Genomic DNA, 57,671 nt, shown 5'->3' on the forward strand with positions numbered 1-57,671 from the left:
GTTATCGCGAGCTGAATGAACGCGCGAATCGTCTGGCTCGTACCTTGCGCAGTCAAGGTGTGACAAAAGATCGGCTGGTGGGTCTGATGACCGAACGCTCGATAGACATGATCGTGGGCATGTTAGGGATTTTGAAAGCCGGAGGCGCATATGTACCTATCGATCCAACCTATCCGGAAGAGCGTATCCGCTACATGCTGGACGACTCGGGAACAGAGCTGTTGTTGACGCAAAGCCATCTGGTGGACAAGGTAGCTTTTGACGGTCACATGCTTGTGCTGAATGGGGCACAAAGTGTGTATCACGAGGATGGTTCTAACCTGGAGCCGTTGTCCGGTCCGAACGATCTAGCGTATGTGATCTATACGTCGGGTACGACGGGGCAGCCGAAGGGTGTTATGGTGGAGCATCGCAATGTCGTACGTTTGGTGAAAAATACAAACTACGCGCAGTTGGATGCTGACACGCGTATATTGCAGACAGGCGCTATTGTTTTCGACGCATCCACCTTCGAAATTTGGGGATCTGTATTAAACGGTGGACAGCTTGTGCTAGTGAGTCAGGATGTCATTTTGGATGTGCTCAAACTTAAGGATGCTGTCCACAGCTACGGCATTACCACGATGTTTTTGACCACACCGCTCTTTAACCAGCTGTCTCAACAGGATTTGACGCTGTTCGAGAGGATACGGGAGCTGCTGGTCGGTGGTGATGTAATGTCCGTACCACATATGAACCGGGTGCTGGAGGCCCATCCATCCCTGCGAATTAGTAACATCTATGGCCCGACTGAAAATACGACCTTTTCAACAGTGCATGCGATCATCGGTGTGCAATCGGAATCAGTGCCAATTGGCAGACCGATCCATAATTCGACAGCGTATGTCGTGGACCATTCGATGCGGCTTCAGCCCGTCGGGGTATGGGGTGAACTGTTGGTAGGCGGTGACGGGGTGGCACGTGGATACCGCAACCGTCCGGACCTGACGTCCGAAAAGTTCATCGACAGCCCGTTCCGCAGTGGAGAACGCTGCTATCGCACAGGCGACATGGTACGCTTGAATGCAGACGGTACGCTGGAATATAAGGGGCGGATCGACGCGCAGGTGAAAATTCGGGGCTACCGAATCGAACTGGGCGAGGTAGAAACGCAGCTGTTGAAGCTGGAGGCAGTGCAAGAAGCTGTGGTCATCGCACGAGAAGATGAGCAAGGGCAAAAGCAGCTCTGTGCTTATGTGGTCGCCAATGAGGAAGTTGTCGCAAGTGTGCTACGCAGCACTTTGAGCCAGAAGCTGCCAGGTTACATAGTCCCTTCCTATCTGGTACAGCTGGAGCAGATGCCGCTGACACCAAACGGCAAAATCGACCGCAAGGCCCTGCCAGCACCAGAAGACAGCCTGCAAACCGGAGCCGACTATGTTGCACCGCGAACGTGGGTCGAAGTGAAGCTGGCGCAAATTTGGCAGGATGTGCTAGGCCTGACGCAGGTCGGCGTAAAGGAAAACTTCTTTGAGATTGGTGGACATTCACTGCGGGCGACGACACTGGCCTCGAGGATTCACAAGGAGCTGAACAAGCCGCTTCCCCTGCGCAGTATTTTTGAAGCACCAACGATTGAGCAACTGGCCGTTGTATTGGAACAGCTGGATCAAGTAACGTATGCGTCCATTCCGGTAACGGAAGAACGTAGCTTCTATCCCCTGTCCTCGGCGCAAAAACGACTGTACGTGCTGCATCAGTTCGATCCGCAGGATGTGAACTACAACATGCCATCGGTGCTGCAAGTGAGCGGTCCGCTGGACGTGAAGCGAGTGGAACATGCATTCCGTCAACTGATCGCCCGTCATGCGTCCTTGCGCACCCGCTTTGATCTGATCGACAGTGAGCCGATGCAATGGGTTGAGGATACTGTGCCGTTCGAGGTGGAATATACGAAGGTACAAGCAGAAGGTGCGACTACGGATACAGACACGAGGGTCGGCAAGGAAGTGGATGAGCTGGTGAGTTGCTTTGTCCGTCCGTTTGATCTCAAAGCTGCGCCGCTGTTGCGGGTGGGCCTAGTAGATCTGGGCGTATCCGGAACTGAGCAGGAACCGCAGCATGTACTCATGCTCGACATGCACCACATCGTTTCGGATGGGGTGTCTATGGGGGTACTAACTAATGAATTTGTCCGCTTGTATGACGGTGAACAGCTAGCGCCATTGCGGATTCAGTACAAAGATTATGCTGTATGGCAACAAAGTGAGACCCATCAGGAATGGATGCAGCGTCAGGAAGCCTACTGGCTCGACACCTTCCGGGGGGAACTGCCTGTACTGGATCTACCGACGGACTTTGCCCGTCCGTCGATACGAAGTACGGCAGGCGATACCGTGGTGTTTGGGCTGGAACGCGAAGTGAGCGAACGCCTGAAGGAACTGGCGGCGCACACAGGCTCTACGCTGTATATGGTGCTGCTGGCGGCGTACACCGCACTCTTGCATCAATACAGCGGCCAAGAGGACATCGTTGTCGGCACGCCGATTGCCGGACGACCGCATGCCGATTTGGAGCCAATCCTCGGCATGTTCGTCGGTACGTTGGCACTGCGAAACTATCCGACAGCGGAACATACCTTCCGCAGCTACGTGGAAGAAGTGAAGGTTCAGGCTCTGCAAGCCTACGAACATCAGGACTATCCATTTGAGGAACTGGTGGAAAAGCTGAATGTGAAGCGGGATATGAGTCGCCATCCGCTGTTCGATACGATGTTTACCCTGCAAACGACCGAGGAAGGCGAACTGCAACTGGCAGATCTGAGCTTCCGTCCATACGGCTTGGAGCAAACACCGGCGAAGTTTGACTTCACGCTGGAAGCCAGAGAGGAAGAGGCAGGCATCCAGTTCGGATTGCAATATGCAACTGCGTTGTATCAACGGGAAACCGTTGAACGGATGACACGTCACTTTATTCGCTTAGCCGAAGCCGTGGCGGCAAACCCGGATGCGAAGCTGGGTGAGCTGGAACTGATTACGGCGGAAGAAACCGAACAGATTCTGAAGGTGTTCAATGATCCGAACGCGCACAGCGTGCGTGGAACACTCCAAGGTCTGTCGCTCAGCGAGCGTTTTGAAGAGCAAGCGAAAAACAGCCCTGAGCGGATAGCCGTTGTATCTGGGGACATAGGTCTAACCTACGCTGAGCTGAATGAGCAGGCGAACCGGTTGGCCCGTGTGTTACGGGCGAAAGGTGTTGAAGCAGATCAACCGGTAGGCGTACTGCTGGAACGTTCTGCGGATCTTCTGGTGGGCATTCTGGGAGTACTGAAGGCCGGAGGCGCGTATGTGCCAATGGATACGATGTATCCACAGGAACGGATCGACTACATGCTTCAAGACAGTGGGGCCAAGGTCGTGATCACCAGCAGAGTTGCCAACCTGTCACTCGAACTGCCATCGACAGTACAAGCTATCGTTCTTGACGATGAGGACGTTCAAGCTCAATGGGGAGCACAGGATGCGAGCAACCTGATCCCTGTCGCCGGCCTGCATAACCTGGCCTATATGATCTACACGTCAGGTACAACCGGTCAGCCGAAAGGGGTTATGATTGAGCAAGGCAGTGTCGGCAATCTGGTAGATGCTCTGTATGAACGAGTGTACAGTCGGTATGATCAGCCGCTTCACATCGCATGGCTGTCCGCATTTGTATTTGACGCTTCGGTGAAGCAAATCTTTGCCAGCTTGCTGCTAGGTCATACCCTGCATGTGGTGTCCCGTGACGTCAGCCTGAGCGGAGAGCATTTGATCGCCTACTACCGCATGCACCGGATTGATCTGTCGGACGGCACACCAGCGCATCTGCATATTTTGAACGAAAGCGTCAATGTGACAGAAGCGCCGGATGTGAAGCATTACCTGATCGGGGGCGAAGCCTTATCCGTGCAGCTGGTACAGGGGTTCCTGCACAAATGGTCCGGGTATCATCCGGTCATTACGAACGTGTATGGTCCGACCGAAGCGACCGTAGATACGACCGCCTATACGATTGAAGATGTAGAGTCGCTGAATGTACTGCTGGAAAAAGGGGAGCACACGGTATCCATCGGAACGCCGATAGCCAACCAGGCTGTGTACATCTTGAACACTCGACAACAGCTGGTACCGATGGGGATCGCGGGTGAACTCTATATCGGAGGGGCAGGTATCGCACGAGGATACCTCAACCTGCCGGAACTGACGGCTGAGAAGTTTGTCCCGAATCCGTTTGCTGATGCGACGGCCGCTGATCCAGCGGACAGCACTTACGCAAACCGGATGTACCGGACAGGCGACCTGGCACGGTGGCTGCCTGATGGCAGTATCGAGTATTTAGGCCGGATCGACCATCAGGTCAAAATTCGCGGGTATCGGATCGAGCTGGGCGAGGTGGAAGCACAGCTGCTGACCGTGGACGGCATTCAGAAAGCCGTAGTCACAGCATGGGAAAACGAGGACGGACACAAGGATCTGTGTGCCTATATCGTAGCTTCGGAGTCGCTGAGTCTACCGGAACTGCGGAATGCGCTACAGCCGAAGCTGCCGGATTACATGATCCCGACGTATGTGGTACAGCTGGATCGTTTCCCGCTGACGCCCAACGGGAAAATTGACCGGAAGGCATTGCCAGCACCGGAAGCACGCCTTGAAGGAGGCCTGGAGTATGTGGCACCGCGGACGCCACTGGAGGCCAAGCTAGCCCAAATCTGGCAGGATGTCTTGAAGCTGTCCAGCGTAGGAGTCACCGACTCATTCTTCGATGTGGGTGGACACTCCCTGCGGGCCACGACGCTGGTGGCCAAAATCCATCAGGAACTGGGCAGCCGAATTACACTGCGTGAGGTGTTCCAGCACTTTACGATTGAGCAGCAAGCCCAGCTGATCACCGCGCAGGGCACAGACACCTATACGGTGATCCCTACAGCTGCCAAACAGTCTTACTATCCGGTCTCCTCGGCTCAAAAACGACTGTATATTTTGAGCCATCTGGACGGTGGGGAGGTCAGCTACAATATGCCGGGTGTATTAGTCGTGGAGGGGCCGCTTCAGGCAGATCGACTGGAGGATGCGTTCCGTCAGTTAATAGCCCGCCATGAAACGCTGCGAACTTCCTTCGAAATGGTGGACGGCGAGGTTGTTCAGCGGGTTTACGATCAGGTAGCGTTTGCAGTAGAGCGCCTGCAGGCCCATGAGTCTGAAGCCGAAGCCTATATCGAGTCTTTTGTACGCAGCTTCGATCTTCAGCAGGCACCTCTGCTGCGTGTCCGTCTCATTCAAACCGGACCCGAACGTCATCTCCTGATGTACGACATGCACCATATTATTTCAGACGGTGTGTCGTCTAACAATATCGTGCAGGAGCTGGGACAACTGTACGAAGGGCAAGCATTGGCGCCGTTGCCCATTCAGTACAAGGACTATGCGGTGTGGCAGCAGCAGGAAATGCAGCGTGAATCATACCAACGCCGGGAACAGTTCTGGCTGGAGCATTTAGCCGGAGAGTTGCCTGTACTGGAGCTGCCGATTGCTTACCCTAGACCTGCTGTTCGCAGCTTCGAGGGAGCAATGTATGATTTTACTGTTGACTCGAATGTATCCGAGCAACTGCGCCGAATCGCGGCACAGACCGGAAGTACGCTGTACATGGTGCTACTGAGTGCCTATACCGTCCTGCTGTCCAAATACAGTGGTCAGGACGATTTGATCATTGGTACGCCGGTAGCAGGCCGCTTGTTGCCTGAACTGGAGCCACTGATCGGCATGTTCGTTAATACACTAGCCATCCGGCACCAGCCGCAGGGCAACCAAACGTTCCACAGCTACCTGCTGGAAGCCCGAGAACGTACGCTGCAAGCCTTCGAGCATCAGGATTATCCGCTTGAAGAACTGGTGGAAAAGCTGGATGTAGCGCGGGATGCAAGCCGTAATCCGTTGTTTGACACTGTGTTTGTACTGGAAAATACAGAGTCACAGGAAGCGCAACTTGAAACGCTGTTCTTTAGTCCTTATGTTAAGGAACACAGGACCTCCAAATTCGATTTGACCTTGTCCATGAGTGATGAAGACGGGCAGATCAAGGGTTCCTTTGAATATTGTACGAAGCTGTTTGGCGCAGATGCTATTGAACGATTAACCGGAGATTTGATAGCGATCCTGTCCCAGGTTGGAGCTAATCCAGATTTGCTATTAAGCGAAATTCAGGTGAACTCGGACGAGCAGCCGGAAGGCTTCTCGCCGGATTCCATCGACTTTATTTTCTAAATCAGTTTTCATTTTTTTAAAAGAAATGATTTCAGTTTGCAGGCAAGGGTAGCGGCTCAAACCGACGACCCTGGCCTGCAAAATATTTTTTTCTGATATAACAACCATCCATTCTCATTTCGTTGCTCTCTCAAGTTTCGAAACATGCTCAGTCTGCTTTTCACCATTTGAAAAAAAGGCCAATTCCAGCACTCATTCGGTCAACGGTTCATCTGGACTATGGCCTCACGAAGCATGTAAAGCCTCATTAAAATATCGGGCTATCCAATCCCTTCGGCATTGGTGGCCACAATCGGTCATCGTTATTAAGCGTTATGAGCCATAAATGAATATAAATGATTAAACCTCAGGGACCTTATCCATCTAGAAGGAGCCCTGAGGTTTTTTGTCATTGAGCATGAAGGCCTTGCCTGTAGCAATACGAAGCGGTCTCAAAATCTTTTTGGTGATAATAAGCTTCAGCTATAAGGATATACAATCCACTCAATTTTTTATGAGCTTGCTTTTGTTGATATATGGTGCGAGCTAAAAAGAAGTGATCCAGAGCTTGTGCTCCAGCTTGCCAATCCGAAAATTGGTTATCTCACTGGACAAACCATTGTCATGGATGGCGAACGCTATATGCAATAATCATATTCGTTTATGCCTGACAAACAGCTATAAGTTAGACGATAACCAGGTTGAAGAGACAATGCTTCTGGATCTTCCTCATCGGAACGATACCGATGGTAGTTATCTTGCCTTAATCAAGGTTGTAAATCGGCGCTGTCCAACAGAGGAGAGCGCCCGATTTTAGAAATAACCTAACTCAACTTTCGGTGGACCAAGCCTAGATTGTGATGTATTTAGCGGGTGGATTTTGCTCAATAACCCTAACAGACAGTCTGCCCTTAATTTGCTCGCCTACAATCAAACTCAATCCACTCAGGGCAAATATTATACTTAAACGGTTACGGAAAAACGTCAGTATTTCACAAAGCAAATCGGTAGGTTACATCCCTTTTGGTGTGCTCTTTTAAATTAGAATGATATTGTTATATTTGATAGAGTATGGTATGATCATTCCAAATAAATCCATTATTATGAATGGAATTACATATTAGTGCTTAATATTTTATATTCTATACTTTATTCAATTAATACTGAAGTTCACAGCATAAGGACAGAGATAAGTAAGTATTGACTTCTCTTGTAGAGCGTTTCCAAACAATAATTTGTAAGCGGTTTCAGATTATTTCTATCCCTTACCACTCTTTACGTCAGTTCTCCTTGCGGGTAAAGGTCTGAGCATATTCTTAAGTTTGATAAATTTACGGATAGCTCAGCTTTAGACCATATAAAAAACGGAGGTTATGTTATGATTAGAAAATGTCTAGTTTTATTTCTTTCCTTCGCTTTATTGCTCAGCGTCTTTCCCATGCTAAATGTAGATGCTGCCAATCGACCACTGGCAAAGCTACCTGGAAATTCCAATCCTCTAATGGATCATAAATTGGGAGCTGATCCCTATTCATTGGTGTATGATGGAAGAGTGTATATTTACATGTCAAGTGATACGTACGTGTATAACAAGGATGGATCGATTAAAGAGAACGACTTCAGTGCGCTGGATCGTATCCAGGTCATATCCTCTACAGACATGGTGAACTGGACGGATCACGGAACGATACCAGTCGCAGGTGCCAACAACAAAAACAGTGGAAGAGGCATTGCCAAATGGGCCTCTAACTCTTGGGCTCCAGCAGTTGCGCATAAAAAAATAAATGGCAGAGACAAGTTCTTTTTATATTTTGCCAATGGGGGAGCAGGTATTGGTGTCCTAACAGCAGACACGCCTATCGGACCTTGGACAGATCCCCTTGGCAAAGCGCTTGTGACACATAGTACACCTGGGATGGCTGGCGTGACTTGGCTTTTTGACCCGGCTGTACTGGTAGATGATGATGGCACGGGATACCTGTATAGCGGTGGCGGAATTCCTAATGAGTCGGATCCGGCTTCCATTGCAAATCCTAAAACCGCCAGAGTCATAAAATTAGGCGCAGATATGACCAGCGTTATTGGAAGCGCCACCACTATAGACGCTCCTTACCTGTTTGAAGATTCCGGTATTCATAAATACAACGGCAAATACTACTATTCGTACTGTATCAACTTTGCCGGAACACACCCTCAACAGTACCCTGCAGGTGAAATCGGTTATATGGTTAGCGACAACCCGATGGGTCCCTTCACTTATAAAGGTCATTTCCTAAAAAATCCGTATACGTTCTTCGGCGTTGGAGGCAACAACCACCATGCTGTATTTAATTTTAAGAATGAATGGTATGTCGTATACCATGCCCAAACGGTCAGCAAGGCTCAAATTGGAGCTGGAAAAGGCTATCGCTCTCCGCATATTAATAAGCTGGTGCACAAGGAGGACGGAAGCATCTCTGAGGTGCAAGGGAATATGACAGGAATCGCTCAGCTATCCAATATGAACCCATATACCAGAGTTGAAGCGGAGACCATTGCCTGGCAAGCAGGCGTTACGACCGAACCCACACAAGCCAGTGGCGGCCCGATTAGCAATCTGAATGTGACCAACATCCATAATGGAGACTGGATCGCTGTCGGGAAGGCTGATTTTGGCTCTGCCGGAGCGAAGACATTCAAAGCTAATGTGGCCACTAATGTCGGTGGCAACATTGAAGTACGGCTTGACAGTGAAACAGGCCCTCTAGTCGGCTCCTTGAAAGTACCTTCAACTGGAGGTATGCAGACCTGGAGAGAAGTAGAGACCACGATCAATAATGCAACGGGGGTTCACAACATCTATCTGGTGTTTACTGGGTCAGGCAGCGGCAATCTGTTGAATTTGGATGCCTGGCAGTTCACTCCCAACACGGGAGGGAATACGATAACCAAGGTTGAAGCCGAGAATATGAAGATTGGCGGCACTTATGCAGGCAAGATCAGTGCACCGTTCGACGGGGTCGCTTTGTATGCCAATGCTGACTATGTATCATATTCACAGTATTTTGCCAACTCTACGCATAATATCTCAGTGCGGGGGGCTTCAAGCAATGCTGGTACGGCCAAGGTGGACTTGGTTATTGGCGGAGTAACTGTAGGTTCCTTCAATTTCACGGGCAAAACGCCGACTGTTCAAACCTTGTCCAATATTACTCACGCTACTGGAGATCAGGAGATCAAACTCGCCTTGACGAGTGATGACGGCACTTGGGATGCCTACGTGGATTTTATTGAATTTTCATTATGATCGCTCATATAAACAGTAGTTGTTTTGGAGCTTTTGCAAAATCGAGGGACCCGCCCTGTTATTCCAAGAGAACGCTATTAGCGGGTAAATGTCCAGGCAAGCTCTATTATTTGGTTTTCGGCAGATCATACTACGTTTGCTGGAAACCACGTTCCACAACTTTCATTCATATTTGAAATTGTCCATGGAGGTGTATTATGAAGAAGAAGTCTTGGTTTACGCTGATGATCACAGGTGTGATTTCTCTGTTTTTTTCGGTAAGCGCATTTGCGGGGAATGTGTTCTGGGAACCATTAAGTTATTTTAATTCAAGTACTTGGCAAAAGGCAGATGGGTATTCCAATGGGCAAATGTTCAATTGTACTTGGCGTGCAAACAATGTTAACTTTACGAATGATGGAAAGCTCAAGCTGAGTTTAACGAGTCCTGCGAACAACAAATTTGATTGTGGGGAGTACCGATCAACGAACAATTACGGATATGGCCTGTACGAGGTCAGCATGAAGCCTGCTAAAAACACGGGAATTGTCTCATCCTTTTTCACGTATACAGGACCTTCTCATGGCACGCAATGGGATGAAATAGATATCGAATTTTTAGGAAAGGACACGACAAAAGTACAGTTTAACTATTATACCAATGGAGTCGGTGGGCACGAAAAGATTATCAATCTTGGCTTTGATGCTTCAACGAGCTTCCATACCTATGCTTTCGATTGGCAGCCAGGGTATATTAAATGGTACGTTGACGGTGTTCTGAAACATACAGCAACCACGAATATTCCGAGTACGCCAGGCAAAATTATGATGAATTTATGGAATGGCACCGGAGTGGATAGCTGGTTAGGTTCATATAACGGAGCAAATCCGCTATACGCTGAATATGACTGGGTAAAATATACGAGCAATTAGTATGATTACAGCAGAAGAGGCAGCCCTTTAGGGCTGCTTTTGCTTGTCCAGGGAGATATAGGTGAATAGACCCGCTAGGGGTTTTTTAGTTAGCATAATGATGTTATGAAAAACTTCAAAAACAGAGCGATAGCGTATTAAACGCCCTTGGAACAGGTGCCAAACTGAATATCGACAATCGATGGCATCTGGCGTTGCTATCGTACCATCGTCACCAGGTTCCGAGCGGACCAAACTTCCCAGTTTAACATGACTATTAGCCGTCTGTCCTTGTAAGTGAGCCCTGTTGAAAAAGACACTGCATTAAATACTTGACTCTCCCCATTAGGGGAGACATTAAACTCAATTTGTAAGTTAATTGATTAAAAGGAGGAAGTCAAAATGAACTTAGATATTAGAGACATTAGAAAAGAGGATATAGAACCTATTAAATCGATTATTGCAGATACCTGGAACGCAAAGGATTTTATCGAGGATGACGGCGTAATAAATGCAGCAGTTACAATGATGTTCATAAGTCCAATATTAAATAAAAGTACTTTTGGAAGAGTAGCTACATTAGATGGAGAAGTCATTGGTGTAATTTTTGGTTCAAGAGTTGGTGAAATAACATCTTATAGATTGTTACAAGAAGATTATACAAGTGAATTGCTACAACTCTTAAATCTAAATGCCATCGAACGAAAAGTATTTGTTGAACTCACCTCTATGACTAATGAGGCATACAGCAAGTTAATTAGAGGAAAAGAAGATGAGTTTCAGGGGTGCTTAGAATTCTTTGCTGTTTCTGAAGAAGCTAGAGGAAAAAAGGTAGGGAAACAATTATTTAATGAGCTCATCTCTTACTTAAAAAATACAAAAACAAATAAAATTTATGTGTATACAGATACAATGAGTAACTATGGATTCTATGATCATAATGGATTTGTCCGTCTTGATGAAGAAGTAACTGTATTTAATCTACCTAACGGCAAACTCGAAAATACAAATTTTATTTATGAATACAAGCTATAAGCTAAAAGTCAGCCCACCTTATTTATAGGGTGGGCTTTAGACTAATTTGAAATTGAGAGAAATGATTATATTGATTAAAAACATCTGTCACTAGATAAAACATATAAACCTTATTACACGTCAAACTGTTTTTCTCCAAATATTCTTTTACTAATTGAAATGTTTCAATTTCAGTATCTCCTGTGCAATTAATAGTTAAATATTCTCCTTTTGATAATTTAGATACATTAAAGGTATCTTTAAGCAATCTATAATCATCTGATGTTATTAGACGAAATACATCACTGATTTTCCAATTATCATGGTGACATGAATAAATTAATCCATACTGAAACGTTTGGACTGCCAATTCGCCTAATTTTTCATCTAACTTATCGAATGACTTAATCTCATTAAGTTCTCCATCTTGAGTAGGTAAACTTAAAAAGTATCTGTCTTTAAATGTTTGAATATTAAATTCATTGTTCATAAGTTCATCTTCAGATGAATGGATAGCTGTCTTTAATATTTCTAATTGTTTATTAAGTTGCTCTAATTTCTTTATTTCTTTATGAATTTCTTCATTTTTCTGTTCCAAGTAAAATTTAAGGTAATTAGTATCGGCTTTAGCAAATAAAGCTTTAATTTCTTTAACACTTACATTACTTTGCTTACAAATTTTTATAATATCCAAATAGATGAATTGATTAATTGTATAATAGCGATAACCGTTTTCGGGATTAGTGTATGCAGGTATTAACAAACCAATATTATGATAATAACGTAAAGCTTTTATCGTAACATTTTTTAATCTAGAAACTTCCCCAATTGAAAAATACCTTTTATTATCCATAAATTCCTCCAATAAGTCTTATGTATGAAAGTCGTTCTCCTGATACATCAATTCCTATCTTCCTAATAAATCACAAGTTGTGTTCTTATTCAACGGGTCAAAATAGTTAAAACAGCAGCAAACCTCATTCCAGCGACATCGTCCGCAAACCGACCAACCTACGCAAGCCCCCGATGGCAAAAGGGAACGCCCAAGCATAGAGAACGAATAGCACACAATAAATCGCATTTAAGGGATTTGAATTTGCGTTTTATCCAAAAGCTATGTATAGAATATTAAGATATTGTATACTGTTCAGACTATACTTCCTTGCAACATGTAATGGGAAAGAGGGGGGCATTTATGTATAGAGTGGCTATTTGCGATGATGAGTACAAGCAAAGAGAGCTTGTTAAAAATATGCTGATCGCTTTATCAATCAAAACAAATATAGAATTTAAAGTTGAATTATTCGACTCAGGAGAACAACTAGTATCTCATTATCAAAACCATGAGGCTCCATTCCATATCTTAATATTGGATGTTGAAATGAATGGCATGAACGGAATTCAAACCGCCCGAAAAATAAGGAGTTTAAATCACCTAGATGAACAGATTGTTTTTTTAACGAGCTACCCTGAATATATGGTGGAAAGTTTTGACGTAGTTACATTTCAATATTTAATAAAACCGATTGCTCCCTATATCTTTGAGGAAAAAATAATAAAGCTGTGTCAATATTTTCAAGCTCTCGATAAAAAATTCGTTATCATCAAGTCAGCTTATGAGGAAGTGCTTTTAAAATATGATGATATCATTAGTATTGAAGTGGCCAAAAGCTTGACCATAAAAAACAAGCTGCATTTTGTAACCTCTACACAAACCTATGATAGCAAAGGGATTCTTTCTGATTATGCATCAGCATTAAAGGAACATAATTTTTTGCAAATTCATCGTTCGATTATTATAAATTTAATTCATGTCAAAAAATTTGCTGGCGGTGATGTTCTGATGTCAAATGATGTAAAGTTGCCTATTGGACGTTCTAAAATAAAAGAAGTTAAAGATTTGTATACCAAATTTATGATTATGAAGATGCATTAATATGATGGCATATAACTACCTGTTTCTTAACCTATGTGTCGTACTGGTGATGTGCTTTCAGGTTAATTTTTATTTCAACTCGGTTTTTGATAAGTCCAGTCGAAAGCCGAACAGAACGATGTATTTCATTATTTTCGGGTTGTTGAACTTCTTATATTTAAGTGTCTATCTGACCCCTACGTTTTCCTCTATTTTAGCGTTATTTGTCATATTTAGCTTGGCTCAGTCTTATACCGTGGAAATAAAGACAAAGATCATTTTTTCCATTCTTTATGCTGTGTTGATCACCATCGTTAATCTTTTATCCCTGTATATTTTATATGCTGTAGACTCCGTTAAGATTAGCAACTTTAGTCATTTGAGCGGACAGGATCACTTGATATTTTCTAAGGTTATGCTACTCAGCTGTATTATCATGTTTGCTGTCATTCAGATTATACGGCTATTCGCCAAACGCAGAACCTTCCCTTTGCAGCATCGTTACTATTTTTTATTTTTAATCGTTCCCATCATAAGTATATACCAGGTTAATGTTTTATCTCTTTATAGTGAAAAGAATATGTATTATTTTGGCTCTATTATTGGCTTTATTTCTTTAAATGTTTTTATTATATACATCTTCGATAATGTTATTGAAAAATTCCAGTTAATGCATGAAAATGCTCAACTACAACATCAGATGGACTACCAAGATGCTAACTACGAAAAAACGGTTCACAGCTTCAAAAATATAAAAAGAATCATTCATGATACACATCAACAGTTTTTGTATATTGACGAATGTATCAAGAGAAATGAATTAGCTGAGGCGAGTGAACATATTAAGATCACATTAAATAAAATCGAAGGAGCATATCAAAGGGTTAACACTGGTAATCTGGTTATAGATGCTCTTGTTACAAATAGTCTTAATATTGCTCAGGCCAATGGCATCAAGGTGGATACTCAGCTCAACTTATACTCACAGAAAGTAAATATTGAACGTTATGATTTATGTGTCGCTCTAGGGAATATGCTGGATAATGCCATAGAAGCATCTAAAAAGGTCAAGATTGCTGATGACAGGTACATTCTGATTAAAATACATTCCAATGAATCTGCGCTTTTCATTCACATTCTGAATCATGTGGAGAATGAAGTGGCTCATTTGCATAGTCAAAAATCAAACCTGGATGTTCATGGCATTGGCTTAACCAATATATCTAGAATATGTGATAAATACGGTGGGAATATGACCATTGAAACGAAAAATAAAGTATTCGATAATATGGTTTTATTACCATTTTATAAGGACATTCCTTAGACATCTTGTTGTTTAGGGATTGTTTTTTACGTTTAAGGGTGTTTTTTTATATAGAATCCTCGTTCGTTGTATGATCAGGTCAGTAATAAAGTCTGATGAAGCTATAAGAGGAGGAAATATGGAATGAAGAAAATAATAGCTGTGTTCGTTTCTGCTATGCTTTTTGTGCTGCCAATGACGAATACTTTTGCTCAAGGCACTCCTGAACCCATCAAGGAAAAGGCTCGCAGTCTGGCCTCAGAGCTGGTATCCAAATATGGTGCTAGCGGTGTGCAGTATGCCATTATGGACCATGGAAACATCGTATTATCGGATAGCGTGGGTGTAAAGAATAAAGCAACCAACGAGCCGATCACCAAAGATACGATGTTTGGTATAGGCTCTACAAGCAAAATGTATGTAGCTGCTGCAACGATGATGCTGGTGGATGCCCATAAGGTAGATATTGATCAGCCGCTCACAACATACATTAAGGACTTTACAATGGCCGACGAAAGGTACAAAAAAATTACACCGCGTATGCTGTTAAATCATTCGTCAGGCCTTTACGGCGCCCACTTAAAAAATAGTATGTTATTTAATGACAATGATACAAAAAATCATGATGAGCTCTTGCTAAGGTTGCAATCAGAAACTTTAAAATCAAACCCTGGCGAATATTCCGTATATACCAATGATGGATTTCAATTGCTCGAAATATTGGTTGAGCGGGTGAGCGGTCTAAGTTACACCGATTTCCTGGCAAAGCATATAAATACCCCTTTGGGTTTGAAATCTACCAAAACACCTCTCGATCAATTTGATAGACAACAGCTGTCCAAAACTTATTTTCCTGCGATTGAGGGGGCCTTACCGGTTGAAAATGCCAATGTCATCGGGACAGGGGGCTTATACTCCACCGCGGAAGAGGTGGTTATGTTTTCAGAAGTATTAACGGGGAACAAACCCGATATTTTATCTAAGCAATCAGCCAAGTCCATGCAAAGTCATGAATATCGAAATGGAGTATGGGTACCTGAAGAGACAAACAGCTTTAATTATGGACTTGGTTGGGATGCGGTTCAGTTGGCACCGTTTAGTGATTACGGAATAACTGCGTTATCTAAGGGTGGGGATACTGTTTTGTATCACTCTACTTTGATCACCATACCAGAGCATCATATTTCTATGGCTGTGCTTTCATCTGGAGGTTCTTCCATCCTGGATAGTATTTTTGCTTCTAATGTTTTATTGGAGCTTCTAAAAGACAAGGGCATCATTAAAGGCATTCTACCAGGTAAAACCTTTGAACCTCCTGTAAAAGTGGAAATGCCATCTGATTTACTTACTTATTCTGGATTATATGGAACTGTGGGTACAACCATCAATGTAGAAATTAAAAACGGAGAGCTTGAATTACCAGCTTTTCTGGATGGAATAGTCCCGGCGCAAAAATATGTGTATACAGGCAATGGAGAATTCAAAAGCAGTGATGGCAGTGTAGCCATAGGCTTTGACAAACAAAAAAATGGGAAAACGTATATTAAGGCTAACTTCTACGTAAACTTTCCGGGATTAGGTCAAATGGTTATGGTGACTTATGAATATCAAAAGCTGGATGCCAATCCTCTAAATACTACTGTTAAAAAGGCATGGGAACATAGAAACGGGAAAAATTATTATGCCCTGGATGAAAAGATATCTTCTATTTTTTATTTGGCCCCATCATTTATAACGAAAAAAATATCCGTTGATCATGATGGATACGCAAGTGGTACTAAAATTGTGGATGAGAATAAAGCCGTTAATGCTGTTGAGATTCCTGTTATGAGTGGAAGAGATGCATTTGATTTGAATTTTACTACCAAGGATGGTTCAGAGTATTTAACCATAGATGGACAGTCCTACATCAGTGAGGATGCTATTAAACCTGTCCTGGGCGGGAAATCAGTGTACACCATACCATCGAATGGTCAAGCCACATGGTTTAAAATAGATAAAAACGTAGCCCATAAAACGATGACCGTTGATGTTCCAACAAGGGGAGGGTACGCTGTCTATGATGAAAACGGAACGGTTGTAGATTTTTCAACTGCCAGCCATAACAATTCGGTTGTGCTGCCCAAAGGTGGCTTGATCGTTTTGGGTGGCAATGCAGGGGATAGATTTAAAATCAATTTGAATTAAGCGTGTAGCCGCTCCTGAAAAATTTAGGAGCGGCTATTATGATAGGATGAGTTCTTTATTTTGGATTGTGTGTTTTTTGTCCCTTTTGCAGTAACACTTACCCCCACGAGGAAGTTACTATATTATGTGATATACTTCATTCCAGGATTTCTGAGGGGTGTTTTTTTTGTCTACTAATGTCCTGCGACAACGACTTTTACGAAATCATATGTGAGAATCTTTTCACTACGGTAAATTCACATATTAGTCTATATAAAATGAGAAAAATATCGGGGTGTATACACTTTAATAGATACATTTATCCATAACTCTCTAGATGATATTTCAACCAAGTTTATTCACCACCTCATACATACTACATAGTGTATACAATATTCTCGAGGAGAGACAGGAACATATATTATTGAAATATGATGAACAATAATGGTTAAAATGATGTCATTGCATATACAGCGCGGAATGATGAAGACATGTTTTTTCACGTTTAACAATGTTAAAATAATAGAATAATTGGAGACTTGGCATGAAGAGAAGGCAGGTTGAATCAATGAAACCAAAACTGAACGATGTTGCACAATTAGCTGGAGTTTCACCGACTACGGTTTCTCGCGTACTTAATAATCGTGGCTATATCAGTCAAGAAACGAAGGATCAAGTTCATAAAGCGATGCAGGAGCTAAATTATTTTCCTAATGATGTAGCTCGGTCATTATTTACTAAACGGACAAATCTGATTGGATTAATCATTCCAACTACGAGCAACCCATTTTTCGGAGAGCTGACTTTCCATATAGAGAATATTTGTGCGTCATTAGGCTATAAGCTGTTGCTATGTAACAGCTTAAATCAGCTGGATAAAGAAGAGTCTTATGTAGATATGCTTATGCGAAATCAAGTTGACGGTATTATCGTCGGTACACACAACCGAGGTATCGTAAATTATGAACAGAAGAATATTGCAGTTATTGCGATCGACCGTTTCCTATCCGATTCAATCCCAGTTGTAGGATCGGATAATTATATGGGTGGAAAACTGGCATCAGAGCTGCTTATTGAAAAGGGGTGCAAGCATATCTTACACATAAATGGCCCTGTTGAATTGGAAACACCAGCAAGTTTAAGAAGAAAAGCATATGAAGATGTGATGGAGCAGTATAGTCGAGAGGCAATTACCTATGAAGTACATGATCCCTTTCACCAACAGAATCACGATGAACCGATTAAACGCTTGCTCGATGAACATCCTGAAGTAGATGGATTGTTCGCGAGTAATGACATGGTGGCAGCGTCTTTTATTGCTGAAGCAAGAAGAAGAGGAAAACGGGTTCCTGAAGATATCCGCGTAGTTGGATATGACGGAACAGAAACAACCCGCAATCTTCTCCCTGAATTAACGACAATTCAGCAACCAATACAGGAGATCGCGAGATCTTCCATAGAGTTACTTATTAAAGAAATTGAAGGTGGATACAGTGATGTCCCGCGAGAAACCTATCTACCAGTGAAACTTATTAAAGCTAGTACAGCTTAATACAATTTCCATAGTTTTCAGCATTGTGATATAAGATGGAGCTATCCTTATTAGAGTAATTGAAATCAAAGAGGAGAGCTCTTTTTCTTTCGAAAATATGTCAAGCGGTTGACATATGAAAGCGGTTGACATATAATCAGTCTGTAAATACGAAAGTGCTTTCATTTACATTAAATGTTCAACTAAGAGGAGCGTTCGATATGAGAAAGTCAAAGAGCATGTACTGGAAACTAAGTGCCTATTTCTTCTTTTTCTTCTTTACTTGGTCAGCAAGTTATTCATTGTTCTCCATCTGGCTAGGGCAAGAAATCAGTCTGAATGGTGCTGAAACAGGTGTTATCTTTACTGTAAACGCTATCTTTGCGCTATGTATGCAACCGCTTTATGGCTATATATCTGATAAAATCGGATTGAAGAAGCATATTTTATTTCTCATCAGTTCTTTACTCTTATTTGTTGGTCCTTTCTATATCTTTATCTATGGGCCGTTACTTCAATACAATGTATTTCTCGGCGCCATTGTAGGTGGCTTTTACTTGGGTATTGCTTTTTTGGCAGGGATCGGAGCCATCGAATCTTATGTCGAGAAAGTCAGCCGAAAATATGACTTTGAATACGGAAAATCTCGTATGTGGGGCTCGCTAGGTTGGGCAGCAGCAACATTTTTCGCTGGTCAGCTCTTCAATATCAACCCTAACATTAACTTCTGGATTGCATCAGTATCTGCTGTCATTCTGTTTATCATTATGATGACAATTAAAGTTGAAATGACAGATTCCGAGATGGAGCGAGCAGAATCTGTTAACTTTAAGCAAATCGGCTATTTGTTTGCAAATAAGCATTTGTGGTTCTTCATTTTATATGTTCTTGGCGTTACCTGTATTTACAATGTGTATGACCAACAGTTCCCAAATTACTTTTCATCAACGTTCTCAACGGTTGCTTTAGGCAATCAAGTTTACGGTTACTTAAATTCTCTACAAGTATTCCTGGAAGCAGGCATGATGTTCTTAGCGCCTTTCATTGTCAATAAAATTGGAGCAAAAAAGGGTCTGATATTGGCAGGATTCTTGATGGCATTCCGGATCATGGGTTCAGGCTTAGTTATTGGACCTTATGGTATCTCAGCTATGAAATTGATTCACGCATTGGAACTGCCAATCATGCTGATTGCCGTATTTAAGTACTTGGCTGCTAATTTCGATACGCGTCTGTCTTCGATCTTGTATCTGGTGGGATTCCAGTTTATGAGTCAGGTAGGAGCTTCGATCTTCTCGCCAATCGCCGGTATGTCTTATGACATTAGAGGTTTTGCAAATACGTACGTGATTATGGGTGTATTCGTATTTGTCTTTACAACAATCTCAATCTTTACCTTAAAGAAAGAACCGAAAAATCTGGATCCCAAGCCTAACAAGCATATTGAAACAGCATAGGAGGAAGACAAATGAACACATATAATAACAATACAAAGCAAGCTGAGGAAGCATTGAAACAGGCAGAAGCAAAAATGAACAAGCGGTACCGGTTAGGTTATCATATTATGGCACCAGCAAACTGGATTAACGACCCCAATGGATTAATCCAATTTAAAGGTGAATATCACGCCTTCTATCAGCATCATCCTTATGATGAGAACTGGGGTCCAATGCATTGGGGTCACGTGAAGAGTAAAGACCTTGTACACTGGGAGCATTGTCCGATTGCATTAGCGCCTGGAGATGCATGTGACCTTGATGGCTGCTTCTCAGGAAGCGCAGTAGATAATAACGGCGAATTGACATTAATCTATACTGGCCATCACTATATTGATCAACCAAACAATATCTTTTTCCAAAATCAAAATGTGGCAGTAAGTACAGATGGCATTCATTTTACAAAACTAGGGCAGAATCCCGTAATCGCTGAACCTCCAACAGATAGCTCACAGCATTTCCGTGATCCGAAGGTATGGAAGCATGAGGATACATGGTACATGATCCTAGGTAACAGCACGAAAGAAGATCTGCCGCGTGTTATTCTATATACATCTCCTGATCTTAGAACTTGGACCTATCATGGTGTGCTTCTGCAGGGAGATAAGAATATGGGCTTCATGTGGGAGTGCCCTGATTTTTTTGAACTGAACGGTAAGCATATATTTATGTTCTCCCCGCAAGGTATTGATGCGCAAGGAGATAAGTACAATAATTTGTTCCAGACGGGATATTATGTTGGCGAATATAATTATGATAGTAATGAATATAAACATGGAGAGTTCATCGAGTTGGATAATGGTCATGACTTCTATGCGGTTCAAACTTTTCTAGATGATCAAGGTCGCCGCATTGCGATTGGTTGGATGGATATGTGGGAATCGGATATGCCGACGAAAGCAGACGGCTGGTCCGGAGCATTGACGATCCCACGTGTAATTACGCTGGGTGCCAATAATAAATTGCTGATGAACCCAGTAGAGGAAATGAAGTTGCTTCGTCAAAGCGAACATGTTTTGTACCAATATTGCGCTATTTCTGGCAGTTACTTGACGGAAGTTGAAGCGGATCTGCTTGAAGTGAAGGTCGTGTTCGACCTGACGAAGTCAAGTGCAGATCTGGTAGGCTTGAAGCTTCGCGGAACAGGTGAGGAGGAAACGGTTATCACTTATTCTATCCCGGGTCAGAAACTTATGCTTGATTGTTCTAAATCAGGCAAAAAGACGGATGGAGTACGTCAAACAGCCTTAAGTGCAGAGGGGCAGCTGACGTTACATGTATATCTGGATCGCTCATCCATTGAAATATTTGCTAATGAAGGGCAAGCTACGATGACAAGTCGCATTTATTCGAGTGAAAAACTGCTAGGCATAGAACTCGTAACGGAGGGCGGAGAGGCTCTAGTAAATGAGTTGACATACTGGAAATTAAAAGATATTTGGCAAGCTGAATAATTCGAAGAAAAGGTTGCTTTCTGAGTCCTTGTATTGACTTAGAAAGCAACCTTTTCTTATTGATAGTTAATCTGACTGCTATCGAAAAGAAAATTGAATACGAGCGAGTCTGGCAATTTAAACCGAGCCTGGTTTCTGCGTATCCCCAATCATGCCCTTTTGCGAAAAAGTCTGCAAGAGAACGTTTCCATTATTCGGCGTTGGATTCGCTGAAAAGACCCCCCCTGCCGGTTAAGCATTTCCCGCAACCCGTAGGAGCATCAAAGGTTAGGATACTCCAAGTTTTGTACTGCTGTCCCGAATTTCTAACTGATGAGATATGGACCAGTGGACAGCCGCCAATTCTTCTCCTCTAATAAGCTTAACGAGATTGCGGGCGGCGACCATGCCAAGTTCGGATGCTGAATATCGGACAGTTGACAATTTAGGCCGGATTATTGTAGCCATGTCAATGTCGTCAAATCCGAAGAAAGAGACCTGTTCAGGTATTTTCACCCCATTTTCGGCCAGAAAGTTCATAGCGCCTATGGCAACTCGGTCCGTTGCGCAGAACACCGCACTAGGCAGTGGGCCTGAATGATAAAGTTTTCTCATAGAGGTTATGCCATCTTCAACTGAAAAGCCGCTTTCCAACACACGTTCGGGGCGTACTGGCAAGTGAGCAGCCTTCAATGCCTGTTCATAGCCCAAAAAACGCTGATTGCTCACTGAAATATCCCCCGCTGGTCCCTGCAGCATCGCGATATCCTGATGACCCTGCTGTATAAGATAAGTTACCGCTTCAAAAGCAGCCGTTATGTTGTCAACATGCACGGAAGGAATGGTTTGGTCTCGGAAATCCCGTCCGACAAGGATGCAGGGAATTCCCGCCGCTTCAATGAGCGCGAATAGCGCATCCCGGATTCCGCTTACCGATATAATAATTCCGCTCGCCTGCATTTCACGGAACATATTGTAATAGTGTAATTCAGAGTCCGCGTCTCCCCCTGACAAGGCGATTATGACATCGAAGCCGTATAGATGCGCTACTTGATTGATGCCTTCAACCATGTCATCAAAAACGTTGTTTTTAATCGCGGGCAGAAGTACCCCAATCAAAGATGTATTATTCTTTACCAATGTCCGTGCTATGGCATTTGGACGGAATTGAGTGGCTTCAAGAACATCCAGAACTCGTTTGCGTATTTCACTGTTGACCGTCTGGCTATTATTGATCACTCTGGAAACTGTAGAAATGGAGACGTTGGCCATTCGAGCCACATCTTTTATAGTCATTTTCATTGTACACACCGACTTTCAAGCAAGTATTTATTTAGAAAATAGGTTCTCAAAGTGGATTGAATTTATTATATCAGTTTATTGAATTGTTTATTGAGTTTAACAAAGATTCTAGAGCAAAGAAAGCGCTTGACCTTGGTTTATAAGGAGAGTATAATCAACTCCGGAAAACGTTTTCTAGTATTTTTTGGACGAACATAGTTGTTTTTACCAATAATCGGCTGGATTCAGGGTATTTCAGCTTGTTTTTTTGATAATTAAGAAAACGTTTTCTTGGTAACCTTGAATTGTAGAGAATAACAAGGGAAAAGGAGCATGAGCATGAGAAGTTCAAGCGATATTGTTGTAAGGGGAAATGAGGCTTCAGTGCAAACCGGTTCAATTATTACGCTGAAAGAAAAAATTGGTTATGGATTCGGTGATTTTGCCAGCCAGTTGCTGTTTGCCGCCGCAATGACTTTTCTGTCCTACTTTTACACAGATGTAATCGGGATCAGCGCTGGGGTCATTGGCACTTTAATGCTAGTTGCACGCGTACTGGATGCGTTTATTGATGTCGCGATTGGGGCTTTGATCGATAAAACAAAGAGCAGACACGGGAAGGCACGTCCTTGGTTACTGTGGATGTCCGGGCCATTTGCATTGTCTGGAATTCTCTTGTTCACGGTTCCAAGTGGAAATATGACGATCACTATTCTATACATTTACGTTACCTATCTGCTGATGAACTTTATTTATTCCAGCATTAATGTCCCTTATGGTGTGCTTAATTCCATGATAACGCAGGATTCTTACCAGCGTTCTCTGCTTAATATTTTTCGTATGAGTCTGGCGAATATTGGTGCCTTGCTAATTAATTATTTCACCCTCCCGTTAGTGAAGTCATTCGGCGGCGGTCAAAAAGGGTGGATTTTCACCTTTATTATATTTGGCTTGCTCGGAACCTTCTTATTTCTTGTTACCTTCTTCAGTACCAAAGAAAGGGTTACTCCATCTGTTGTACAAAAGCCAATTCCGTTTGGACGCGCTTTTGGAGCGCTGATGCGTAATAAGTATTGGAAATTGATCCTTGGGTTTGCTGTGGTCTATTTTATAAATAACGCACTGGGCACAGGTATGAATATTTACTACGCACGTTATGTGTTAAAAGACGCCAATCTGATTGGAGTGCTCGGCATATCCTTACTGCTTCCTTCCCTGCTTGGTTATATGCTATTGCCCCCCATCGTCAAGCGGATCGGTAAACGAAATTCCTCCATTATCGGAAGTATCCTCCTTATTGTCGGGTCGCTTGTCATTGCCGTCAGTCCCACAAGTCTGATGGCGGTCTGTCTGGGACTCGTTATTAAAGCGCTTGGACATGCCGCTATTCTCGGAACCTTCTTTGCCATGTTGGCAGATACCATTGAGTATGGCGAATGGAAGACAGGGATGCGCACCGAAGGACTGGTGTACAGTGCGGGTAGTTTCGGCACAAAAGCGGGAGGCGGTTTGGGAGCGGCACTTATCGGTTGGGGGCTGGCATTGGGAGGATATGCTGGTGGACAAGCTACAATCAGTGCTACTGCGCTAGCGTCTATTCATTTCATGTTTATCTACGTTCCAATTATCTTGGCTCTCCTGCAAATCTTATTGCTGGTATTTTACAATCTAGATAAATTATTTCCGGGTATTGTCAAAGAGCTTGAATTCTTAAAAAACGCTGAATAGCTACTTGGTAAATAAGGTAGCCCATGAATGAACTCACCCTATTGTTGAAGTGACTAGCAGTAGGGCAGTTCAAGAGGGGCTGCTTTTTTCATTGAAGTAATGGGCAGTATTATTCAGTGGGAGACAAATTAAAATGGCTATTCCCCGATCGGGCATATAATTATTTACTAACTATAAGTTAGAATCTCTTCTAATCCATTTCATAAGGATTTTATCTTCATATAGGCAAGGTGGGCACCGTGATCCTTAGGTCTTTGAGTCAATGTCCATTCTATGCAGATTGACACGACCACACCACACAATGCGTTGTACTTTTAAGTATATGATTAATTAAGGAGATGCTTAATTGGTTGCCATACACTCAGCCTCGCAGAAACATCCTGTAAAGGCTGTCACAGGGGGCCGCTATAGTCGGGGAGGTCGCCGAGCACCTCAAGATAAGACCACCTGCGATCTCCAAACCCCTCAAAGTCTGGAGCGAGGAACGTACAGTAAAAGCTCAATGTGGGACTCTCCCCTTTGAAATATGTTGGATATATTGATGCGTCGATAGATGCAATCAAGAAGATAGAATTGTTCGATTATTGAATATTTGGATAGCGGCTAACCAATATGGAATAGACGTAACCAGTATAATTGAACGTTTTTAAAACAGACATTGCTCAATCAGGGTATTATAGTGATCGTTTTAAACATTTGATATATTTACTGGTAAGTTATCACACACTAAATAATGAGACTTTGCAGCTACATTAAGCCAGGGAAGAGTTATGTAGTGCAACTATGTGGAAGAGGATATAGTGATACACGGCGACCAAGTAAAGGAGAAGACATCAAGGTTAAAGGAACTTAATCCTTTCGGAGCAGTATATTGTAATCGATAGTTCCTTTAGGTAGAGCATAACTAAATAGGTGGGTGGGGAAACAATGAAGAAAATAATAATTTGTTCTCGATTTTAACTTTAGCTAGGGTAGGTATTGTAGGTACAGGTGCAGCTTCAGAAAATAAAACTAATGGAAATAAGATAATTTCTCAAAAATCGGGGGAAGTGCAACAGTAAGAGAAGCATTTAGTGTCCCTAAAGGCTGGGGTCATGTTAAACTTTGTATAAAGAACCATTCTGATCATCCAGTAAAGGTAAGTTTAACTCACGGCGGTTAAAACAAACTATATATTAAAGTATTAGTAATCGCTCCCCACGACATAGTGACTTGGAAATCTACTGACCAAGGTTTTAGCGACGCTTTGCGATCTGGGGACTACATACCTCAATGGAGAGGCAGCAGTGATTATAAAGTTGACGGGGAAACATGGGGAGTAGCTGGCTCAAAGTCTGAAAATGAATAGATGCTAATAAGTGCTTCTGAATCAGTGTAAACCCGGATAAAACGGGGATATGCAAAAAAACAAAACAAGGGGCGAAAAGAATTAGATCGGAATCTCCCGTGAATTTATAGAGCTCTCAGTAACAAGATTCTATACCAAGCCTGGGGACTTAATAATCAAGCGGATTAAATTAAACCGAGACAGTTACTTTAATTCTCGGATGATGTCGATAGTTCAAAACTCAAAATCTTCAAATTTATAAGTCGAGGCAACTTTGTATAACATAATAAAGGCACAAAAATGGATTTAACGATTGATATTGTTGGACAAACTTAGCAACTCGCTCAACACCATAACCCAAAATATCATGATATACGAGAACTTGGGCATCTACATTTACCCCAGCACCGATGCCAATCACCGGGATCGAAAGGACCTATATGTTCGATAACTACTGCTTTGGTATGATGAATCATATCTTCGAGTGTCACTGGGATAGTTGAATCGTAACCAAGAACCACCATTCCAAGCGAATCCCCAACCAAGATGACGTCAACACCGGCTTGTTCTGCAAGCTTTGCAGACGGATAGTCATAGTTAACATGACGATCTTTTCATTGTTTTGCTTCATTTTCATAAAATCTGTCGTTTGCTTCAAATTAACTCCTCCAAGAACGCTCCCGAGCCTTCGCTTGGGCTACGTCCATCTCGTTATATTCAATTTCCAATTAATAATTTAAGAACATACGCGAGTAGCATGTAGTTCTTTAAAAAGATCCATAAATTAATCTAAGCACTAAGAAAATACTTTATTTTTTGCTAACATCAAGAAGGCCTTTGCTTTCGAGGCTTTAAGAAAGGTTCGCGTTCTATTACCTTTTACAGAGAGACTTCAGAAAGGAAGTACCCGGACTCGTCTTTCTAACGGACATCACCTATTTACCCTATGGCAGCTCTGTCACTTGGCTTATCATGTTTCTGACCAGTTTACACTTGATTTAGCTACATGCGGGCTAGGCAATAAAAAAGTCGAAAAAAGTGCTTCAAAAATTATTGAAACGTTTCCAATTTCGTGCTATTATGATTTTCATAAGAGAGAGGGGGGGCTAAATGCCAAGTATTAAAGATGTAGCTAACCTGGCTGGCGTAGCTGTGGGAACTGTTTCCCGTGTTATTAACAACTCGGGCTCTGTAAAACCAAATACACGCCAAAAAGTGGAAAAAGCTATACAAGAATTGAATTATATCCCTAATGAAGTCGCTCGAAATTTTAAGATGAGGAAATCCAAGATGGTAGCCTTGCTGCTTCCAAGTATCTGGAATCCTTTTTTTTCTGAACTGGCTTACTACATTGAGGATGAGTTGGATCGGGAAGGCTTTAAGCTCATGCTATGTAATAGCGGTGGTAAGCCCGAAAAGGAACTGTATTATCTAGATATGCTACGGCAAAATAAAGTGGCTGGTATTATCGGCATTACTTACAATGATATTGAGAATAGCGTAAGCAATGACATTCCGATTGTAAGTATTGACAGACACTTTAGCAAAAAAATTACCTGTGTGACCTCGGATAATTATAAGGGAGGGCGTATGGCTTTAAGGGAACTTATTAAAGCGGGAGCCCAGAGACCGGCTTTTATAGGAAGTGTAACTTCCGTATTTAGTGAAACCATGAATCGAAGAAAAGGTTTCATTGATGAGGCGAAAAAATTAGGTGTCGACTATGTGATATACGAGAAACCAGACCCTATTGTGAACGACGATGCCTATTTTAGCGAATTTCTACATAAGTATCAGGATGTGGACGGCATTTTCGCTATTACCGATATGTTAGCCGCCAAATATATAGAAAGAGTAGGCAAGCAGGGTATTCGCGTTCCAGAGGATGTAAAGGTCATCGGTTACGACGGCATTCAGAATCATCCTTATTTTCATCCGATATTGTCCACAATCAGGCAGCCAGTGGAGGAAATGGCACGTATGACAATCAGACTGCTGTATCAGAAGATGGATGGTATAACTTTAGATCAGCAAGTGTATTGTCTCCCCGTTATCTTCAGGCAAGGCGAAACTACATGATCTTAATTGTAAAGATATTAGCGCATTCAGTTGGATCATAGTTTGGATCTGCAAACTCGGCATTTTTTTATAATAAATTGGAAACGTTTCATTTGGAGATCAAAGGAATAAGTCTGGATCAACAGATGCTTCGTCTTCCCGTTTTTTTAAAGTAAATTGGAAACGTTTCAAAAATGAAAATATCCGATGTCAAGAAAGGGAGTGTAATGGTGAATACAAGAATTAGCGAGTTAGATCATTCTACGATCAAGCCAAATCGCAAAATATGGAACCAGATCAAACGTGATTATGAACTGTATTTGTTTTTGCTGCCAATCATTATTATTTATCTCGTATTTAAATACTATCCGATGTATGGAATACAAATTGCATTTAAGGATTTTTCACCAAGTCGGGGAATCTGGGGAAGCGAGTGGGTAGGCTTTAAGCACTTTATTGATTTTTTCGATTCCTATAACTTCTGGACGATCATGACTAATACGCTTACACTCAGTGCTCTATCGCTTGTATTTAGCTTCCCAGCTCCGATTATTATAGCGATTATGCTCAATCAGATGCTGGCCAAGAGATACAAGAAAATTGTACAGACTGTAATTTATGCACCGCACTTTATTTCTACCGTAGTGCTCGTTGGTATGCTTAATGTTTTTCTGTCTCCAAACAGCGGAATTGTGAATCACATCATCACTTGGTTTGGAGGGGACCCCATTATGTTTTTGGCCGACGAAGGGTGGTTCCGTCCTTTGTATATATTATCAGGGGTTTGGCAAGAGACAGGTTTTGCTACCATCATTTACCTTGCAGCTCTGGCAGGGGTCAATCCGGAATTGCATGAAGCGGCGATCATGGATGGAGCAAGCAAATGGAAGCGCGTAATGCATGTGGATATTCCAAGCATTTTGCCGACGATCGTCATCTTATTGATTCTCGCACTCGGCAACATTATGGGCATCGGTTTTGAAAAGGCTTTCCTTATGCAGAACGATTTGAATTATGCCACCTCCAATATTATTCCGACCTATGTTTATGAAATTGGGATTCAAAAAGCACAATACAGCTTTTCTACAGCAGTTGGCCTGTTTAATTCAGTTGTAAATATTATCCTGATAGTCACCGTCAACCGGATCGCAAAAAAATTGACGGAAACCAGCCTGTGGTAAGGGGGAGATCAATTTGAATCAATTATTAAAGAGAAAAAGTAAGGGAGACTTATGGTTTGACATCATCAACTACGTCATGCTGACCATAGTTATGTTGCTTGTATTATTCCCGCTGTATTTTGTATTGATTGCTTCACTCAGTGACCCCAATCTCATCTACTCAGGTGAAGTATGGTTTTTTCCAAAGGGTTTTACGCTGGATGGATACGGGCGAATATTCAGCGATTCATCTATATGGATTGGATATGCCAATTCGATCTTATATGCGAGTCTAGGAACATTAATCGGAGTTGCCGTGACCGTATGTGCAGCTTACCCGTTAGCTCGTAAAGGAATGGCAGGAAAGTCGGTGATAATGTGGTTTTTACTGATCTCCATGTTTTTTAGTGGGGGGTTGATCCCGACCTATTTGCTGATTAAAGATCTTCACATGCTGAATACGATCTGGGCACTGGTTATTCCTGGAGCAGGAGGTGTGTTCAATGTCATTATCGTAAGGACTTTTTTTCAGTCGACCATCCCTGATGAAATGTGGGAGGCCGCTTCCATTGATGGTTGTTCCAATACCAGATTTTTTTGGAGCATCGTATTACCTTTGTCTAAGTCCGTTATAGCCGTAATGGTACTGTATCATGTTGTCGGGTTCTGGAATGGTTTCTTTGACGCTTTGATTTACTTGAACGATGAAAGCAAGTATCCATTACAACTGGTCCTTCGCAACATTCTTGTCCAGAATCAGGCCAACTCGAGCATGATGATCGACGTGGAATCCTACGCAGCGAAGATGCGCGTTACAGAGCTTATCAAATATGGTGTCATCATGGTATCCAGCCTACCGTTGCTGATTTTGTATCCTTTCCTGCAAAAATACTTTGTTAAAGGCGTGATGATCGGCTCGATCAAAGGCTAACATTGTCAGGGTGCCTGAAAGGGGGAATGTGCAACAGAATACCTAAATTCAGCATTCAGACAAGTAAATAACAAGGACAAGGGAAGTTCTCAGCTTGTGGACTGACATAAGGAGGTTATGTACGATGAAATTATTCAAAAGGGCTGGAATTCTAATGCTGGCTGGAGTGTTTGCTCTTAGCGGATGTTCGGGAGGCGGTGGCGAATCAAAAAATCAGACGGTGAATCCGGATCAGGATGCGAATTTTAATAAAACCGGTCTTCCGATTGTTAAAGAAGCGGTGACATTAAAGATGGTATCCCCAAAAGCTGCTTTAGCGCCAGATTACTCAAAGATGGAAATATTTAAGCGGCTGGAAAAACAAACAAACATAAAAATTGATTGGGGAAACATTCCAGACACTGACTTTGCAGAGAAGAAAAATTTGTTGTTGGCCAGCGGAGATTTGCCAGATGCCTTTTACGGAGCCGGATTCACAGATTACGAGCTAATCAATTACGGTAAAGACGGAACCATTATTCCGCTGGAGAATTTGATTGATAAATATGCGCCTAATTTGAAAGCGCTTCTCGATCGTCGGCCTGACATTAAACTAGCCATCACAGCACCAGACGGTCACATCTATGGGCTGCCGTCGTGGGAAGAGAATAAGCTCGATACCAACCCCTTCTTTCACGTCATCAATAAAAATTGGCTCGATAAATTGGGTTTAAAAGTACCTCAAACGTTGGACGAATACACGCAGGCTTTGATTGCCTTTAAAACGAAGGATCCGAACGGCAATGGCAAGGCTGATGAAATCCCATTAAGCTTTATGCACATGCAGTGGTGTAGTGACATTGCTGGCATATTCGGAGCTTTCGGTCTTCCGGATAATTTGGAACATCGGATCGTCCGCGAAGGTAAAGTGATCTTTACCGCTTCGCAACCTCAATTTAAGGAAGCATTAAAATATATTCATGATAACTGGTATAAGCAGGGGCTGATTGACCCTGAATCGTTTACCCAGGATGCCGCTCAGTATTTAGCAAAAGGCAAAACACCAGATGAAACGCTCGGCTCCTACGTTTGGTGGGAAGTCGAAGAAGTTGTCGGACAGGAGCGTAGTAAGGATTATGCTCTGCTGCCCCCGCTTAAAGGCCCAAATGGAGATCAAATGATTGGTCGCAACAACGGCGGAGGACCGGGACGAGGTAGCTTCGTGATTACAAAGGAGAACCGTTATCCGGCAATGACGATGCGTTGGATCGATCAACAGTATGACCCTTACATGGCGGCTCAAATTCACTGGGGTCCGTTGGATGTCGTATTCAAGAAGGACGAAAAAGGAAAATTGGTGAACCTGCCGCTTCCCAAGGGAGTCTCCGCAGGTGAATTCCGTCAAAAAGTGGCTCCAGGCACAGGGAATCCGGGCGTCATTACTTTCGATGACTTCGGAAAAGTTGTTGATATGGAACCCCGAGCTCAGAAGCGTGCTGAGTATTTGGAGAAATATTACACTCCATATATGAAAAAGGAAAACTATCCGAGCATCTTCTTTGAACCGGATGAACTAGATAAAATCAATCGGATTGAGCCTGAACTTATTAAATATGTAAATACCCAAAGAGGCAAGTTCATCGTCGATGGCGAGGTAGACGAAAAGTGGGACAGCTATGTGAAGACACTCGAGAAGATGGGGCTGAACGAATTAATGGAGATCTATCAAAAAGGGCTGGACCGTTATAATGCAAATTTAATAAATAAATAATCAAACGATAGGTGGGGAGAAAACTGTGCTTGATGTAATAACCATTGGGGAAGTATTGATAGACTTTACGCCATCAGGTCGTACAGCGGGAGGCAATGGGCAGTTTGAATGCAATCCTGGAGGGGCTCCGGCTAACGTAGCAGCTGCTCTATCCCGTTTAGGAGCTAGAGCGACGTTGATTAGCAAAGTTGGGGATGATCAATTCGGTTCCTTGCTGCACGATACCTTGATGAACGGTGGCATCGACGTGTCTGCGCTTACGTTTACAGATGAAGCCAATACAACGCTGGCATTTGTTCATCTGGATGACAACGGAGACCGATCGTTCAGCTTCTACCGGAAACCAGGAGCGGATACATACTTGCGCACGCAGGATGTCCCGTTCGATAGGATTGAAAACTGCCATGCACTGCACTTTGGTTCTTTGTCGATGACCCATGAGCCGGCCCGTACGGCAACAAGAGCGGCAGTTGTGAAGGCTAAAGAGGCAGGAGTCCTGCTTTCATTCGATCCGAATATCCGGTTTGCTTTATGGGAGAGTAAAGAGGAAGCGAAACAGAATATCCTTTGGGGCATGAAGTATACCGACATCCTGAAAATATCGGAAGATGAGCTCCACTTTATAACGGGTACAACTGATGTGGAAAAAGGCTCGCTAGAGCTGCAACAGCAATTCGGCATCGCTGGGATCTTCGTAACTTTAGCGGAAAAAGGCTGCTATTTCCGATTAGCGGGTCATGACGGATATGTGCCGGGTTTTCAAGTAGAGGCCATTGATACGACAGGAGCCGGCGACGCTTTTCTGGGCTGCTTGTTATATAAGATACTGAATGCTGGTATTTCTTTGAATCAGCTGACCAAACAGCAAATCATCGGTATGCTAACTTTTGCTAATGCCGGTGGTGCATTAGTAACCACACGGAAAGGGGCTCTTCAATCTATGCCGACGACAGATGAAATTACCCAGATAATCGAGACAAATAAACAGCACGATGATGATAGATTTAGGCCGGGTTTTCATTTTTCACCTCACTCCCACTGGTTGAATGATCCCAACGGATTAGTCTATTACGAAGGAGTCTATCATCTGTTTTATCAACACCATCCTTATAGTAACCAATGGGGACCAATGCATTGGGGTCATGCTGTAAGCCAAGACCTGGTTCATTGGGAGCATATGCCTATCGCTCTGTTCCCGGATGAGCACGGCGCTATTTTCTCCGGTTGCTGTGTGGTTGACTGGAATAATAGCAGCGGACTGTTCGATGGTTCCCATGGATTGATCGCACTCTTCACTCATGCAGACAGCTGTCCGGAGACCGGACAACCTCGCCAGCGGCAAAGCCTAGCTTACAGCAGCGATAAAGGCCGAACTTGGCACAAATATGAGGGGAACCCAATACTCGACGAGCATGATCTGGTCGACTTCCGGGACCCCAAGGTGTTCTGGCATTCGCCAAGTGAATGCTGGATTATGGCTCTTGTCGCTGGAGACCACGTTCGGTTTTATCGTTCCGACAATTTACGTGAATGGTCGTTGTCAGGCGAATTCGGAAAGAGTGAAGGCTCGCATGACGGAGTTTGGGAATGCCCTGATCTCTTTGAATTATCGGTTGATGACAGCGGACATTCCAAATGGGTACTTATCATAAGCATCGGAGATAATCCCAACTGTCCGGAAGGCTCACGCACGCAATACTTTATCGGAGAGTTCGACGGAAATACGTTCATCAATGACCATCCGGCCGATCATATCCTGTGGCTGGATTTTGGCCGGGACAATTATGCGGGGGTCACCTGGTCGGATATAGCTGAGCAGGATGGACGGCGTGTGATCATCGGATGGATGAGCAACTGGAAATATGCTAACCAAACGCCTACCGGGGCCTGGAGAGGCACAATGACTCTGCCTCGCGTCTTGTCATTGACCAGCCGAGACGAGGGCGTAGTTCTGACCCAAATGCCTGTTCGGGAAATAGAGCAGCTGCGGAAAGGAACGCTCTGCTGGAATGAGGTTAAGGTTAAGCCAGCGGTGCCGTTTACGCAAAAAATGAATGATGTTCTGCTTGAAATTGAAGCGGATATCGACATTCGTTCCAGGGACGAGGTTCATATTAAAATGAAGTCCTCTGGGCAAAGTGAGACTATTATCGGATATGACCCTGTGCGCCAATGGCTATTCATCGATCGTTCGAAATCGGGCCTGACTGATTTCCACCCATCGTTTGCGTGCAAGCACGGTGCTAGAATGGTTTCGGAGAATGGGAAGATCAAACTGCATATTTGGCTGGATCGCAACGCGGTTGAAGTGTACGCGAATGAGGGCTTGGTTGCACTGACGGATCAAATATTCCCTGATGCTCCGATGGATCGAATTGAGATAAGTGCGAAATCAGGGGAAGTTATGGTGAACTCGTTTTATATGCATGCTCTTAACTCCATTCATATTCCCAATGGTCCAACGGAGCAAACACAAGGAGGGTTGAAGTATGAGCCATGCAACCGATAATCGGGGATTGATCATGTATTGGGCCTTCAATGAAGGAACCGGTACAAGAGCTCTGGAGAGCGTATCCCAAGTCCAGGATAAAATCCAGTACGTATTTAACCAAGCGGAGTTTACTAAACCTTGCCCTCCACGGTGGAGACAGGGGGTAATTGGAAATGGGCTTCTGTTCGATGGTTATTCGACTTACATTGCGCATTCGTTCGATGAGGGAAATCAAAACACCGAGCCAGAGTATCGATCAGCGTTAAGCATAGGAGTATGGGTAGCCCCACGCTCCTATGAATGGGGGGATGATGGCAAATTGTCCGCCATCGCGAACCGCTACAACCTGGATCGCAAGCAGGGTTATCTGCTCGGCATGTTCCGTCACGGTTCCTGGTCCTTCCAAGTCGGGCTGGAAGGAGGGGACTGGAAGGAACTTTGGTCGCCAGACGGCCATGAACTGCCGAAGAATGAATGGTCATACGTGAATGCTGTGTTCGATGGGAACCAAGGGGAAATCAAGCTGTATTTGAACGGCAGTGAAATCGCATCAGCTGCCGTGCCTCGTGGTTCCCGCCTAGCTGAGGCGGCGGACACGGATCTTCTGATTGGCAAGAATAACCATAGCAGCCTGCTGGCGGAAGTGTTCAGCCTGCACATGTTTAGCGGTATCATTGATGAACTCAAGATTTATAATCGGGCGCTGAGCGCGGAAGAAGTGGCCGCTTCTTATCGTTATGTGCTGGATACCTTTCATGAAGGTATCCAGCCGCAATTAAACTATGACGAGATCAAGCTAGACCGAACGCCACTGCTACTTGATCGGCACAGACCGCAATATCATGTTAGCCCGCCGGCCCATTGGATGAACGAACCCCATGCACCGATTTATTTTGACGGGCAATATCATTTGTTCTATCAGCATAATCCGCAGGGACCGTTCTTTCATCAGATCCATTGGGGGCATTGGGTAAGTCAGGATTTGGTGCATTGGCGTGATCTACCCGTGGCCCTGGCGCCCGAAAAGGATCAGCTCGCACCGGACGGGATCTGGTCGGGAAGCGCAACTTATGATGCTGACGGACTTCCTGTCTTGTTCTTTACGGCAGGTAATGACAGCGCCTCTCCGAATCAGAGCGTAGCGCTTGCCCGAAGTACTTATACCCTTGACGGAAACCCGGATCTGGTTCAGTGGGTCAAACATCCAGAGCCGTTGATCGTGCAGAAGAAGGGAATGGGCGCATTTGGGGATTTCCGAGATCCATTCGTATGGAAGGACGATGACGGTTGGTATGCTCTGGTCGGGTCCGGAATCGAAGGAGGAGCAGCACTGGCATTTGCGTCACAGGATATGCTGAATTGGACGTATAAAGGGCCGTTTTTTAAAGCAGATATTCAGAAGTTTCCTTACCTTGGACCCATCTGGGAGCTCCCTGTGCTTCTTCCCCTTGGCAGGGACAAGCAGGGGGTGAACAAACATCTCCTGCTTGTTAGCCCTGTGGGGAAGGAAGCGGATGTCGAGGTGTTCTATTGGATCGGACAACTTGACAAGCAAAATCTTTCGTTCATCCCCGATCAAGATGAGCCTCAATTGATTGATGTCGGGGACTTCCATTTTACCGGACCGAGCGGAATGGTTGATCCGAAGACCGGCAGAAATATCGTCTTTACGATAGCCCAAGGCGACCGGACGTCCGAGATGGAATATAAGTCGGGTTGGGCTCATAACGGAGGCTTGCCGTTAAGCGTGTATTTGAGGGATGACGGGCGTCTGGGAATAGAGCCGATTCAGGAGCTTCAATCGCTGCGTGGCCCTAAGCGGCTATCGCTTCGGGACCAGTCATTGGCTGAAAGTAATGTGCAGCTTAGGAATGTTCATGGTGACATGCTTGAGATTCAATTGGAATTGGAGCCCAGCAGCGCCAAAAAATTCGGAATCAAGGTCCGTTGTACGCCGGACGGAGAGGAAGAAACTCTGCTGTATTATGATTGGAATCAAACGATGCTCTTGGTCGACCGGTCGAAAACGACGCTGCACCCGGGAGAAAAGTGCGGAGGGGTTCAAGGCGGAAAGTTGGAGCTACTTGGGGAGAATCTGAAGCTCCACATTTATTTGGACCGCTCCATGGTCGAAGCCTATGCAAACGGATTGAAAAGCCTGACAACCCGGGTATATCCGAGCCGTATGGATGCTTTGGGACTCGAGATTTGGGGAGATGGAGAACCGTTTGTTAAATCCTTGGATATATGGGATATGCAGTCCATTTGGTAAGACGGTTGTTTAGGCGCTCCTTACGAATGGGGTATGCACAAATGATCAAGAAACTTTGCATTCCTCCGTTTGGAAACGTTTCATTCATATTCTCCCTTCTTCATGACTATTCATCTTTGTACAAGGAGAGCATTTCGAAATGAGGTATCGATGTTCGCAAGTATAACAAGTTTCGAAGGAGGCTCGAGAATGAGGAAAGTCAAAAGTGGAAAATGTTGGATATCGGGAATGGTTATATGGGCTATGGTTCTCCAGCTTGTTGTTCCGGGAATCTCTGTCGCATCCGAAAATAGAACTGTTGCTGGAGAAACGCTCGTTCCTAAGAATGATGTGAAATCATCGGTTACGGATGCGATTTATCAAATCAAGAATATTCCTAAGAATGACATGGGATTGTCAGTTACGGATTCAGTCTATCAAATCCGGAATCCTGGATTTGAAACAGGAGATTTGACGGGATGGACCGTTGTCAATGGCGAGGCGTTCGGTCCGAATAGCGTAACCGACGAAACGACTTGGTGGGCGGAAAAAATATCGTATAACCAGGAAGGAGCTTATCATTTAAACGGCTGGAAGTATGACGAATCTGCGACAGGTATAATTCATTCCAGCACTTTCGAGCTGGGCGGCAGCGGCTGGATCAGCTTCAGGCTTGGCGGTGCAAAGAACCCAGACAAGGTATTTATAAATATTGTGGAAATCGATACGGGACAAGTTATTGCCCGATACGGAAATAGCGCATTCGCCGACGTTGGCTTCCCAGATCCCGCGCTGGGCATGCGGCTTGCCAATATGGTGCAATACAAGGCGGATCTTTCCACATATTTGGGCAAGAAACTGTATGTGGAGGTCGTCGATAATGCAACCTCGGATTGGGGAGTCATTTTTGCGGACGAATTCTCCATGTACCATGAGTCGGAGCCAGCTGAAGGAATTGTTGCGACGGATATCAAGCCGGATTTCAAGCGCTATGAAATCGATAATCCAAGCTTTGAAACCGGAAATCTCGATGGCTGGACTGTTGAGGGAGATGCTTTTGAAGTGACTAATGAAGCTCATGCGAGCAAAGAAGGGAACTTCTTTGCCAAATCCTCCATGCAAGGAAAGGGCTCTATCACTTCTAATACTTTTACGCTTCAGGGAACCGGAACAATTAACTTTACTATTTTGGATATCCTCAAACCAGAAAACGCCTATGTTGCACTTTACGATGCGAACAGCAACACATTGCTTATGAAAACCGGGAATGTTAGCGCGAACGAGAAAATCTCATGGAAAGTGCAAGAACACTACAATAATAAGCTCTATGTAAAGGTTGTCGATCATTCCAATGAAGCCAGCATTGCCGTTGATAGTTTCCAAGCAAGTGGTAAGGGTACTATTTTCCACTTAAACCTTGATGAAGGCGCAGGAAAGAAAGCGTTGGAGAAGGTACACAATCTTAGGCACGATGTGAACTATGTATTTAGCAACGCCAGGTATATGGCATCGAAGGATCCGAGATGGACTCCGCGTGGAATAAAAGGCGGCGCCTTATTGTTCGATGGATACTCGAATTATATTGAGGTCAATGCAAACGATACTGTGCCTGTAAGCGACGCGTTAACCATCGAAGCTTGGGTTGCACCGCGTAGCTATGAGTGGGGAGACGGAAACAAGTTGTCTGCGATCGTAAACCAATCCGATCAAGATAAAGCGGAAGGCTTTTCTCTTGGTATGTATCGGCACGGTACATGGTCGATGCAAGTAGGCATTGGCGGTCAGTGGATTCAGGTATGGGTAAAGGATCACCCGTTGGAAAAATACAAGTGGAATTATGTGGTCGCTACTTTCAGTAAAGAAGATGGAAAAATTAAATTATATCTAAACGGTGAGGAAGTGGCTTCCCAAGCAACCCCCGTCAACGTTCCGATCACACCATCTACCGAAAGCCTGGTTATCGGGAAAAATAATAAACCTGTAGAGTTAGCAGGGGTGTTCTCTTTCAATATGTTCAGCGGACTCCTAGATGAAGTGAAGCTGCATAATAAAGCCCTTACGAACCAGGAGATACTTGCTGGATATGAGAGCGTGAAGGCGCTTCATGGAGGTTCAATTCCGAAAATTCCGAATGCGGACATTGATGAGGATCCAAGTGTGTTTGACGGAGATCAGCATCGTCCCCAGTACCACGCGATGCCTCCGCAAAACTGGATGAATGAAGCACATGCACCGATTTATTATAACGGCAAATACCATTTATTTTATCAACATAACCCGCAAGGTCCATTCTGGCATCAAATCCACTGGGGGCATTGGGTGAGTGACGATATGGTGAACTGGGAAAATGTAAGACCTGCTCTTGCGCCCGAAGCGGGCACCCTAGATCCGGACGGCACGTGGTCAGGCAGTGCAGCGTATGATCGAAACGGCAATCCTGTTCTGTTCTATACCGCTGGCAACGACTCCTTGTCGCCGAACCAAAGAACAGGGTTGGCAACTCCGGCGGATTTGTCCGATCCCTATTTGGAAAAATGGGTGAAATATCCTATACCGGTAACGGAGCAGAACGGAAAAGGCATTCACAACGAGTTCCGCGATCCGTTTGTATGGTACGACAAAGAGGTGGACAAGTGGTATCAGCTAGTGACATCTGGTCTTCCAGACTTCAGCAGCGGCACAGCTTTGGTGTATGTATCCGATGATATGTACAATTGGGAATATAAGGGTCCGTTATACGTTAGTGACAGAAGCCGTTATCCGGAGTTGGGGACGGTATGGGAGCTACCAGTGTTATTGCCGTTAGGCACGGATAGTACGGGCAAGCAAAAATATATTTTCATGATTAATCCCCATGAAAAGCCGGAGCATGTTCCTCCAGCGAACGATGTGCAAAGAGATGTTGAGGTCTTTTACTGGATCGGGACCTGGGACCGGGATAACTTTAAATTTATTCCTGATCAGGAGGCACCCTCCAAAATGGATGTAGGTGACGGCTATTTAACCGCAGAGAGCGGTCTGGTCACACCCGACGGAAGAACGGTCGTATTTTCCATGGTGCAAAATGTAAGAACACCGCAAGCCGAATATCAATCCGGATGGGCTCATAATTTATCTTTGCCGGTTTCCCTAAGCCTCGATAAGCATGATAAATTGCATATCGAACCGATTAAAGAACTACAGAACCTTCGAGGGAAAAAGTGGGTTGATTTTTCGGACAAAAATTTGGAGAGTGCTAATCAATTGATTAAGAATGTCAAAGGCGACATACTAGAGATTGTGATGGAGATTGATCCGCGTGAAGCCCAGAAATTTGGTCTCAAGGTGCGACGCTCGGAAAAAGGCCAAGAAGAGACGCTCATTTACTACGACAAGAAGAACGGGACATTTAACGTGGATCGAACCAAGAGCAGCATTGATCCGGATGTGCGTGTGGACGGCATTCAAGGAGGATATGTAGATCTTAAAGGAGAGAACTTGAAACTCCATATCTTTCTCGATCGCTCGGTCATTGAAGCATTTGCAAATTACAAGAAGAAGCTGACAACTCGTGTCTATGTAGGCAGATACGACTCCCTCGGCTTACAGATCTGGGCCGATGGCGATATCAATATCAAATCCATGCAAGTATGGGATATGAATGCCTTAACGGGTAAACCGGCTGCTCCGGTCTATGTACCCGATAAGTGGGATAATTCTGTGTATAAGGATATTACAGAGCTGCCTAACCATGATTTTGCTACGGGCGACTTAACAGGGTGGATAACGGAAGGAGACGCCTTCCAGAATGTCCATGTGACCAATACCCGGTTCTTCTGGGACAACATTTACTTCAACCCGTCGCATAAAATTCCGGGCGGCTACCATTTGTGGGGCTTCAACGAGCAAGCCGGCGGCGACAGCTTAACCGGAGCGCTAAGATCTCAAAATTTCGTCCTTGGTGGGAACGGTAAGATCAACTTCCTTATCAGCGGCGGCCGGGATATAGATCGTCTGTATGTTGCGCTGGTTCGGGCGTCGGACGGCAAAGAGTTATTTAAAGAGACAGCAACCAATTATGAAGAATATCAACGCAAGATTTGGGATGCGTCAGATTATATCGGCGAGGAGCTTTATATAAAGGTGGTCGACCAATCCAAAGGCGGGTTTGGACATATCAACGTAGATGATTTTAATGTACCTGTTCAGGTAAAGAAGAAAACCAACAACTGACTCTTGTTAATACGTGAGTCCTGTAGTCACTCCAAACAAACCGAATACTCAGATAGCTTGTCATTCGAAATGGCAAAGGAAAAGGGCAGGTACTTGTAAAACGAAGCTGAATCAATTTTTATTTGGATGGGAGATTAGAGTGTAATTAATTTAATGCTCATTCGCCATAATCCCTTGGCTGAAACCATAGGATTATGGCTTGGTGAGCGCACATTAATGAAAAAATAATAAATTCTAACCTTAGTCAGAGAAAGGTTTCGTGGTATGGTTTAATATTCAGCTGAAGGGACGCCTTTTTTGCTAATCAAACGGTTTTTGGGCTCAGTGTGCAACAACTGCTCTACCTGTACATTTAATGCAATTGCTATGGCATAGAGCGTATCGATATCCAGTGTAATATCTCCGGTTTCATATTTGGAAACCTGGAATCGTTAATGCGAATGAGTAAATTTCGTAATCTCCAGCATCTGGTCGGTCATATACAATGCCGAAAATTGAGAGTTAGACTGTACCGTTCTTTCCTAAAGGCACAGACTTTGCCCAAGTATCCGATGTGGCTTTGGAGCGTTCGCTTGATTTAATCAACCATTGCCCGAAAATGTAAGGGGTGGAAAACCGCTCACGAATCTTTCACAAATCCCTTAATGGTTTTTTTTAATATCCTGCAAGTTTGCATTAGATAGAATTTCAGCATTCTCTCCGAAAAATGCGTTTCCTGCTTCGGTATCGCCATTAAGATAGTACATAAACCATGCGGTTACATATCCGTCTGCATAGTAAAGCATTTGCCCATGATCGGCATCATTTCTTCTTGCCATCACTTTTGTGACATTATTGGGGATGTCATTATAAAGTTTTTGCAGGCTTTCCAGAGGTGCAATCTGCTCATCTGTGTTGCCAGTGGAACCAAAAATCATAGTTGGTGCTTTGATGAGCGTAGGATCAGATGTCCATTGCAGAGCTTCGCTCATCACGGTCTTCGCGGAACTCAACATTACAGCAGCTTTATAGATGTCAGAATGCTTCTGATTTGTAATAGCGTTTATTACACCGATGCCGCCCTGTGAATGTCCGGTAATACCAATATGGTCGAGGTCTATCTTCTTATAAAAAACATTATCCCCACCATTGATTTTATCTTTGTATTCATTCAAAAGCTCAAGATACCGAACAGACATTTCAGCGGAAAACCCATTCCATGCATACTCTTCTTCTGTGGCAATTGTGATAAATCCCCAAGAGGCAAGATGTTTTTGCAGTGCCTGATATTTAGAGCCTGTGATCCCTGTTCCGTTGACAAATACAACAACGGGGAGCGATCTATTCATTTCGGATATATCCGCCGGAAAAAAAATCTCATATTTCTTAAATGACATCATAGCGGCACTTTCAAAATAACTTACCTCGTGCTCACCCATAGCTATATACTTTGCTTCCAACTCGCCGCCTGTTTTGACTGTTTCCGTATAATTATTCGGAACGGCAGGATTATTTGCTAAGTAAATCAACAAAGCGGCAATCAATACTGCAATGATAAAAATAATACAACCAGTAATTTTCAACATCTTTTTCATGCACGTAAATCTCCTTAACTCTCAATAAATTATAAATTTAGCGTAGGTCTTGTGGATTGTCTGCCTTGTTTCCTTGAAGTAGTATACCTGATCTGAATAAACTGAAAATAAACTGATGTAAGCATAGACCAATTACCGATTAGTTTAGTTATATATCTAAATAAAAAGCATATGTAGTTAACTTGAATAGGTAGCATAATGAAGTACGATTTCTCATTTCATATGACAAAAAGACTCAAGAAGAGATAAACACGGGCGGAAAAGCCTGCTCAGACATATGTTGAAGCCGTATAACCTGAAAGAGATATTGTCTTGTTAAGCGTAATATATGAATAGTAACCTTAAGCGTAATGAATTAGGAAATATTAAACTTCAAATTTAATTAATAAACCTGCTTTTTTGACGGTTATTCTTAAGTTTTTCGTTTTCACTTTGGATAGTAGAGAAGGTAGTTTTTAAAAATAGTACCTTCTCTAAATCTGTCACATTTTGTTGTCTCAAACAGAACAGCGGATCTAATCTGTCTTATTCACTCCCCATATATCGTTCCAGGTACTCATTCAACTTTTCTATATATTTTAAATATAGCTTATTGTCATTTTGCAGACCGTGCCCCGAATGAGGAAACTCGAAATAATCATGGGGAACATTGTTTTCTTCCAATGCGTTGATCAGATATTTTACTGTTCCGAACGGAGCGACCTTATCGTATTTTCCATAGGCAGCTAGCGTTGGTACAGAATTTTTATCAATCCACATAAACGGTGAAATATCTTTGACTGCTGTATCATAGCTTGCTTTTCCTATCATATCTGTTGTAATCGTGTTACCAGACATAACGCTGAATAAATTTGCTGCTGCCTCTGGATTCTGATCCAAACCGTAGGTAGCCCAGTCCTCTGGATAAAAGCTCGGTGGTCCTACCATCTCAAATACCATTTTTACAGGAATAGGAGAGGTGTCCGCATCACGGTAAGCATACAATAGCGCCAAAGTTCCACCTGCCGAGCCACCGGATATCGCCATTCTATCGAGATTGTAGCCTAACTTTTCCGCTTCCGCTTTTACAACTGGAATACTTTTTTTGATTTCCTGTGACATAGTATATACACTGGCTTCGGGATTATTTTCATTACGCAGCGTATAATTAATACCAGCGGCGACATAACCTTTTGAAGTAAGCCATTTCAGCATATTGGCGTCATCACTTTTGTCACCAGTTGAGAAACCTCCTGCATGGAGATATACGACAAGACCATAGCTTTTCTTTGTATTATCTGCTGGAACATAGAGATCAAATTTATTTTGCTCCTTATCGTCATAGGCGATATCTGAATATACATGCCCAACGGTGTCATTCCAATGAACCTGCATCTCTCCAGACAGTGGATTGTATGTCATTTTGATGATTGCTGAAGCCGCGAACACAAGAATAAAAACACCAACATAAATAAATCCCCACAACATTTTTTTTCTGCCTTTTCTCTCATTTTTCATAAGAAGTTACCTCCAAACAGTGTACCGCCGAGCAAAAAATTCATAAATGCCCGCACCGCAAGACGGCCCAAAAGGGCAGCTACGATGATAACTAAAATCAGAATAACCATGCGTTTTTGTGAAAGTGTCATCTCTTAATCTCCTTATCAATTTCTTCGTGATGTTACCCCTTGAGTTGTTTTATCCTAATGTTCAGACTTTTTTCCGTGCCGGAATTTGGGCCTTTTTACAACATACCGAACTATAAGCTAGGGAGCTGATATCGATTGGTCACTTAATTGGCTCAACTACAATTTTAACAAGAGTGATCAGAGGTCCTTTGTTATCATATTTTCTCCTTTATCTAGAATACATCCGTTGTATGAACTCCATAAAATAGACGTATCATTTTTTGTGTAACAAATGTATCATTGGTTAAAATCAGAATCAATGAATCGATAGAAAATGATACAGAAAGGAAAAAATGTAACGTGGAAGATAAAAGATTGAAAAACACACATGTGAAGCTTCAAATTACAAAATCACTTCTTGATTTGTTGAAAATGAAAGAACTTAAGGCGATTTCAATCAGTGATCTTACCTCAACAGCACAAGTAAGTCGCGTTTCGTTTTACAGGAATTATGATGAAAAAGAAGATGTGCTGAAAGAATATCTTTATAAATTAATAGACAGTTGGTATAAGGAATATCAAGATAGTGGTGGTACATCGGAAGATGAACTTTTGGGGAGTTTGTTTGGACACTTTAGTAAAAATAGAGATTTTTATCTGCTTCTTAGCCAAAGGAAATTGTTCTATCTGCTGAAGGAAATACTCAAAGAACTATTCGGACCAAAACCAGAATATCCAAACTTCGGTGCTTATGTAGCAGCTTATTTTTCATATGGATTGTTCGGATGGATTGAAGAATGGTTTGCTAGAGGTATGCAGGAAACTTCAGAAGAGATGACTTTACTTCTGAAAAATCGTGATTTAAATAAAAATTAATCTCCTGAGGTTGTTGGGATTTGGACATTTTCCAGAAGTGAATAATCCCATTTTCTCAATTTAGATGCTGAGAAAATGGGATTATTTCTAGGGTGAAGGAAGAATCACTTCAAAAGTTGTACCTGTGTCATCTGAGCTTACAACCCGGATCGTCCCACCATGCAGCATAACAATCTTTTGCGCAATACTTAAACCCAATCCATTGCCAGGGGAGGCGTGAGAAGGATCTCCTTGATAGAATTTATCAAATATGTGTTTTTGCTGATAGGCATCAATCCCTGGACCGTTGTTGTGAATAGATATACTAACATGTTGAATCTTCGAATTCATATCGATTGTGATCTCGGAATTCGAAGGCGAATACTTAATGGCATTGTCCAGAAGATTGATCCAAACTTGACTAAGCATATCTTCATTTGCAGTAACCATCAGTTCAGACGAATCAAACTGAAAGCTTATATTTTTCGCCGACCATTTCGGCTCCAACAATACAATAACCGTTCGGATGTGTTCGGTTAAGTTAAAAGTCGTTTTCTCAGTGATGATGGCTTGGCTTTCGATCTTGGATAACTGAAGCACATTTGTAGCAAGTTCTGCCAAACGTTCCGATTCATTGATGATGATATCCAAATACTCATTGCGTTCCTCATCTGATAAGTTTTTTCTTTTCAAAACTTTCGCGTACCCTCGTAAGGAAACGATCGGTGTTTTAAATTCATGCGAAAAATTATTAATAAAATCGGACCGCAGCATTTCAAGACTACCGAGTTCTTCAGCCATGTGATTAAAACTTCTGTTCAACTTTCTTAACTCTTTTGGCCCCTTAAGGTGAATACGGACGGAAAAATTCCCTTTGGCCAGCTCTTCAGAAGCATGTATGACTTTTCGAATGGGAGAGAGCGGGATTCGGCTAAATATCAACGATGCAAAAATACTGACCAGAATACTCACTGTTACAAAATATGTAACAAGCACTAAGCCACCTCCTGAATTTGGATCTTCGGCTGGAGGGGAAGTGTAGAGTCCGATATACACGAAAAACACGACAATGACCAACGAAAGAAAAATGGATATGAGCAAAATAAACAACACAATGAACGTAAACATAAAAGTTAGTCCAAATCCACGTAAAGATCTCTCTCTGATAAAGTTTATTATCCTTCTACTCACTATGTTTTACCGCCTTATAGCCAATTCCTCGGATGGATATGATTTCAAATTCCGGATAATCGCCAAATCGCTTTCTTAAACGGTTGATGTGAACATTTAACGTGATATCACTTGTTTCAGAGTCCATGCCCCAAATTTCATCCATTAGCTGAATGCGGGTGAAAATTTTATCTGGGTACGACAGCAATTTGTACAATAAATAAAATTCCTTCTGCGGCAGTGTCTGCACTTCATTCTCTCTTGACACCGATAATTCATCGTATTGCAACGTGATTTTTCCTATTTGAAGCTTCCGTTCATTCTGGATCTTGGCTCGCCGAAGCAAAGCCTTAATCCGAAGTAGCATTTCGTCTTCGTCCACAGGTTTGACCATGTAATCGTCTGTTCCTGCCATAAAGCCTTTACGTTTGTCTGCCGGTAAATGTTTGGCACTAACCATCAGAATAGGAATATCATTTTTGCTCTCGCGGATCGTTTGAGTCAACTCGAATCCATCCATTTGAGGCATCATGATATCAAGAACAATTAAATCAATATGCTGCTTGTCTAATAATTCTAATGCCACGATGCCATTCTCCGTCAAAAACACCTCGTATCCTGCAGACCCAATGATAGTTTTCATTAATTTGGCCGTATTTTTATCGTCTTCTACAACGAGAATTTGAAACATTCCCCTCAATCCTTTCCGTTACTCTTTAGTAACTGAACTGGCATTCTATCACAATGTACTGCTTGAAGTGAACAACGAGCACGACGCTTTTGTTTATTTTCAGTTTATATACTCATGGTAATATATGTCCAGCGAAGTACAATTCATCAAACCCCCGGATGTTCTGAATATCTAATATTTTCATTTGATTGTAAAATTAGGTGTTTGCCGGAGGCGCTGCTGAATATTCTGCTGGGCATCTACCCCGCTGCGGCAGGCCAGAATCGCAATGGTGAGATCCGCGAGCAGAAGTACGGCCATTCCCGTAGGCACGGCCCTTGCCCAGAGCTGGAACCCGGCGGTTTGCCAGGAGTGCGGCGACATTGTGGGGGAGGAGATGAAACGGTTAGGCGTGCACCTGTGGCTGGCACCGGCGATGAACATCCATCGCAATCCACTCTGTGGCAGGAACTTTGAGTATTTCTCGGAGGATCCTCTTATCAGCGGCAAATTGGCGGTTGGTATCATCTTGGGAGCCCAGAAACATCCGGGCTGCGGTGCCACGGTCAAGCATTTTGTCTGCAACAACCAGGAGACCAACCGCTTCAATTCCAATAGCGTGGTCAGCGAACGGGCAATGACATCATGATGCCTGGCGGCAGGAAAACCATGAAGGTTTGATGAAGGTTTGATGAACGCTTTGAACAATGAGACGGCAGCCTATCCGCTGACCCGCGCAAATCTGGAGAAGTGTCTTCGAGAGAGGCGCAAAACCCTCTATGTTTGTTATAATGACATATTTTATATTGTTTCTTCTAAGACATTAAGGGGATGAATACTGAAGATAATGCCGTATTTGAAGGCAAAACGATTGCCAGATAATTTGCCGGTATATAATTATGCACCCGATGTTGTATAGTTTATTTCATATTAGCTTAATGTTAGTAAAGGTGTAAAACAGCAGACATTAATTAATGGTGTTTGCTGTTTTTTTTATCAGCATGTTACATTTAATGCTTTATGTATCGTTTTGTCTTGGTTTATTGATTCAACTATTATCTGATGATACATTTGTTACACGAAAAAACTATCATCATACTCAGGAGGAAATAGTGAAAATATTAAAAAGGATATTGTTAGTTGTGTTTATCATAGTTATTGTAATTATTCTGGCAGTTATAGCGTTGTTTGCATTTCAGTCATACCGCTTTGATAATTATTATAAGTTTGTAAAGACTGATAAGCCAATAGAGGCACAATATACAGCTCTTGGACCAAATGAGGTTTCTTCTGTAGAATTCGATGCAGAAAATGATACCTATAAAAAATATGAAATTTGGTATCCGTCCGAAATGAAAGATCGTTCATCTGCATATCCTCTCGTTGTATTGGCAAACGGGACGGGAACCCCGGCATCAAAATATAAATCTGTTTTTAAACATCTTGCATCATGGGGGTTTATTGTTGTTGGCAATGAGGACTTGAATTCTCGAACGGGAGCTTCATCGTCTGCAAGCCTTGACTTTATGCTAAAGCTGAATGAGGATAGGGAGAGCGATTTTTATGGGAAAATTGATGTTGATAACATTGGGATCGGCGGACATTCGCAGGGAGGCGTGGGAACAATAAATGCCGTAACCAATCAGGAGAACCGTGATTTCTACAAAGCTATGTTTACGGCAAGCGCCACTTCAAGCTTCTGGGGACAGCAAAGCCAATTGGGAACCGATTGGAGTTACGACGTATCCAAGATCAAAATCCCTTACTTCATGGTTGCTGGTACGGGAGATTTTGATGCGGGAACTGCAGAAGACATAACGGCTACAGAAGGGCAAGGAATTACTCCGCTTTGGTCACTTAATACGAATTATTCCAATATTCCCGATACGGTAACCAAAGTTATGGCTAGGCGCGTAAACACTGACCACAGCGATATGGTGAACCATGCAGACGGATATATGACAGCCTGGTTTATGTATTGGCTGAAAGGTGATGTACAAGCGGGTAACGCATTCTTTGGTGACGATGCAGAGTTACTTGAAAATGCGAACTGGCAGGATGTTATTAGAAGTCAATGAATTATTTTTATATACAATTACAACAATGTTATATACCTGATAAAGGACTGGATTCCAGTCCTTTTTTAGTTGAGTTGGAATTACTTCGTAAGATTGCTACAGAACAGAAATATTAAGTTAAAAATATCCGTTTGTGTTTTATTTGGTTATAGGCATCATCATATCAGTTTATTTTCAGTTTATTCAGATCAGGTATATTACTTCAAGGAAAATAAGACACAAGACAGTAGACATCCTCAACAAATATCAAGGAGAATTCAATGAGAAAAATGATTAAAATAATAGGCATGTGTATATTGATATTCATTCTTTTGATCGTGGGACTGAGAATTAAAAATATGTTATTCCCTCCAAAAGTTGATAGCAGTGAACTAGATATTGATAAGATATTTGCACAACAGGCGCAATCCCAAGAAGGACTTCATCCTCTTGAAAATATTGAGCAGAGAACCATTGATATAAAATACATCAGCAAGGACAATATAGTGGACACCCGACAAATGAGGCTCTATATTCCGAAGGATGCGGAGCAGCCGATCCCCGTCATCTATATTCCTCACTATGAAATGACCGAGGATGCTGTGGAATTGCGCAAGTATCTAGCTGAAGGGTGGATGGTTGCTTCACCGACGAAATTTGATAATAAATACAACGGTCAGCTGACCGATGATGATCTGGTTTTCAATAATGCCGCCTTATATACGCTTCGTCATATGGAAGAAGTCGATCATCAAAGAATCGCCCTCGTTGGGGGCAGCGCAGGTGGATACACGACACTGATGCTTAACGCTTTGCAAATGGGGATTAATGCTTCGATCGCGAATTCACCGATTGCTAATGTGTACTTTAATTTTTATCAGTATTTTCCCGAAGGAAACCAATTGAACAACAACAAGATGGGCTGGGTCATGCTTAAAGGACTGTTTAAAATGATCACTGCGGAGATAACGGCGAAAGAAATGCTGAAAACGATGATGGACTTACCGATTCCGTTTCTAGGTATGGTATCCGGCATGTTTGAGCCGATCTTAGATAATTTTCCGGATAAAGAAGACATCGCAAGATGGGAAGCATTCTCCCCGGTTGCAATGGCAAATCATTTTAGTAGTCCTCTGGTCATCAATCATGTTACGTCTGATGTTTTGGTTCCAGTCGATCAGACTTCAAGACGATTCACCTATGAAGAAAACGGAAGTTCAATGCCGGAGGGGTTTTCGACAAGACTGAATAGCGCTATCCGGGAGTTCTCGGACATACTTTGGAAGAAGAACTGCCTTCAGACCTCACAAGAACAGTGCACATTATTATTACTGACCCGGATAAAGACAGCATACTTCCTTATGACAGTAAGAAACCGTTCAACCTGAACATTTACGACGATGGAACTGTAGAATCTTACGGGAGCCACCGAGCGACATCCGGAACAGGTGTAACCGATGATATTCCGTATCTCAGAGATATGCTCTCCCGTAGCTTGGCAGAAACAGAAATGCTGCTACCTGGAAAGCTTCTTCTGCTTTTGGATCGTTATCAGGGAGAGAGTATACAATTACCTGCTCATCAAGGAATTGATGATACTGTTTATGGCTCCCTTGTCATTTATCAGCAGGAAGTCGTAGAGGAATTAAATCAGTGGGCAGAAAACCATTCTATGAATGAATTGAATCATTTTATTCAGGGATCAATCACAGATATCGATGATACCATATTAAAGAACCAGTACACAGCCACATGGAAAGAGATAAAGGAAAAATTATCACGAATGTAAATTAGTTACTGCAGCATCTTGTTAAAAATTTAACAGGATGCTGCAAACTTGATTTATTTAGCTGGCTCTAAATGAAGGATGAGATGTGGATACACAGAAAAGGGCAGCAGAAACAATACCTTAGCTATCCTGCCAATATGTGATTTTATTATTTGTAATCTGCGTTTATCGTTGTTTCTTTCCATTGTTCTATGCTGGCAAGCATGTTGTTAAATTTATAGGTTGCTGCATCATAGGCTTGTTGACCAAGCAACAAACGAAGTGGAGGTTTCGTTGTTTCCACAACTTTAATAACCGCTTCAGCAGCCTTTACAGGATCTCCAGCTTCTTGACCAGCACCAAGTTGAATACCTTGCAGCATATGGCCGACAATAGATTCTTTAAGCTCAGGTATGCTTGTCTCAGTCTTGGCAGAAGAACGGCCACCCCAATCTGTACGAAAACTGCTTGGCTCCATTAAAGTCACATAAATATTAAAAGGAGCCAGTTCTTGCGCAAGACTTTCGGAAATACCTTCAACGGCGTATTTTGTTGCGTGATAATACCCGAGAGTTGGGAAGGAAGTTAGACCGCCAATGGACGAGAAGTTTATAATGTGACCACTTTTTTGTGAGCGCATGTAGGGAAGTACAGCATTCGTAATATGCATGAGTCCCCAGAAGTTAATTTCGAACATCTTACGCGTTTCTTCTTCTACGCTTCCTCAACAGAGCTAAAATATCCGATACCTGCATTGTTCACGAGCACATCAATACGTTTAAACTTCTCAATCGTATGGTCAACCGCATTTCGGATCTGTTCCGGATTAGTGACGTCGAGTGGGAGAGCGAGCACATGATCTTCATGCCCGGCTGGAAGAAAAGGAGGCACACGAAGACTTACTCAAAGATCCATAGAAAAGTTAATTCAAAAATATGCTAATCTTTATGGTAAACCGTCTTTAAATGTGCATGCTTTGAGACTTGCAACTAGATATCATAAGGCTAACAATGATGTTCCAAAACTGAAGGATCAACTAGGTCATTTATCAGTACAGACAACGATGATATATACACATTTATCAGATGACGATCTGAAGACAGCGGTTAATAAAATGGATTTAGATTTTTTTATGCATTAACTCTAAGTTCAATTGTAATTCAGTAGATGATTATTGAAGATAAAGTTATTGCATAAAGGATGGATGATATGATTTATGCCACAACTTTATCTTTATTTTTACTTATGCAATAATCTTAAGTTCACTAATGCAATAAAGTTAACTTCAACGGACAACTGTACATCGACACAAAGTTACCTACCAAAGAAACCCTTATTTTATAAGGATTTTTCTGTTTTTAGTAGGCAACTTTGTGTCATTATTTCGTGACACAAAGTTGCCTACTTGACTGGGAAATGACACTAAGTTACCTACTTGACTGGAGAAGTAAAAGTTTTATGCAATAGCATTACTGATACAGCTATGCTTATCTGTTCAGAAACAAACTTTAGAAGATGAATAACGCTTTTCCAACAAACGTTTACATGAAAAAATCCGTTCGATACTTTTTTAGAATTCGACAGAAAAGGTGTTTTTTCAACAAAGGAGTGTTTAATCAAAGATCGAATATATAGAACTATGTCAAACTTCTACAAAATATTGGAGGAAATGCATATTATGTACTCACCAGTCCGAAAGATAGAGAATGAGATGGGGAGAAATAGATTTTATGTTTTTAGTAAGAGGCTTGGTAGGGAGGTCAGACTTTATAATTCCCTTCAATATGATCATTGGGTATTAACTGAAACTGACCTTTCTGTCTTGGATTACTGTGAGAGGCCACATAAAATCACAGTTTCTGTGGCTGGTAAAGTTGATTATCAGACAAGCTATTCAAGAGAATATAAATAAAGTATTGGAGGTCGAAAGTTATGGATAAAATCGCCATTATAGGAATAGGATGCCGTTTGCCAGGAGGAATAAGGGGGCCTGAGGAGTTCTGGGAAGCATTGACTGCGGGAAAAGATATGACTTCCGATTTACCCGAAGGCCGCTGGGATTTAGAAAAGTTTTATGATCCTGACAAATCAAAGCCAGGCAAGCATTACACCTGTCATGGTGGATTTTTAGATAAAATAGATGAGTTTGACCCTTTGTTTTTTGGTATTTCTCCAAGGGAAGCGGCCTTTCTTGATCCACAGCAAAGACTGATGCTGGAGACATCATGGGAAGCAATGGAAGATGGAGGCTTGGATCCGGCCAAGCTAGCAGGAACCAATACCGGTGTCTTTGTAGCGGGCTTCACCCTTGACTATCAAGCAATACAATTTAAAAACGAATCGGTTGAAAGTTTAGATACACATTCGGCAACGGGTATGATGATGACAATGTTGTCCAACAGGATTTCATATATATATGATTTCAGAGGTCCAAGTTTGTCTGTAGATACAGCGTGTTCGGGCTCTTTGGTTGCAACACACCTTGCATGCGGGAGTTTATTGAATAATGAATGTAATCTCGCAATAGCAGGCGGAGTAAGTGTTATAGCTACACCTGAGTATACCATAGCGGAAAGTAAGGGTGGTTTTTTATCTCCCGATGGACGGTGCAAAACTTTCGATTCCAGTGCAAACGGTTATGCAAGAGGGGAAGGAGCCGGCGTTGTGGTTTTAAAACGCCTGTCAGATGCTATCGAAGACGGAGATAGGATTTATGCCGTAATAAGTGGATCGGGTGTAAACCAGGACGGCCACACAGACGGGATTACTGTTCCAAACGGGCAGGCTCAGGAAAACTTAATGAAGGAGGTATACAAAAAGGCAGGAATATCACCTTCAGATATAACATATATTGAAGCTCACGGCACCGGCACTCCGGTTGGAGACCCTATTGAGGCTAATGCAATAGCACGAGTGGTTTCAACAGACAGGCCAAAAGATAAAAAGTGTATTGTCGGATCTGTTAAGACAAACATTGCCCACCTTGAGGCCGCTGCAGGAGTTGCCGCACTGATAAAAGCTTCACTAATCATAAAGCATAAGCAAATACCTCCACATCTGCACTTTAAGAATCCAAACCCTAAAATTCCCTTTGACGATTTATGTATACGAATTCCTCAGACTCTGGAGCCTTTGCCGCAACCCGCATTGGTTGGCATAAATTCATTCGGTTTTGGAGGAACAAATGCCCATATCCTCTTGGAGGAAGCTACAGATCTCCAAAAAGAGGGTACTCCTGAAGTTAATGTAAATAACGGATGGCCATATATGATTCCCATATCTGCGCGCTCAGAAAAGGCGCTAAAAAACTATGCGCAAAAGTATGTTGATTTTATTAATGGAAGTGGAGAAAGTATTTCTTTATATGATATTGGAAGCATGATGAGCAAAAAGCGCACCCATCATGACTATAGACTAGCGGTTTCGGCATCTTCAAAGGAAGAACTTGCAGGAAACCTGGAAGCGTATATTAAAGGACAAGCACGCCAGGGGATGTCTGCGGGAAATGTTGAGGCAGGAAAGTACAATAAAGCTGTTTTTGTATATACAGGTATGGGGCCCATATGGTGGGCTATGGGCAGACAGCTCCTTGAAAAAGACCCTGTGTTTAGAAATATGATAGAAAAATGCGATAAACTTACACGTCAGTATGCTGGATGGTCTCTACTGGAGGAACTTCTCGCCGATGAGGAGAATTCACGTCTGGACCAGCCCCAGTTTGCTCAACCTACCAATTTTGCTGTTCAGGTGGGTTTGACTGAAGTATGGAAATACTTGGGTATTATACCCCATGCGGTGGTAGGACACAGTGTTGGAGAAGTGGCTTCTACATATGTTGCAGGAATTTACAGCCTTGAAGATGCCATGTTGGTAAGTATTCACAGAAGCCGTGCACAGCAAAAAGCAGTAAACAAGGGCACAATGCTGGCGGTAGGTTTACCAGAAAAAGAAGTTGTGGCCCTGCTGGATGAGAACATAAAAGGTGTTTCAATGGCAGCAGTCAATAGCCCAAATTCGGTAACTTTGTCAGGTGATCCTGATGCCCTTGAGCAGATCCAAAAACAGTTGCAGGATAAGGGGGTTTTTGCGCGGCTTTTAAAGGTCAATGTAGCGTATCACAGTTACCAAATGGAACCATATGAGCAGGAGCTATTGGAGGCATTAAAAGGAATAAAGTCCCAGCCTGCCGGGATACCGATATATTCCACGGTTACAGGGAAAATGCTGACGGGTACAGAGTGTGATGGACATTACTGGTATAAAAATGTAAGAGAGCCGGTACGTTTTGAAGCAGCAATGTATGAAATGATTTCGTTGAATTATAACTTATTTATTGAGGTGGGCCCTCACCCTGTTTTAGCAGCTTCTATTTCTGATTGTCTGTCAGCTAAAAACGTTGAAGGTAAGAAGTTGTTCTCTATAAAAAGAAATGAAAACGAACAGGTTTCAATACTGGAGAACTTAGGGAATCTATATGCACTGGGATACCCTATAGATTGGAACAAGATTTACCGGTACCAAGGTGAGTTTGTAAGTCTCCCTCTTTATCCATGGCAATGGGATAAATACTGGATGGAAACGCAGGAATCAAGTGAATTTAGGCAGGGAAAAAATAAGCACAAGTTTTTAGGACGCCGTTTGAAAACTTCCAGCCCTATATGGGAGATTGAACTTAATACTACCTATATGACGTATCTTTCTGATCATAAAATACAAGGTATAGAAGTTTTCCCCGGAGCAGGGTATGTAGAGCTGGGAATGGCTTGTGCCAGAAGCTATTTTGGAGAGGGTTTTTATACAGTTGAAGATATAAAGTTTGAAAATGCTTTATTTTTAAATCAAGGAGTATCACCTGTGGTGCAGGTGGTTTTGGATCCAAAAACCGCAAAATTCGAGATTTCAAGCAGGATACCGGGACAAGATAAGACTTGGACATGCAATGCATCCGGCACAATAAGAAAACGGCAAAACATAAAGATCACTGCTAAAGATGAGTTGATTCAAATACTTGGCAATTGTACCAAAGAATACGGAAAAGAAGTATGTTATAAAACCTTCTATCAAATGGGTTTCCATTATGGTCCTTATTTCCAAGGTATAGACAAGATATGGAAAGGTGATAACGAAGCTCTTGGCAGGATCGAGATCCCTAAAATACTGGAGATTGATAGCTCTATCTACGGTCTTCACCCGGCGGTATTGGACGCCTGTTTCCAGGTTACCATTGCGGCAGTTGCACCACTTAATGAAGATGAAAATAACGAAGGCCAATCATTCCTACCTGTAGGAATAGACAGGGTGCAGCTTTATGGAAGGCCGGAGCCTGTCATGCTTTGTCATACGCAGATGGTAGATAGGAAAGATAATAATTTGAACGCCAACATCCGTCTATATAGTGAGGACGGAAATCTAATCGCCGAAATACTGGGCATAAGAACTAAGGAACTTGGAAATAGTGGAGGGTCTGATGCTGGAAGAGTTAAGGATTATCTTTATGAGATAAACTGGGAGCTTCTAAAAAGTGAAGAAGTTGATACCCGCACAGCTGCTGCTAACTCTGGAGCATGGCTTATTTTTGTGGATCATAAAGCAGCAGGAAAAGAACTGGCAAATCTCCTTGAAAAAAGGGGAGAAGAATGCTTTATGGTATATCCTGGTGAGAATTTTGGTTGGCAGTATGAAGAGCGTGAGATATATATAAACCCTCGAAGCATTGAGGATCTTAGAGCGTTGTTTGATGAATTCTCAAAAATTAAAACGAAGCTAACAGGTATTGTATATATGTGGAGCCTCAATATCCTTGAGATCCAGGAAGTTAGTAATACAGCTATAGAAAAAGCTTGTTTTGAAAACCTGTTTGTATTAAAACACCTGGTACAAGCAACCACAAATCTGGGATTAAATTTTAAACTGTGGGTTATTACAAGAGGAGCCCAAATGATCAACAGGGCTACTCCAAATTCTGCATTCTTACAGTCGTTGGTATGGGGCCTTGGCACCGTCATAGGTTACCATGAGTTGCCTTCAAATTGGGGAGGCCTTGTAGACCTTGACATAGAGGCCAATGCGGGTGAAATGGAAATGCTGTTAAAAGAAGTCTTAGGTAATGGAGAGAACCAAATTGCTTTCCGTAATGGGAATAGACTTGCAGCAAGAATCGATAAACTGCGGATTGATATGCAGCATCAAGTACCCGTACATCTTCGCCCCGATGGAAGTTATGTTATTACAGGTGCTTTTGGTGGCATAGGTATGATTACAGCCCAGTGGATGGTTGCCAAGGGAGCAAGACATCTGGTACTGCTTGGACGCGGAGAATTTCCAAAACGTTCTGAATGGAACAATGTAGAGCCAGGCAGCAGCCTTGCAGAGAGGATTGAGTTTGTTCGTAAGCTGGAGTCCCAGGGGGCAACAGTATATATTGGATCAGTGGATGTAACTGATGAGGAAAAGCTTGCTGGATTTTTTAAAGATTTTGATAAGGAAGAAAGGCCTCCTATTCGAGGTGTTGTACATTCTGCTGGTATTACGGATGATCAATTTCTTGAGGTTAGTAAAGATGAGACTTTTTATAGGGTCCTTTCGCCTAAGGTAAATGGTGCATGGAACCTTCACCGTATGACAGAGGGACGGCCTATTGACTTCTTTATTTTATTTTCTTCAGTTGCTTCTGTATTTGGTTCACCAGGCCAGGGAGCATATGCAACTGGGAATGCCTTTTTGGACTCACTTGCACATTACCGTTTATCGAGAGGACTTCCTGCACTGAGTATCAATTGGGGACCATGGTCAGAGGTTGGAATGGCTGCAAGGTTTATGGAACGTGATCCGGAGTATTATATACAAAAATCCATAGAATCTGTAACGGTAGAAAAGGGAATTAGGGCTATGGAGCACCTTGTTGGAGAAGCTGTTGCACAGTCTGTGGTTCTACCTATACTCTCGTGGCAAACGTTTGGGGAAAAATGGTTCTCACCCATGAGTTCTCCACATGTGCTTAAAACTCTTTTGCAAGATGAGTCAGGACAACAAGAGAATATAAATAAATCAAAGGTGGATGTTGATATCCTGGAGGATATTATTTCATCTCCAATACAGAGCAGGCAGAATATCGTTGAAATGCATATTAAAACAATAGTAGCGAAGGTTTTGCGTTATAATCCTGAGGATCTAAGTACCAAACAACCACTAACTGTTTTTGGGATGGATTCATTAATGGCCACCGAAATAAAAAACAGGATGGAGGTTGCCTTTAAAACACCTGTTTCCATAGTAGAACTTCTTAAGGGTTCCAGCATATACGATCTTTCCGAGCAAATGATATCAAAGCTATACGGATCGGGAAAGATTTCAGAACAGGATTCCCTAAATATGGGTAAGGCTGAGCTTGAAAGAATACCTAAAGTTTCTGAAAAAGAGTACTATGAAACCTCATCTGCACAAAAGATGATGTATATCATTAATAATCTTGAGGGTAACAACATTGG

General features: G+C 42.8%; 34 protein-coding genes and 3 pseudogenes (2 of these 37 cut by a window edge). 25 read left to right on the plus strand and 12 right to left on the minus strand.

Annotation, left to right across the window (positions count from 1 at the left end):
* The 4 genes from ACUC6J_RS12100 to ACUC6J_RS12115 form a co-directional block, all read left to right on the plus strand.
* Positions 1 to 6,281 carry the 3' portion of a non-ribosomal peptide synthase/polyketide synthase gene (locus ACUC6J_RS12100; protein ID WP_447250261.1) on the plus strand. The gene continues 35,983 nt to the left of window position 1, outside the view, so only the last 6,281 of its 42,264 coding nucleotides appear in the window; the start codon falls outside the window, past its left edge; the stop codon is at positions 6,279 to 6,281.
* Positions 6,282 to 7,638: 1,357 nt separating this feature from the next.
* Complete coding sequence (locus ACUC6J_RS12105) at positions 7,639 to 9,546, plus strand: carbohydrate-binding protein (RefSeq protein ID WP_031463548.1); 1,908 nt, start codon at positions 7,639 to 7,641, stop codon at positions 9,544 to 9,546.
* 197 nt (positions 9,547 to 9,743) lie between these two features.
* Positions 9,744 to 10,457, plus strand: coding sequence for a beta-glucanase (bglS, locus tag ACUC6J_RS12110; protein ID WP_017426919.1), 714 nt, complete (start codon positions 9,744 to 9,746; stop codon positions 10,455 to 10,457).
* Positions 10,458 to 10,838: 381 nt separating this feature from the next.
* Positions 10,839 to 11,471 carry a GNAT family N-acetyltransferase gene (locus tag ACUC6J_RS12115; protein ID WP_025364892.1) on the plus strand — a complete coding sequence of 211 codons (633 nt, stop codon included), beginning with the start codon at positions 10,839 to 10,841 and terminating at the stop codon, positions 11,469 to 11,471.
* 22 nt (positions 11,472 to 11,493) lie between these two features.
* On the opposite strand, the gene ACUC6J_RS12120 is transcribed toward ACUC6J_RS12115, so the two are convergent.
* The gene (locus ACUC6J_RS12120) at positions 11,494 to 12,303 is read right to left on the minus strand and encodes a MerR family transcriptional regulator (RefSeq protein WP_447250262.1); all 810 of its coding nucleotides are present in this window, start codon (positions 12,301 to 12,303) and stop codon (positions 11,494 to 11,496) included.
* A 342-nt stretch (positions 12,304 to 12,645) separates the two neighbouring features.
* Between ACUC6J_RS12120 and ACUC6J_RS12125 the strand changes: the two genes are divergently transcribed.
* The 6 genes from ACUC6J_RS12125 to ACUC6J_RS12150 all read left to right on the plus strand — a co-directional run bounded on the left by ACUC6J_RS12125 (position 12,646) and on the right by ACUC6J_RS12150 (position 21,315).
* Positions 12,646 to 13,386, plus strand: coding sequence for a LytR/AlgR family response regulator transcription factor (locus ACUC6J_RS12125; protein ID WP_447250263.1), 741 nt, complete (start codon positions 12,646 to 12,648; stop codon positions 13,384 to 13,386).
* Position 13,387: 1 nt separating this feature from the next.
* Positions 13,388 to 14,689 carry a GHKL domain-containing protein gene (locus tag ACUC6J_RS12130; protein ID WP_447250264.1) on the plus strand — a complete coding sequence of 434 codons (1,302 nt, stop codon included), beginning with the start codon at positions 13,388 to 13,390 and terminating at the stop codon, positions 14,687 to 14,689.
* A 123-nt stretch (positions 14,690 to 14,812) separates the two neighbouring features.
* Positions 14,813 to 16,855: a serine hydrolase domain-containing protein gene (locus ACUC6J_RS12135; protein ID WP_090890714.1), complete on the plus strand. Its 2,043-nt coding sequence runs from the start codon at positions 14,813 to 14,815 to the stop codon at positions 16,853 to 16,855.
* Between the two features lie 547 nt (positions 16,856 to 17,402).
* Entirely contained in the window at positions 17,403 to 18,386 is a 984-nt protein-coding gene (locus ACUC6J_RS12140; RefSeq protein ID WP_177189518.1) for a LacI family DNA-binding transcriptional regulator, read from the plus strand.
* A gap of 200 nt (positions 18,387 to 18,586) precedes the next feature.
* Positions 18,587 to 19,822: an MFS transporter gene (locus ACUC6J_RS12145; protein WP_031463565.1), complete on the plus strand. Its 1,236-nt coding sequence runs from the start codon at positions 18,587 to 18,589 to the stop codon at positions 19,820 to 19,822.
* A gap of 11 nt (positions 19,823 to 19,833) precedes the next feature.
* Complete coding sequence (locus tag ACUC6J_RS12150; protein WP_045245376.1) at positions 19,834 to 21,315, plus strand: glycoside hydrolase family 32 protein; 1,482 nt, start codon at positions 19,834 to 19,836, stop codon at positions 21,313 to 21,315.
* A 267-nt stretch (positions 21,316 to 21,582) separates the two neighbouring features.
* Here the strand turns inward: ACUC6J_RS12150 and ACUC6J_RS12155 are convergent, their stop codons facing one another.
* Complete coding sequence (locus ACUC6J_RS12155) at positions 21,583 to 22,596, minus strand: LacI family DNA-binding transcriptional regulator (RefSeq protein ID WP_080582301.1); 1,014 nt, start codon at positions 22,594 to 22,596, stop codon at positions 21,583 to 21,585.
* A 318-nt stretch (positions 22,597 to 22,914) separates the two neighbouring features.
* On the opposite strand from ACUC6J_RS12155, the gene ACUC6J_RS12160 reads away from it, so the two are divergent.
* The gene (locus tag ACUC6J_RS12160) at positions 22,915 to 24,303 is read left to right on the plus strand and encodes an MFS transporter (RefSeq protein ID WP_019687289.1); all 1,389 of its coding nucleotides are present in this window, start codon (positions 22,915 to 22,917) and stop codon (positions 24,301 to 24,303) included.
* A gap of 1,583 nt (positions 24,304 to 25,886) precedes the next feature.
* On the opposite strand, the gene ACUC6J_RS12165 is transcribed toward ACUC6J_RS12160, so the two are convergent.
* Positions 25,887 to 26,051 (minus strand): 3-methyl-2-oxobutanoate hydroxymethyltransferase, encoded by a 165-nt coding sequence (locus tag ACUC6J_RS12165; protein ID WP_442952196.1) that lies wholly within the window; start codon positions 26,049 to 26,051, stop codon positions 25,887 to 25,889.
* A 31-nt stretch (positions 26,052 to 26,082) separates the two neighbouring features.
* Positions 26,083 to 26,288 (minus strand): annotated as a pseudogene (locus ACUC6J_RS12170) (3-methyl-2-oxobutanoate hydroxymethyltransferase); the annotation flags it as partial.
* A 452-nt stretch (positions 26,289 to 26,740) separates the two neighbouring features.
* Here ACUC6J_RS12170 and ACUC6J_RS12175 point away from each other — a divergent pair.
* From ACUC6J_RS12175 to ACUC6J_RS12205, 7 genes are all read left to right on the plus strand, one after another.
* The gene (locus ACUC6J_RS12175) at positions 26,741 to 27,709 is read left to right on the plus strand and encodes a LacI family DNA-binding transcriptional regulator (RefSeq protein ID WP_447250265.1); all 969 of its coding nucleotides are present in this window, start codon (positions 26,741 to 26,743) and stop codon (positions 27,707 to 27,709) included.
* A 206-nt stretch (positions 27,710 to 27,915) separates the two neighbouring features.
* A complete protein-coding gene (locus ACUC6J_RS12180) occupies positions 27,916 to 28,869 on the plus strand; it encodes an ABC transporter permease (protein ID WP_026065421.1) in 954 nt (317 codons plus the stop codon).
* A 13-nt stretch (positions 28,870 to 28,882) separates the two neighbouring features.
* The gene (locus ACUC6J_RS12185) at positions 28,883 to 29,779 is read left to right on the plus strand and encodes a carbohydrate ABC transporter permease (RefSeq protein ID WP_016820910.1); all 897 of its coding nucleotides are present in this window, start codon (positions 28,883 to 28,885) and stop codon (positions 29,777 to 29,779) included.
* A 124-nt stretch (positions 29,780 to 29,903) separates the two neighbouring features.
* Positions 29,904 to 31,529: an ABC transporter substrate-binding protein gene (locus ACUC6J_RS12190; RefSeq protein WP_447250266.1), complete on the plus strand. Its 1,626-nt coding sequence runs from the start codon at positions 29,904 to 29,906 to the stop codon at positions 31,527 to 31,529.
* 25 nt (positions 31,530 to 31,554) lie between these two features.
* Positions 31,555 to 34,038 carry a PfkB family carbohydrate kinase gene (locus ACUC6J_RS12195; RefSeq protein ID WP_447250267.1) on the plus strand — a complete coding sequence of 828 codons (2,484 nt, stop codon included), beginning with the start codon at positions 31,555 to 31,557 and terminating at the stop codon, positions 34,036 to 34,038.
* On the plus strand, positions 34,019 to 36,292 hold the full coding sequence (locus ACUC6J_RS12200) for a GH32 C-terminal domain-containing protein (protein WP_045245385.1): 2,274 nt from the start codon (positions 34,019 to 34,021) through the stop codon (positions 36,290 to 36,292). Before ACUC6J_RS12195 ends, ACUC6J_RS12200 begins: the two co-directional genes overlap by 20 nt.
* A 189-nt stretch (positions 36,293 to 36,481) precedes the next feature.
* Positions 36,482 to 40,483: a GH32 C-terminal domain-containing protein gene (locus ACUC6J_RS12205; protein WP_447250268.1), complete on the plus strand. Its 4,002-nt coding sequence runs from the start codon at positions 36,482 to 36,484 to the stop codon at positions 40,481 to 40,483.
* A 269-nt stretch (positions 40,484 to 40,752) separates the two neighbouring features.
* On the opposite strand, the pseudogene ACUC6J_RS12210 reads toward ACUC6J_RS12205, so the two are convergent.
* The 4 genes and pseudogenes from ACUC6J_RS12210 to ACUC6J_RS12225 all read right to left on the minus strand — a co-directional run.
* A pseudogene (locus ACUC6J_RS12210) lies at positions 40,753 to 40,896 on the minus strand (helix-turn-helix domain-containing protein); the annotation flags it as partial.
* Between the two features lie 228 nt (positions 40,897 to 41,124).
* Positions 41,125 to 42,057 (minus strand): alpha/beta hydrolase family protein, encoded by a 933-nt coding sequence (locus ACUC6J_RS12215; RefSeq protein ID WP_447250269.1) that lies wholly within the window; start codon positions 42,055 to 42,057, stop codon positions 41,125 to 41,127.
* 525 nt (positions 42,058 to 42,582) lie between these two features.
* Positions 42,583 to 43,554 carry an alpha/beta hydrolase gene (locus tag ACUC6J_RS12220; RefSeq protein WP_025364909.1) on the minus strand — a complete coding sequence of 324 codons (972 nt, stop codon included), beginning with the start codon at positions 43,552 to 43,554 and terminating at the stop codon, positions 42,583 to 42,585.
* The gene (locus ACUC6J_RS12225) at positions 43,551 to 43,685 is read right to left on the minus strand and encodes a hypothetical protein (RefSeq protein WP_258196266.1); all 135 of its coding nucleotides are present in this window, start codon (positions 43,683 to 43,685) and stop codon (positions 43,551 to 43,553) included. The genes ACUC6J_RS12220 and ACUC6J_RS12225 overlap by 4 nt, the downstream gene beginning before the upstream one ends.
* A 339-nt stretch (positions 43,686 to 44,024) precedes the next feature.
* Here ACUC6J_RS12225 and ACUC6J_RS12230 point away from each other — a divergent pair, with 339 nt between their 5' ends.
* On the plus strand, positions 44,025 to 44,540 hold the full coding sequence (locus tag ACUC6J_RS12230) for a TetR/AcrR family transcriptional regulator (protein ID WP_016820902.1): 516 nt from the start codon (positions 44,025 to 44,027) through the stop codon (positions 44,538 to 44,540).
* A gap of 87 nt (positions 44,541 to 44,627) precedes the next feature.
* On the opposite strand, the gene ACUC6J_RS12235 is transcribed toward ACUC6J_RS12230, so the two are convergent.
* Entirely contained in the window at positions 44,628 to 45,515 is an 888-nt protein-coding gene (locus ACUC6J_RS12235; RefSeq protein ID WP_447250270.1) for a HAMP domain-containing sensor histidine kinase, read from the minus strand.
* 187 nt (positions 45,516 to 45,702) lie between these two features.
* Complete coding sequence (locus tag ACUC6J_RS12240) at positions 45,703 to 46,380, minus strand: response regulator transcription factor (RefSeq protein ID WP_016820900.1); 678 nt, start codon at positions 46,378 to 46,380, stop codon at positions 45,703 to 45,705.
* A gap of 268 nt (positions 46,381 to 46,648) precedes the next feature.
* Between ACUC6J_RS12240 and ACUC6J_RS12245 the strand changes: the two genes are divergently transcribed.
* From ACUC6J_RS12245 to ACUC6J_RS12260, 4 genes are all read left to right on the plus strand, one after another.
* Positions 46,649 to 47,008 carry a glycoside hydrolase family 3 N-terminal domain-containing protein gene (locus tag ACUC6J_RS12245; protein ID WP_107733594.1) on the plus strand — a complete coding sequence of 120 codons (360 nt, stop codon included), beginning with the start codon at positions 46,649 to 46,651 and terminating at the stop codon, positions 47,006 to 47,008.
* Between the two features lie 463 nt (positions 47,009 to 47,471).
* Entirely contained in the window at positions 47,472 to 48,437 is a 966-nt protein-coding gene (locus ACUC6J_RS12250; protein ID WP_447250271.1) for a poly(ethylene terephthalate) hydrolase family protein, read from the plus strand.
* A gap of 260 nt (positions 48,438 to 48,697) precedes the next feature.
* Positions 48,698 to 49,804, plus strand: coding sequence for an alpha/beta hydrolase family protein (locus ACUC6J_RS12255; RefSeq protein ID WP_447250272.1), 1,107 nt, complete (start codon positions 48,698 to 48,700; stop codon positions 49,802 to 49,804).
* Between the two features lie 107 nt (positions 49,805 to 49,911).
* Complete coding sequence (locus tag ACUC6J_RS12260) at positions 49,912 to 50,205, plus strand: hypothetical protein (RefSeq protein WP_447250273.1); 294 nt, start codon at positions 49,912 to 49,914, stop codon at positions 50,203 to 50,205.
* A gap of 148 nt (positions 50,206 to 50,353) precedes the next feature.
* Here the strand turns inward: ACUC6J_RS12260 and ACUC6J_RS12265 are convergent, their stop codons facing one another.
* Together ACUC6J_RS12265 and ACUC6J_RS12270 are read right to left on the minus strand one after the other, a co-directional pair.
* Complete coding sequence (locus tag ACUC6J_RS12265) at positions 50,354 to 50,881, minus strand: SDR family NAD(P)-dependent oxidoreductase (protein WP_447250274.1); 528 nt, start codon at positions 50,879 to 50,881, stop codon at positions 50,354 to 50,356.
* 17 nt (positions 50,882 to 50,898) lie between these two features.
* Positions 50,899 to 51,075 (minus strand): SDR family NAD(P)-dependent oxidoreductase, encoded by a 177-nt coding sequence (locus tag ACUC6J_RS12270; protein WP_447250275.1) that lies wholly within the window; start codon positions 51,073 to 51,075, stop codon positions 50,899 to 50,901.
* On the opposite strand from ACUC6J_RS12270, the pseudogene ACUC6J_RS12275 reads away from it, so the two are divergent.
* Both ACUC6J_RS12275 and ACUC6J_RS12280 read left to right on the plus strand, forming a co-directional pair.
* A pseudogene (locus ACUC6J_RS12275) lies at positions 51,047 to 51,325 on the plus strand (tyrosine-type recombinase/integrase); the annotation flags it as partial. The gene ACUC6J_RS12270 and the pseudogene ACUC6J_RS12275 overlap by 29 nt on opposite strands.
* 791 nt (positions 51,326 to 52,116) lie before the next feature.
* On the plus strand, positions 52,117 to 57,671 hold the 5' portion of the coding sequence (locus ACUC6J_RS12280) for an amino acid adenylation domain-containing protein (protein WP_447248907.1). It continues 3,085 nt past the right edge of the window; only the first 5,555 of its 8,640 coding nucleotides appear in the window; it begins with the start codon at positions 52,117 to 52,119; its stop codon lies off the right edge, out of view.

It is taken from the genome of Paenibacillus sp. JJ1683 (assembly GCF_053006485.1).

Coding starts and splice junctions, on each gene's coding strand:
- ACUC6J_RS12105 (WP_031463548.1), top strand. CDS start 7,639: ATGATTAGAAAATGTCTAGTTTTATTTCTTTCCTTCGCTTTATTGCTC.
- bglS (WP_017426919.1), top strand. CDS start 9,744: ATGAAGAAGAAGTCTTGGTTTACGCTGATGATCACAGGTGTGATTTCT.
- ACUC6J_RS12115 (WP_025364892.1), top strand. CDS start 10,839: ATGAACTTAGATATTAGAGACATTAGAAAAGAGGATATAGAACCTATT.
- ACUC6J_RS12120 (WP_447250262.1), bottom strand. CDS start 12,303: ATGGATAATAAAAGGTATTTTTCAATTGGGGAAGTTTCTAGATTAAAA.
- ACUC6J_RS12125 (WP_447250263.1), top strand. CDS start 12,646: ATGTATAGAGTGGCTATTTGCGATGATGAGTACAAGCAAAGAGAGCTT.
- ACUC6J_RS12130 (WP_447250264.1), top strand. CDS start 13,388: ATGATGGCATATAACTACCTGTTTCTTAACCTATGTGTCGTACTGGTG.
- ACUC6J_RS12135 (WP_090890714.1), top strand. CDS start 14,813: ATGAAGAAAATAATAGCTGTGTTCGTTTCTGCTATGCTTTTTGTGCTG.
- ACUC6J_RS12140 (WP_177189518.1), top strand. CDS start 17,403: ATGAAACCAAAACTGAACGATGTTGCACAATTAGCTGGAGTTTCACCG.
- ACUC6J_RS12145 (WP_031463565.1), top strand. CDS start 18,587: ATGAGAAAGTCAAAGAGCATGTACTGGAAACTAAGTGCCTATTTCTTC.
- ACUC6J_RS12150 (WP_045245376.1), top strand. CDS start 19,834: ATGAACACATATAATAACAATACAAAGCAAGCTGAGGAAGCATTGAAA.
- ACUC6J_RS12155 (WP_080582301.1), bottom strand. CDS start 22,596: ATGAAAATGACTATAAAAGATGTGGCTCGAATGGCCAACGTCTCCATT.
- ACUC6J_RS12160 (WP_019687289.1), top strand. CDS start 22,915: ATGAGAAGTTCAAGCGATATTGTTGTAAGGGGAAATGAGGCTTCAGTG.
- ACUC6J_RS12175 (WP_447250265.1), top strand. CDS start 26,741: ATGCCAAGTATTAAAGATGTAGCTAACCTGGCTGGCGTAGCTGTGGGA.
- ACUC6J_RS12180 (WP_026065421.1), top strand. CDS start 27,916: ATGGTGAATACAAGAATTAGCGAGTTAGATCATTCTACGATCAAGCCA.
- ACUC6J_RS12190 (WP_447250266.1), top strand. CDS start 29,904: ATGAAATTATTCAAAAGGGCTGGAATTCTAATGCTGGCTGGAGTGTTT.
- ACUC6J_RS12200 (WP_045245385.1), top strand. CDS start 34,019: ATGAGCCATGCAACCGATAATCGGGGATTGATCATGTATTGGGCCTTC.
- ACUC6J_RS12205 (WP_447250268.1), top strand. CDS start 36,482: ATGAGGAAAGTCAAAAGTGGAAAATGTTGGATATCGGGAATGGTTATA.
- ACUC6J_RS12215 (WP_447250269.1), bottom strand. CDS start 42,057: ATGAAAAAGATGTTGAAAATTACTGGTTGTATTATTTTTATCATTGCA.
- ACUC6J_RS12220 (WP_025364909.1), bottom strand. CDS start 43,554: ATGAAAAATGAGAGAAAAGGCAGAAAAAAAATGTTGTGGGGATTTATT.
- ACUC6J_RS12225 (WP_258196266.1), bottom strand. CDS start 43,685: ATGACACTTTCACAAAAACGCATGGTTATTCTGATTTTAGTTATCATC.
- ACUC6J_RS12240 (WP_016820900.1), bottom strand. CDS start 46,380: ATGTTTCAAATTCTCGTTGTAGAAGACGATAAAAATACGGCCAAATTA.
- ACUC6J_RS12245 (WP_107733594.1), top strand. CDS start 46,649: ATGGTGAGATCCGCGAGCAGAAGTACGGCCATTCCCGTAGGCACGGCC.
- ACUC6J_RS12255 (WP_447250272.1), top strand. CDS start 48,698: ATGAGAAAAATGATTAAAATAATAGGCATGTGTATATTGATATTCATT.
- ACUC6J_RS12265 (WP_447250274.1), bottom strand. CDS start 50,881: ATGTTCGAAATTAACTTCTGGGGACTCATGCATATTACGAATGCTGTA.